The 56,998-nt window shown below is 65.7% G+C and carries 49 protein-coding genes (2 of these 49 cut by a window edge); 31 read left to right on the forward strand and 18 right to left on the reverse strand.

What is annotated here, in order from left to right; translation table 11 throughout:
- The 9 genes from ACPRTJ_RS12185 to ACPRTJ_RS12225 all read left to right on the forward strand — a co-directional run.
- A protein-coding gene (locus ACPRTJ_RS12185) for a sarcosine oxidase subunit alpha (protein WP_426428939.1) crosses the window boundary here: on the forward strand, window positions 1–79 show its end. Its footprint begins 2,939 nt before the window's first position; only the last 79 of its 3,018 coding nucleotides appear in the window; its start codon lies beyond the left edge, outside the window; it ends in the stop codon at window positions 77–79.
- Between the two features lie 130 nt (window positions 80–209).
- Window positions 210–842, forward strand: coding sequence for a sarcosine oxidase subunit gamma (locus ACPRTJ_RS12190; protein ID WP_043863638.1), 633 nt, complete (start codon window positions 210–212; stop codon window positions 840–842).
- A complete protein-coding gene (gene purU / locus ACPRTJ_RS12195; protein WP_043863639.1) occupies window positions 839–1,696 on the forward strand; it encodes a formyltetrahydrofolate deformylase in 858 nt (285 codons plus the stop codon). Before ACPRTJ_RS12190 ends, purU begins: the two co-directional genes overlap by 4 nt.
- A 90-nt stretch (window positions 1,697–1,786) precedes the next feature.
- Window positions 1,787–2,986, forward strand: coding sequence for a formaldehyde dehydrogenase, glutathione-independent (fdhA, locus tag ACPRTJ_RS12200; RefSeq protein WP_043863640.1), 1,200 nt, complete (start codon window positions 1,787–1,789; stop codon window positions 2,984–2,986).
- A gap of 195 nt (window positions 2,987–3,181) precedes the next feature.
- The gene (locus ACPRTJ_RS12205; protein WP_058541809.1) at window positions 3,182–5,536 is read left to right on the forward strand and encodes a glucose/quinate/shikimate family membrane-bound PQQ-dependent dehydrogenase; all 2,355 of its coding nucleotides are present in this window, start codon (window positions 3,182–3,184) and stop codon (window positions 5,534–5,536) included.
- 172 nt (window positions 5,537–5,708) lie between these two features.
- Entirely contained in the window at window positions 5,709–6,275 is a 567-nt protein-coding gene (locus tag ACPRTJ_RS12210) for a DUF2780 domain-containing protein (protein WP_043863642.1), read from the forward strand.
- A gap of 71 nt (window positions 6,276–6,346) precedes the next feature.
- Entirely contained in the window at window positions 6,347–6,775 is a 429-nt protein-coding gene (locus ACPRTJ_RS12215) for a DUF350 domain-containing protein (protein ID WP_043863643.1), read from the forward strand.
- A gap of 15 nt (window positions 6,776–6,790) precedes the next feature.
- Window positions 6,791–7,486 (forward strand): DUF1190 domain-containing protein, encoded by a 696-nt coding sequence (locus ACPRTJ_RS12220; RefSeq protein ID WP_426428943.1) that lies wholly within the window; start codon window positions 6,791–6,793, stop codon window positions 7,484–7,486.
- A gap of 9 nt (window positions 7,487–7,495) precedes the next feature.
- The gene (locus tag ACPRTJ_RS12225; RefSeq protein WP_043863645.1) at window positions 7,496–8,653 is read left to right on the forward strand and encodes a glutathionylspermidine synthase family protein; all 1,158 of its coding nucleotides are present in this window, start codon (window positions 7,496–7,498) and stop codon (window positions 8,651–8,653) included.
- Here ACPRTJ_RS12225 and ACPRTJ_RS12230 read toward each other — a convergent pair.
- Entirely contained in the window at window positions 8,650–9,540 is an 891-nt protein-coding gene (locus tag ACPRTJ_RS12230; RefSeq protein ID WP_043863646.1) for an acyltransferase, read from the reverse strand. The genes ACPRTJ_RS12225 and ACPRTJ_RS12230 overlap by 4 nt on opposite strands.
- Before the next feature lie 180 nt (window positions 9,541–9,720).
- Here ACPRTJ_RS12230 and ACPRTJ_RS12235 point away from each other — a divergent pair, with 180 nt between their 5' ends.
- From ACPRTJ_RS12235 to creD, 4 genes are all read left to right on the forward strand, one after another.
- Window positions 9,721–10,221 carry an ATP-dependent zinc protease family protein gene (locus ACPRTJ_RS12235; RefSeq protein WP_043863647.1) on the forward strand — a complete coding sequence of 167 codons (501 nt, stop codon included), beginning with the start codon at window positions 9,721–9,723 and terminating at the stop codon, window positions 10,219–10,221.
- Between the two features lie 141 nt (window positions 10,222–10,362).
- Complete coding sequence (creB, locus tag ACPRTJ_RS12240) at window positions 10,363–11,043, forward strand: two-component system response regulator CreB (RefSeq protein ID WP_123753443.1); 681 nt, start codon at window positions 10,363–10,365, stop codon at window positions 11,041–11,043.
- Window positions 11,043–12,476: a two-component system sensor histidine kinase CreC gene (creC, locus tag ACPRTJ_RS12245; protein WP_043863649.1), complete on the forward strand. Its 1,434-nt coding sequence runs from the start codon at window positions 11,043–11,045 to the stop codon at window positions 12,474–12,476. Before creB ends, creC begins: the two co-directional genes overlap by 1 nt.
- A gap of 94 nt (window positions 12,477–12,570) precedes the next feature.
- The gene (gene creD, locus ACPRTJ_RS12250; protein ID WP_043863650.1) at window positions 12,571–13,905 is read left to right on the forward strand and encodes a cell envelope integrity protein CreD; all 1,335 of its coding nucleotides are present in this window, start codon (window positions 12,571–12,573) and stop codon (window positions 13,903–13,905) included.
- A gap of 179 nt (window positions 13,906–14,084) precedes the next feature.
- Here creD and ACPRTJ_RS12255 read toward each other — a convergent pair whose 3' ends face one another.
- From ACPRTJ_RS12255 to aceE, 5 genes are all read right to left on the reverse strand, one after another.
- A complete protein-coding gene (locus ACPRTJ_RS12255; RefSeq protein WP_054915994.1) occupies window positions 14,085–14,717 on the reverse strand; it encodes a glutathione S-transferase in 633 nt (210 codons plus the stop codon).
- 9 nt (window positions 14,718–14,726) lie between these two features.
- Complete coding sequence (gene msrA, locus ACPRTJ_RS12260; protein ID WP_043863652.1) at window positions 14,727–15,392, reverse strand: peptide-methionine (S)-S-oxide reductase MsrA; 666 nt, start codon at window positions 15,390–15,392, stop codon at window positions 14,727–14,729.
- A gap of 69 nt (window positions 15,393–15,461) precedes the next feature.
- Window positions 15,462–18,155 carry a sensor domain-containing phosphodiesterase gene (locus ACPRTJ_RS12265; protein WP_043863653.1) on the reverse strand — a complete coding sequence of 898 codons (2,694 nt, stop codon included), beginning with the start codon at window positions 18,153–18,155 and terminating at the stop codon, window positions 15,462–15,464.
- Window positions 18,156–18,472: 317 nt separating this feature from the next.
- On the reverse strand, window positions 18,473–20,110 hold the full coding sequence (aceF, locus tag ACPRTJ_RS12270) for a dihydrolipoyllysine-residue acetyltransferase (RefSeq protein ID WP_058541811.1): 1,638 nt from the start codon (window positions 20,108–20,110) through the stop codon (window positions 18,473–18,475).
- A gap of 13 nt (window positions 20,111–20,123) precedes the next feature.
- Complete coding sequence (gene aceE, locus ACPRTJ_RS12275; RefSeq protein WP_043863655.1) at window positions 20,124–22,769, reverse strand: pyruvate dehydrogenase (acetyl-transferring), homodimeric type; 2,646 nt, start codon at window positions 22,767–22,769, stop codon at window positions 20,124–20,126.
- 383 nt (window positions 22,770–23,152) lie between these two features.
- Between aceE and glnE the strand changes: the two genes are divergently transcribed.
- The 8 genes from glnE (at window position 23,153) to ACPRTJ_RS12315 (ending at window position 33,214) form a co-directional block, all read left to right on the forward strand.
- Window positions 23,153–26,089 (forward strand): bifunctional [glutamate--ammonia ligase]-adenylyl-L-tyrosine phosphorylase/[glutamate--ammonia-ligase] adenylyltransferase, encoded by a 2,937-nt coding sequence (glnE, locus tag ACPRTJ_RS12280; RefSeq protein ID WP_078480845.1) that lies wholly within the window; start codon window positions 23,153–23,155, stop codon window positions 26,087–26,089.
- 163 nt (window positions 26,090–26,252) lie between these two features.
- Window positions 26,253–27,302 carry a lipopolysaccharide heptosyltransferase II gene (waaF, locus tag ACPRTJ_RS12285; protein ID WP_043863657.1) on the forward strand — a complete coding sequence of 350 codons (1,050 nt, stop codon included), beginning with the start codon at window positions 26,253–26,255 and terminating at the stop codon, window positions 27,300–27,302.
- 1 nt (window position 27,303) lies between these two features.
- Window positions 27,304–28,362 carry a lipopolysaccharide heptosyltransferase I gene (waaC, locus tag ACPRTJ_RS12290; RefSeq protein ID WP_054915991.1) on the forward strand — a complete coding sequence of 353 codons (1,059 nt, stop codon included), beginning with the start codon at window positions 27,304–27,306 and terminating at the stop codon, window positions 28,360–28,362.
- Window positions 28,362–29,486, forward strand: a complete 1,125-nt coding sequence (locus ACPRTJ_RS12295; RefSeq protein ID WP_088514278.1) for a glycosyltransferase family 4 protein — start codon at window positions 28,362–28,364, stop codon at window positions 29,484–29,486. The genes waaC and ACPRTJ_RS12295 overlap by 1 nt, the downstream gene beginning before the upstream one ends.
- Window positions 29,483–30,289, forward strand: a complete 807-nt coding sequence (gene rfaP, locus ACPRTJ_RS12300; protein ID WP_058541815.1) for a lipopolysaccharide core heptose(I) kinase RfaP — start codon at window positions 29,483–29,485, stop codon at window positions 30,287–30,289. The genes ACPRTJ_RS12295 and rfaP overlap by 4 nt, the downstream gene beginning before the upstream one ends.
- A complete protein-coding gene (locus ACPRTJ_RS12305; protein ID WP_043863661.1) occupies window positions 30,289–31,023 on the forward strand; it encodes a lipopolysaccharide kinase InaA family protein in 735 nt (244 codons plus the stop codon). The genes rfaP and ACPRTJ_RS12305 overlap by 1 nt, the downstream gene beginning before the upstream one ends.
- On the forward strand, window positions 31,020–31,772 hold the full coding sequence (locus ACPRTJ_RS12310) for a lipopolysaccharide kinase InaA family protein (RefSeq protein ID WP_054915989.1): 753 nt from the start codon (window positions 31,020–31,022) through the stop codon (window positions 31,770–31,772). Before ACPRTJ_RS12305 ends, ACPRTJ_RS12310 begins: the two co-directional genes overlap by 4 nt.
- Window positions 31,772–33,214 (forward strand): lipopolysaccharide kinase InaA family protein, encoded by a 1,443-nt coding sequence (locus ACPRTJ_RS12315; protein ID WP_043863663.1) that lies wholly within the window; start codon window positions 31,772–31,774, stop codon window positions 33,212–33,214. The genes ACPRTJ_RS12310 and ACPRTJ_RS12315 overlap by 1 nt, the downstream gene beginning before the upstream one ends.
- 75 nt (window positions 33,215–33,289) lie before the next feature.
- Here ACPRTJ_RS12315 and ACPRTJ_RS12320 read toward each other — a convergent pair whose 3' ends face one another.
- The 7 genes from ACPRTJ_RS12320 to ACPRTJ_RS12350 form a co-directional block, all read right to left on the reverse strand.
- A complete protein-coding gene (locus ACPRTJ_RS12320) occupies window positions 33,290–33,469 on the reverse strand; it encodes a hypothetical protein (protein WP_043863664.1) in 180 nt (59 codons plus the stop codon).
- Window positions 33,459–34,562 carry a PepSY-associated TM helix domain-containing protein gene (locus ACPRTJ_RS12325; RefSeq protein WP_054915987.1) on the reverse strand — a complete coding sequence of 368 codons (1,104 nt, stop codon included), beginning with the start codon at window positions 34,560–34,562 and terminating at the stop codon, window positions 33,459–33,461. Before ACPRTJ_RS12325 ends, ACPRTJ_RS12320 begins: the two co-directional genes overlap by 11 nt.
- An 8-nt stretch (window positions 34,563–34,570) precedes the next feature.
- Window positions 34,571–37,006 carry a TonB-dependent siderophore receptor gene (locus ACPRTJ_RS12330; protein ID WP_426428950.1) on the reverse strand — a complete coding sequence of 812 codons (2,436 nt, stop codon included), beginning with the start codon at window positions 37,004–37,006 and terminating at the stop codon, window positions 34,571–34,573.
- 144 nt (window positions 37,007–37,150) lie between these two features.
- Entirely contained in the window at window positions 37,151–38,119 is a 969-nt protein-coding gene (locus tag ACPRTJ_RS12335) for a FecR domain-containing protein (protein WP_100634792.1), read from the reverse strand.
- Complete coding sequence (locus ACPRTJ_RS12340; protein WP_043863668.1) at window positions 38,116–38,634, reverse strand: RNA polymerase sigma factor; 519 nt, start codon at window positions 38,632–38,634, stop codon at window positions 38,116–38,118. The genes ACPRTJ_RS12335 and ACPRTJ_RS12340 overlap by 4 nt, the downstream gene beginning before the upstream one ends.
- A gap of 107 nt (window positions 38,635–38,741) precedes the next feature.
- Complete coding sequence (locus ACPRTJ_RS12345; protein WP_043863669.1) at window positions 38,742–39,452, reverse strand: 3'-5' exonuclease; 711 nt, start codon at window positions 39,450–39,452, stop codon at window positions 38,742–38,744.
- Window positions 39,453–39,462: 10 nt separating this feature from the next.
- Window positions 39,463–41,397: a DUF294 nucleotidyltransferase-like domain-containing protein gene (locus ACPRTJ_RS12350; RefSeq protein WP_426428953.1), complete on the reverse strand. Its 1,935-nt coding sequence runs from the start codon at window positions 41,395–41,397 to the stop codon at window positions 39,463–39,465.
- Between the two features lie 202 nt (window positions 41,398–41,599).
- Between ACPRTJ_RS12350 and ACPRTJ_RS12355 the strand changes: the two genes are divergently transcribed.
- Window positions 41,600–42,052 carry a response regulator gene (locus tag ACPRTJ_RS12355; RefSeq protein ID WP_054915983.1) on the forward strand — a complete coding sequence of 151 codons (453 nt, stop codon included), beginning with the start codon at window positions 41,600–41,602 and terminating at the stop codon, window positions 42,050–42,052.
- A gap of 54 nt (window positions 42,053–42,106) precedes the next feature.
- Here the strand turns inward: ACPRTJ_RS12355 and ACPRTJ_RS12360 are convergent, their stop codons facing one another.
- Window positions 42,107–44,284, reverse strand: a complete 2,178-nt coding sequence (locus ACPRTJ_RS12360; RefSeq protein ID WP_258660268.1) for a malate synthase G — start codon at window positions 44,282–44,284, stop codon at window positions 42,107–42,109.
- A 302-nt stretch (window positions 44,285–44,586) separates the two neighbouring features.
- Between ACPRTJ_RS12360 and ACPRTJ_RS12365 the strand changes: the two genes are divergently transcribed.
- On the forward strand, window positions 44,587–45,111 hold the full coding sequence (locus ACPRTJ_RS12365; RefSeq protein WP_043863673.1) for a glycine cleavage system protein R: 525 nt from the start codon (window positions 44,587–44,589) through the stop codon (window positions 45,109–45,111).
- 15 nt (window positions 45,112–45,126) lie between these two features.
- Here the strand turns inward: ACPRTJ_RS12365 and rarD are convergent, their stop codons facing one another.
- The 4 genes from rarD to ACPRTJ_RS12385 all read right to left on the reverse strand — a co-directional run bounded on the left by rarD (window position 45,127) and on the right by ACPRTJ_RS12385 (window position 48,771).
- On the reverse strand, window positions 45,127–46,014 hold the full coding sequence (gene rarD, locus ACPRTJ_RS12370) for an EamA family transporter RarD (protein WP_054915981.1): 888 nt from the start codon (window positions 46,012–46,014) through the stop codon (window positions 45,127–45,129).
- 63 nt (window positions 46,015–46,077) lie between these two features.
- On the reverse strand, window positions 46,078–47,052 hold the full coding sequence (locus ACPRTJ_RS12375) for a serine/threonine protein kinase (RefSeq protein ID WP_088514285.1): 975 nt from the start codon (window positions 47,050–47,052) through the stop codon (window positions 46,078–46,080).
- Window positions 47,053–47,218: 166 nt separating this feature from the next.
- The gene (locus tag ACPRTJ_RS12380) at window positions 47,219–47,974 is read right to left on the reverse strand and encodes a TOBE domain-containing protein (RefSeq protein ID WP_043863676.1); all 756 of its coding nucleotides are present in this window, start codon (window positions 47,972–47,974) and stop codon (window positions 47,219–47,221) included.
- A gap of 59 nt (window positions 47,975–48,033) precedes the next feature.
- On the reverse strand, window positions 48,034–48,771 hold the full coding sequence (locus ACPRTJ_RS12385) for a ComF family protein (protein ID WP_258660264.1): 738 nt from the start codon (window positions 48,769–48,771) through the stop codon (window positions 48,034–48,036).
- 89 nt (window positions 48,772–48,860) lie between these two features.
- Between ACPRTJ_RS12385 and bioB the strand changes: the two genes are divergently transcribed.
- From bioB to ACPRTJ_RS12425, 8 genes are all read left to right on the forward strand, one after another.
- On the forward strand, window positions 48,861–49,919 hold the full coding sequence (gene bioB, locus ACPRTJ_RS12390) for a biotin synthase BioB (RefSeq protein WP_043863678.1): 1,059 nt from the start codon (window positions 48,861–48,863) through the stop codon (window positions 49,917–49,919).
- Between the two features lie 7 nt (window positions 49,920–49,926).
- Window positions 49,927–51,099, forward strand: coding sequence for an 8-amino-7-oxononanoate synthase (gene bioF / locus ACPRTJ_RS12395; protein ID WP_255001554.1), 1,173 nt, complete (start codon window positions 49,927–49,929; stop codon window positions 51,097–51,099).
- A complete protein-coding gene (locus tag ACPRTJ_RS12400) occupies window positions 51,092–51,823 on the forward strand; it encodes an alpha/beta fold hydrolase (RefSeq protein WP_058541820.1) in 732 nt (243 codons plus the stop codon). Before bioF ends, ACPRTJ_RS12400 begins: the two co-directional genes overlap by 8 nt.
- Complete coding sequence (gene bioC / locus ACPRTJ_RS12405; protein ID WP_078480862.1) at window positions 51,816–52,640, forward strand: malonyl-ACP O-methyltransferase BioC; 825 nt, start codon at window positions 51,816–51,818, stop codon at window positions 52,638–52,640. The genes ACPRTJ_RS12400 and bioC overlap by 8 nt, the downstream gene beginning before the upstream one ends.
- A 1-nt stretch (window position 52,641) precedes the next feature.
- Window positions 52,642–53,322, forward strand: coding sequence for a dethiobiotin synthase (gene bioD / locus ACPRTJ_RS12410; protein ID WP_043863682.1), 681 nt, complete (start codon window positions 52,642–52,644; stop codon window positions 53,320–53,322).
- 119 nt (window positions 53,323–53,441) lie between these two features.
- A complete protein-coding gene (locus ACPRTJ_RS12415; protein ID WP_258660262.1) occupies window positions 53,442–53,738 on the forward strand; it encodes a pyrroloquinoline quinone biosynthesis protein PqqE in 297 nt (98 codons plus the stop codon).
- Between the two features lie 268 nt (window positions 53,739–54,006).
- Complete coding sequence (locus tag ACPRTJ_RS12420) at window positions 54,007–55,812, forward strand: phenylacyl-CoA dehydrogenase (RefSeq protein ID WP_043863684.1); 1,806 nt, start codon at window positions 54,007–54,009, stop codon at window positions 55,810–55,812.
- 198 nt (window positions 55,813–56,010) lie between these two features.
- Window positions 56,011–56,998: the 5' portion of a GGDEF domain-containing protein gene (locus tag ACPRTJ_RS12425; RefSeq protein WP_043863685.1), read on the forward strand. The gene runs 296 nt beyond the window's last position; the window shows 988 of its 1,284 coding nt (coding positions 1–988); its start codon is at window positions 56,011–56,013; its stop codon lies off the right edge, out of view.

The raw sequence follows: 56,998 nt of genomic DNA on the forward strand, positions 1-56,998 counted from the left end.
GGCCGATGGCAGCGTGATCGAGGCCGAGATCTGCGCCTCGGTGTTCTTTGATCCGAAGGGTGAGCGGCAGAACATCTGATGGTTGCAGGAGCAGCCTTGCTGGCGAAGCGACCACCGCGCACCGGGTTGCAACCGCGTCGCGGGCTTCGCCGGCAAGGCCGGCTCCTACAAAGAGATCACAGCACTACTGAATTCAAGGCAGGTATGTAATGAGCGCAATCAACGTCTACCCGCAACGCCCCGAGACTGATGCCAGGGCCGAATCACCCCTGCATCACGCCGACCTGCCCAGCCTGGTCGGCAAGGGCCGCAAGAACCCCGGCGTGACCCTGCGCGAGAAGAAGTTCCTCGGCCACCTGACTCTGCGCGGCAACGCCCACGACCCGGCTTTCGTCAGCGGCGTGCAACAGGCGCTGGGCCTGGAACTGCCGGTCGCACTCACCGTGGTCGCCAGTGGCGAGACCTCGCTGCAGTGGATGGGCCCCGACGAGTGGCTGCTGATCGTGCCCGGTGGCGAGGAGCTGGCCGCCGAGCAGAAGCTGCGCGAAGCCCTCGACGGGCAACACATCCAGGTGGTCAACGTCAGCGGCGGACAGACCCTGCTCGAACTGAGCGGGCCCAGGGTGCGCGAGGTGCTGATGAAGTCCACCAGCTACGACGTGCACCCCAACAACTTCCCGGTGGGCAAGGCGGTGGGCACGGTGTTCGCCAAGTCCCAGCTGGTGATCCGGCGCACCGGCGAGGACACCTGGGAGCTGCTGATCCGGCGCAGCTTCAGCGACTACTGGTGGCTGTGGCTGCAGGATGCCTGCGCCGAACATGGCCTGAGCATCGCCTCATGAGCCGTGCGCCGGACACCTGGATCCTTACCGCCGACTGCCCCAGCCTGCTGGGTACGGTGGACGCGGTGACGCGCTACCTGTACGAGCAGCAGTGCTACGTCACCGAGCATCATTCGTTCGATGACCGGCTGTCGGCGCGGTTCTTCATACGGGTGGAGTTTCGCCAGCCCGAGGCATTCGACGAGCAGGCCTTTCGCGCAGGCCTGGCCGCCCGTGGCGAAGCGTTCGGCATGACCTTCGAGCTGACTGCGCCCAGGCACCGGCCCAAGGTGGTGATCATGGTGTCCAAGGCCGATCATTGCCTCAACGATCTGCTGTACCGCCAGCGCATCGGCCAGCTGGCGATGGACGTGGTGGCGGTGATTTCCAACCACCCGGACCTGGAGCCGCTGGCGCACTGGCACCGCATCCCCTATTACCACTTTGCCCTCGACCCGCAGGACAAGCCGGCGCAGGAGCGCAAGGTGCTGCAGGTGATCGAGGCGTCCGGCGCCGAGCTGGTGATCCTCGCGCGCTACATGCAGGTGCTGTCGCCGGAGCTGTGCCGACGCCTGGATGGCTGGGCGATCAACATCCATCACTCGCTGCTGCCGGGGTTCAAGGGCGCCAAGCCGTATCACCAGGCCTACAACAAGGGCGTGAAGCTGGTGGGGGCCACGGCGCATTACATCAACAACGACCTGGACGAGGGCCCGATCATTGCCCAGGGCGTGGAAGCCGTGGATCACAGCCACTACCCTGAAGACCTGATTGCCCGCGGGCGCGATATCGAATGCCTGACGTTGGCGCGGGCGGTGGGGTATCACATCGAGCGGCGGGTGTTTTTGAACGCCAATCGCACGGTGGTGCTGTAGCGGGCGCATCGCGGGCTTGACCCGCGATGAGGCCCGAAAGACGGACAGAACATTCAGCGCGACATAACAACAATCGAGCGAGGTGAAAGCATGTCTGGCAATCGTGGTGTGGTGTACCTGGGCGCAGGCAAGGTCGAGGTGCAAACAATCCCCTATCCCAAAATGCAGGACCCACGTGGGCGCAAGATCGAACACGGCGTGATCCTGCGGGTGGTCTCCACCAACATCTGCGGCTCCGACCAGCACATGGTGCGCGGTCGTACCACCGCCCAGACCGGCCTGGTGCTGGGGCACGAAATCACCGGCGAGGTCATCGAGAAAGGCCGTGACGTCGAGAACCTGCAACTGGGCGACCTGGTCTCGGTGCCGTTCAACGTGGCCTGCGGGCGCTGCCGCTCGTGCAAGGAACAACACACCGGCGTGTGCCTGAGCGTCAACCCGGCCCGCGCCGGCGGCGCCTACGGCTATGTCGACATGGGCGACTGGACCGGCGGGCAGGCCGAGTATGTGCTGGTGCCCTACGCCGACTTCAACCTGCTCAAGCTGCCCGACCGCGACAAGGCCATGGAGAAGATCCGCGACCTGACCTGCCTCTCCGACATCCTGCCCACCGGCTACCACGGTGCGGTCACCGCAGGTGTCGGCCCCGGCAGCACGGTGTACGTGGCCGGTGCCGGCCCGGTCGGCCTGGCCGCTGCCGCCTCGGCGCGGCTGCTGGGCGCGGCGGTGGTGATCATCGGTGATGTGAACCCGGTACGTCTGGCCCATGCCAAGGCCCAGGGCTTCGAGGTCGCCGACCTGTCCCAGGACACCCCGCTGCACGAACAGATCGCCAACCTGCTGGGAGAGCCGGAGGTGGACTGCGCGGTCGATGCGGTGGGCTTCGAAGCCCGTGGCCACGGGCATGCCGGGGCCCAGCACGAAGCGCCGGCCACGGTGCTCAACTCGCTGATGGGGGTGGTGCGGGTCGCCGGCAAGATCGGCATCCCCGGCCTGTACGTGACCGAAGACCCGGGCGCGGTGGATGCCGCAGCCAAGATGGGCAGCCTGAGCATCCGTTTCGGCCTGGGCTGGGCCAAGTCCCACAGCTTCCACACCGGGCAGACCCCGGTGATGAAGTACAACCGCGCCCTGATGCAGGCCATCATGTGGGACCGCATCAACATCGCCGAGGTGGTCGGCGTGCAGGTCATCAGCCTGGATCAGGCGCCCGAGGGCTACGGCGAGTTCGATGCCGGCGTGCCGAAGAAATTCGTGATCGACCCGCACACGCTGTTCAGCGCAGCGTAAGACCAATGTCTACCCGGTTTCAGGCCCCTGAAGCCGGGCTGACAGACAAATTGTCGCAGTAGCCCGCAATTTTTTGTTACCCTTAAACGTACTAACTGGTTAACAAGCAAGCTACCTAAATGCGCCGACTATGCTCGGGATTGGGTCGGCCAACTGTTGACGGTGGTTTTTCACTACGTTTAGGACGGTAATCACATGAACGAACAGGCAGGTGCTCCGGGCACCGCAAAGTGGCTGCTGGGAGGTCTGGGCATCCTGATCGCCCTGATCGGCCTGGTGCTGGCAGGGGGCGGTGCGTACCTGAGCAGCCTCGGTGGTAGCTGGTACTTCCTTCTGATGGGCCTGGCGATGCTGGTCAGCGGTGTGCTGATCGCGCGGCGCAAGCCGTCGGGCGCCTGGCTGTACGCGGTGGCCCTGGTACTCACCGCGATCTGGGCGGTGTGGGATGCCGGCCTGGACTTCTGGCCGCTGGTCTCGCGGGTACTGACCTTTGCCGTGATCGGCCTGGTCATCGCGCTGGTGTTCCCGAGCCTGCAACGCGCCGACGGTCGTGCGGCCGGGCGTGGCGCGTTCGCGGTGGCCGGTGTGCTGGCCGTTGGCGTGGTCGCCACCCTGGGCTACATGTTCGTGCCCACCCACGTGGTCACCGCCAGCAGCGAGCCTGCGGTGCAGCCGGTCAAGCCGGGCACCGAGCAGAAGGACTGGGCGCACTGGGGCAACACCACCGCCGGCAACCGCTTTGCCGCGCTGGACCAGATCAACAAGGGCAACGTCGACAAGCTGCAGGTGGCCTGGACCTTCCATACCGGTGACGTGCCGCAAAGCACCGGCGCCGGTGCCGAAGACCAGAACACGCCGCTGCAGATCGGCGACACCCTGTATTCCTGCACCGCCTACGGCAAGGTCTTCGCCCTGGACGTGGACACCGGCAAGCAGCGCTGGATGTTCGACCCCAAGGGCAGCGCGCCGAACTGGCAGCGTTGCCGTGGCCTGGGCTACTCCGAAACCCCGCTGGCCGCCGATGCCGGCCCGCAGGCCTGCGCCAAGCGCCTGTTCCTGCCCACCGGCGATGCCCGCCTGATCGCGATCAACGCCGAAAACGGCGAAGCATGTGCCGACTTTGGCGATAACGGCGTGGTCGACCTGAGCGTCGACATGGGCGAGATCAAGCCGGGCTACTACCAGCAGACCTCCACCCCGCTGGTGGCCGGCGATGTGGTGATCGTCGGTGGCCGCGTGGCCGACAACTTCTCCACCGGCGAACCGCCGGGCGTGGTGCGTGCCTATGACGTGCGTACCGGCGAGCTGGCCTGGGCCTGGGACCCGGGCAACCCGAACATCACCAAGCGTCCGCCCGAAGGCCAGACCTACACCCGTGGCACGCCCAACGTGTGGTCGGCGATGTCCTATGACGCCAAGCTGGGCCTGGTGTACCTGCCGACCGGCAACGCCACCCCGGACTTCTTCGCCGGCACCCGTACCGAACTGGACGACAAGTACAGCTCCTCGATCGTGGCGCTGGACGTGAAGAACGGCCAGGTGCGCTGGCACTTCCAGACCACCCACCACGACCTGTGGGACTTCGACCTGCCGGCCCAGCCGCTGCTGTACGACATCCCGGATGACAAGGGTGGCGTGCAACCGGCGCTGGCACAGGTGACCAAGCAGGGCGAGATCTTCGTGATCAACCGTGAAACCGGCGTGCCGATTGCCAAGGTCGAAGAGAAGCCGGTGCCCCAGGGCAACGTGCCGGGCGAGCGTTATTCGCCGACCCAGCCGTTCTCGGTAGAGATGCCGTCGATCGGCAACCAGACCCTGAAAGAGTCGGACATGTGGGGCGCGACCCCGTTCGACCAGTTGCTGTGCCGCATCTCGTTCAAGGGCATGCGCCACGAGGGTGTGTACACCCCGCCAGGGCTGGACCCGGCGTTGCAGTTCCCCGGCTCGCTGGGTGGCATGAACTGGGGTAGCGTGTCGGTCGACCCGACCAGCAACTACATGTTCGTCAACGACATGCGTCTGGGCCTGGCCAACTACATGATCCCGCGTGCAGACATTCCCAAAGGTGCCAGCGGCATCGAGATGGGTGTGGTGCCGCAGGACGGTACGCCGTATGGCGCGATGCGCCAGCGCTTCCTGTCCGCGGCCGGTATTCCGTGCCAGAAGCCGCCGTTCGGCACCATGTCGGCCATCGACCTGAAGACCAGGAAACTGATGTGGCAGGTGCCGGTCGGTACCGTGCAGGACACCGGGCCGCTGGGCATCCGCATGCACCTGCCGATCCCGATCGGCATGCCGACCCTGGGCGCTTCGCTGTCGACCCAGTCGGGCCTGCTGTTCTTTGCCGGCACCCAGGACTTCTACCTGCGTGCGTTCGACTCGGGCAACGGCAACGAGATCTGGAAGGCGCGTCTGCCGGTGGGCAGCCAGTCGGGGCCGATGACCTACGTGTCGCCCAAGACCGGCAAGCAATACATCCTGATCAGTGCTGGCGGTGCGCGTCAGTCGCCGGATCGGGGTGATTACGTGATTGCGTACGCCTTGCCGTAGGGCGGGTTGCCATCTGTTGCAGGAGCCAGCCTTGCTGGCGAAAGCGGCCACCGCGTACCTCTGGATATCGCGGTGCTGCTTTCGCCGGCAAGGCCGGCTCCTACAGGCGATGACGGCGGAACATTCGCCGCAGATACGGGTCGAAACCTCGCTTTCCTACGAGGTCCGCCCCATGAAACGTTTCGCACTGCTCTCCCTGCTGGCACTCGCCACCACCTCGGCCCTGGCCTTCAATCTCAACGATGCCGCCAACGCCGTGTCTGCCATGCAAGGCAACAAACAGCAGGACGCTGCCGTTCAAGCCCCGGCCCCCTCGGCCAACCTGCTCAATACCCTGGGCGACCAACTCGATATCACCCCCGAACAGGCCATTGGCGGCACCGGCGCGCTGCTGGGCTTGGCCAGGCATCAGCTCAGCAGCAGCGACTACTCCCAACTGAGCAAGGCCGTGCCCGGCCTTGACCTGCTGTCCGGCGACAATGCCCTGGGCGGCCTCAGCGGCCTGGGCGAGCTGCTCGGCAAGAGCGGCAATTCCTCGGCCCTGAGCAACGCACTGGGCAACGTCAAGGACACCGACGACCTGAACAACGCCTTCGGCGCCCTGGGCATGAACACCGGCATGATCGCCCAGTTCGCCCCGCTGATCCTGCAGTACCTGGGCCAGCAGGGCGTGGCCGGTTCGCTGCTGCAGAGCCTGGGCGGCATCTGGGGCACCCCGGCCGCCGTGCCTTCGGTGTAAGCCGGCGGTTTGCCGAGGCGGGGCGGTGTGGTATATGTCCCGCCCCGTTCAAGCAAGGAAGTGCGACCCCGATGTTCATGGATGCCCTGAAGATGTCCCTGCCGGCCGATGCCGTGCTGGGTTTTCTGTTCTACATGGCCGGCGCCGCCGTGCTGTTCGCACTCTATGCGTTCATCTATACCCGCCTGACCCCCTACAACGAATTTGCCCTGATCCGCGAAGGCAACAGCGCTGCCGCCATCGCCCTGGGCGGGGCGCTGCTGGGTTTCGCCATCCCCGTGTCCGGGGCCATCTCCCATTCGATCTCGCTGCTCGACTTCCTGCTGTGGTCGGTGATCGCCGGCGCCGTGCAGTTGCTCGCGTTCGTGGTGGTCAGCGTGGTGGTCAAGGGCATGGACGAGCGTATCCGCCGTCAGGAAAACGCGGCCGCCATCCTGCTGGCCGCCGTGGCCATCGGCATCGGCATGCTCAATGCCGCGTGCATGACCCCAGCGGCCTGACAGCGGAGCACAGCCATGAAACGCAGCACGAGCATTCGGCTGATTGCCCTGGGCAGCCTGCCGCTGGCGCTGGCCGCCTGTGACAGTGATCGCAGCGCCACCCGCGTGGTCAGCGAGGTCAAGCGTTACCAGGACGTCGACAGCTGCACCCTGGCCGGGGTAAGCCGTTCGGTGTGCGACAACGCCTGGAACGTCGCCCGCCAGCACCACGACGCCAACGCCCCACGCTTCACCCGCCTGGAAGACTGCCTGGCCAGCTTCGAGCAGTGCGAGCCAGGTCAGGGCGCGAGCTTTCACATGCCGCGCATGCAAGGCTTCGCCCTGACCACCGAGCGCCAGGTGTATGACGACGGGCTGAGCCAGACCTCCAGCACCACCTCGTCGGCCGTGTATGGCGGCGGCGGTGGCCGCTACGACTACGTCAATGTCGAGCCGCGCTACCTGTCGGAGGCGATCTACCACGAGCGTGAAGGGCGCGACGGGTTCAGGGCCAGCTCGCTGACCGACCAGGTCAACAGCGGCAACCAGTATGCCGGGCTGGTCGAGGACCACGCGCCGTCCAGCCGTTTCAACGGCGGGGCTGGTGCCGATGCCCATGCGTCGGTGCTGCCGGCGCGCTTCATGGCCTCGGCACGGCCCTGGACGGTGGGCAGCCACCCCGGCTTCGCGGCCCATGTACCAGGCCGTGGCGGCTTCGGTTTCGGTTCCTGAGGGCGGGCGATGAAACGTATTGCCTGCACCCCGCGCGCGGACTGGAAAGCCACCGCCGAACACTACGGCTTCAGGTTCCACACCTTCGGCGACGAGCCGTACTGGGACGAGTCGGCGTGCTACCAGTTCACCCTGCGCCAGATCGAGGACGACCTCGAAGAACCCACCCGCCAGTTGCACGAGCTGTGCATGGACCTGGTGGCGCGGGCGGTGGACAGCGAAGAACTGCTCGACCGCCTGGCCATCCCGCGTGACTACCGTGACCTGATCCGCCGCTCATGGCGCGACGGGCACCCGCATTTCTACGGGCGCATGGACCTGAGCTACGACGGCCATGGCCCGGCCAAGCTGCTGGAAGCCAACTACGACACACCCACCTCGCTGTACGAGGCCGGCTTCTTCCAGTACCTGTGGCTTGAGCAGCAGATGCAGCGCGGCGTACTGCCGGCCGATGCCGACCAGTTCAACAGCCTTGAAGAGAAACTCGGCCAGGTGTTCGGCGCCAACACCTTTGCCACGCCGTTCTACTTTGCCTCGGTCAGGGACTCGCTGGAGGATCGTGGCACGGTGCAGTACCTGTGCGACATTGCCACCGCTGCCGGGCTCGATACACGCCTGATCGATGTGGAAGACATCGGCCTGAACCCGGCCGGGCGTTTCATCGACCGCAGTGGGGCGCCGATCCCCAGCCTGTTCAAGCTCTACCCGTGGGAAGACATGTTCCACGACCGCTACGGCCCGGCGATTGCCGGCAGCGGCACGCTGTTCGTCGAGCCGCCCTGGAAGGCGCTGCTGTCGAACAAGGGCATGCTGGCGCTGCTGTGGGAGCAGCACGAAGGGCACCCGAACCTGCTGCCCGCATTCATCGACGCCACGCCCGAACGGCCGCTGGCGCCGGGGTGGGTGCGCAAGCCGTTCTTCTCGCGGGAGGGGGCGAATGTGGAGATTCATACCCCTGACGGGCAGCGGGTGAAGGAGGAGGGGCCGTATGGCAGTGGCCCCCACGTGATCCAGCAGTTTCATGCCTTGCCACGGTTTGCCGGCAGCCACACGGTGATCGGCAGCTGGGTGGTTGGCGATCAGCCGGCAGGCATCGGCATTCGCGAGGACAACTCGCTGATCACCAAGGACAGCAGCCGCTTCGTGCCCCACGCGATCATCGGCTAGCGGCGCAGCTCCTGGCGCAGTTGCTCGATGCGCGCGTCCTTGTCGTGCCACAGCTGGTTGACCCAGTCCTGTACGCTGCGCCGGAATTGCGGGTCGTTCTCGTAGTCGCCGCGCCACAGGGCCGGGTCCAGTGCGCGTACCTGGATGTCCACGATCACTCGCGGCACTGCACCGCTGACCAGGTCCCAGAACCCCGGCGCGGTGTCGCCGGGGTACACCAGGGTCACGTCGAGCAGGGCGTCGAGCTGTTCGCCCAGCGCGGCGAGCACGAACGCCACGCCGCCGGCCTTGGGCTTGAGCAGGTGACGGAACGGCGAGCCCTGGGCATCGCGCTTGGCCGGGGTGAAGCGGGTACCTTCGAGGTAGTTGACCACGGTCACCGGCTGGCGCTTGAACAGCTCGCAGGCGGCCTTGGTGATCTCCAGGTCCTGGCCCTTGAGGTGCGGGTGGCGTTCGAGGAAGGCCTTGCTGTAGCGCTTCATGAACGGGTAGTCCAGCGCCCACCAGGCCAGGCCCAGGAACGGCACCCAGATCAGTTCCTTTTTCAGGAAGAACTTGAAGAACGGAATGCGCCGGTTGAACACCTGGATCAGCGCGGGAATATCCACCCAGCTCTGGTGGTTGCTGACCATCAGGTAGGAGGTGTCCAGGCGCAGGTCGGCGGCGCCGCGCACGTCCCAGCGGGTGGGGATGCACAGGGCGAAGATCAGCTTGTCGATCTCGGCCCAGGTCTCGGCGATCCACATCACCGCCCACGAGGCGTAGTCGCGGTAGCGGCCGGGCAGTACCAGCTTGAGCAAGGCGAAGACCAGCAACGGGCCGATCAGCACCAGGGTGTTGAGCAAGAGCAGCAGGGTCACAAGACTGCCGGTAAGCAGGCGGCGCATAAGAAAACTCTGATTTTCGGTTAGGCGGTCGGCCATGATAAGCAGGGATTCGGTTCAGGCCAAACTCTGGGCAGCCCACGGCGCGGACAAATGTTTCACATTGTGTTGAATACCCTGTGGCGACGAACCTATGCTGCTGCGGCAGTCTAAACACAGACTTTTCTCAAGGAAGCTGACCCGGTGAAATCCGTACTTGCACTGCTTTCCCTGCTGGCCTTGCCGGTGATGGCCGCCGAGCCGACCCTGTATGGCCGTTATGAATACATTGGCGTGGCGGACCTCGACCAGACGTTCAAGGCCAAGATGGACACCGGCGCGCTGACCGCGTCGCTGTCGGCCAAGGACATCGAGCGCTTCAAGCGCGATGGTGAGGACTGGGTGCGGTTCCGCCTGGCGACCAAGGATGCCGACGGCAAGGTGTATGAACACAAGGTGGCGCGCATCAGCAAGATCAAGAGCCGCGCCGATGAAGACGAGGACGGCGAAGCACCCGACCCGGCCAAGCGTCCGGTGGTGGAGCTGGAGTTGTGCCTGGGCGACGTCAAGCGCACGGTGGAGGTCAACCTGACCGACCGCAGCAGCTTCAACTACCCGCTGCTGATCGGGGCCAAGGCGCTGCGCGAGTTCGGCGCGGCGGTGAACCCGGCGCGCCGGTTCACGGCGGGCAAGCCTGAATGCTGAGTTGAATCCATCGCGGCTCAAGCCCGCTCCCACAAGGGCCGTCGTTCTCCCGTGGGAGCGGGCTTGAGCGGCGACAGGGCCTTGTCAGTCGAGGGATAATCCCCTACAAGTGCACCCAAACCTGCCAGGCCTGCACCGCCCATGCCCCACATACTGATTGTCGAAGACGAAGCGGCCATCGCCGACACCCTGATCTTTGCCCTGCAAGGCGACGGTCACAGCACCGAATGGGTGACCCTGGGCAGCGCCGCGCTGGAGCAGCAGCGTCAGCGCCCGGCTGACCTGATCATCCTCGATATCGGCCTGCCGGATATCAACGGCTTCGAAACCTGCCGCCAGCTGCGCCGCTTCAGCGAGGTACCGGTGATGTTCCTCAGCGCCCGCGATGGGGAGATCGACCGCGTGGTGGGCCTGGAGATCGGTGCCGACGACTATGTGGTCAAACCCTTCAGCCCGCGTGAAGTGGCGGCGCGGGTACGCGCCATCCTCAAGCGCATGACCCCGCGCAGCGAACCCGAGGCCCCCGAAACGCCCTTCAGCATCGACTCCCAGCGCCTGCAGATCAGCTATCGCGGTCAATCGCTCAACCTCACCCGGCACGAATTTCGCCTGCTGCAATGCCTGCTCGAACAACCCGAACGGGTGTTCAGCCGCGAACAACTGCTGGATGCCACCGGCGTGCCGGCCGAGGCCGGCTACGAGCGCAACGTCGACAGCCACATCAAGAGCCTGCGCGCCAAGCTGCGCACCGTGCAGGCCGACGCCGAACCTATCCAGACCCACCGCGGCCTGGGCTACAGCTACAGCCCCGGGCACAGCTGATGCGCCTGGGCATCCGCATCTTCCTGGTGTACTTCCTGTTCGTCGGGCTGACCGGCTACTTCATCCTCAACACCGTGCGCGAACAGGTGCGCCCGGGTGTGCGCCAGTCCACCGAGGAAACCCTGGTGGACACCGCCAACCTGCTGGCCGAGATTCTGCGCGACGAGGTCAAGGCCGGCACCCTCGGCCAGGGCCGGCTGCCCGAGCTGCTCAAGGCTTACGGCAAGCGCCAGCCCAGGGCCGATATCTGGGGCCTGGCCAAGAACGAGGTCAACCACCGCATCTACGTCACCGACGCCAACGGCAAGGTGTTGCTCGACTCCAGCGGCGAAGCCCTGGGCCAGGACTATTCGCGCTGGAACGACGTGTACCTGACCCTGCGCGGCGAGTATGGCGCCCGCTCCACCCGCAGCGATCCGGACGACCCGGAGTCGTCGGTGATGCACGTGGCGGCGCCGATCATCGATGCCGGCAAGATCATCGGCGTGGTCACCGTGGCCAAGCCGAACAAGTCGTTGCAGCCGTACATCGATCGCTCCGAGCGGCGCCTGTTCAACCTGGGCCTTGGCCTGATCGTGCTGGGCCTGCTGGTGGGCGCCGGGCTGTCGTGGTGGCTGGCGCGCTCGCTGCGTCGGCTGACGCGCTATGCGCAGGCGGTCAGCGAGGGTGAACGCGTGGCCTTGCCGCATTACCGCGGCGGCGAGCTGGCGCAACTGGCCGGTGCGGTGGAGCGCATGCGCACGCAGTTGGAGGGCAGGGCGTATGTGGAGCGCTACGTGCACACCCTGACCCACGAGCTGAAAAGCCCGCTGGCGGCGATTCGCGGGGCCAGCGAGCTGCTGCAGGGGCCGATGAGCGACGAGCAGCGCCAACGCTTTGCCAGCAATATCGAAAGCGAGAGCGCGCGCATGCAGCAGTTGATCGAGCGGCTGCTGGACCTGGCCCAGGTCGAGCAGCGCCAGGGCCTGGAAGACCAGCAGCAGGTGCCACTGGCGGCGCTGGTGGACGAGGTGCTGCTGGCCCAGAGCGCGCGCATCGAAAGCGCCGGCCTGCAGGTGCGCCAGCGGGTACCGGCCAGCGTACGGCTGCTGTGCGAGCCGTTTCTGCTGCGCCAGGCCATCGGCAACCTGCTGGAGAACGCCCTGGACTTCACCCCGCCGGGCGGCCTGCTGGTGGTCGACCTGGAGACACGGGGCCCACGGCTGGCGCTGAGCCTGTACAACCAGGGGGCGGCGATCCCGGACTATGCCCTGGGCCGGCTCAGCGAGCGCTTCTACTCGCTGCCGCGCCCGGGCACGGGGCGCAAGAGCACAGGCCTTGGGCTGAACTTCGTCGAGGAAGTGATGCAGCTGCATGGCGGCTCGCTGGAGGTGGCCAACGTCGAGGACGGCGTGCGGGTGCGCCTGTGGCTGCCCAACGAGCGGCTGGGCTGAGCTCCACGCACTCTCCACATAACTCCACACAAGCGCCCAACCCGCTCCATGCACGGCGGGCAGACTGGCTCCATCGAAACCGGAGCCATTGCCCATGAACCGAACCCTGAGCATCAAACTGGGCGCCATCGCCTTTCTGATCGTGTTGCTGCTGATACCCCTGCTGATGATCGGCGGCCTGATCCAGGACCGCCAGCAGCAGCGCGACAGTGTGGTCGAGGACATCGCCCAGAGCTCCAGCTACAGCCAGCAGATCAGCGGGCCGTTGCTGGTGGTGCCGTACCGCAAGATCCAGCGCACCTGGAAAACCGTGGATGGCAGCACCCAGCAGCAGACCAGCACGGTGGCCGGGCATCTGTACTTTCTGCCCGAGACCCTGGAGGTCGACGCCAAGGTCGACACCGAGCTGCGTTCGCGGGGCATCTACCAGGCGCGCCTGTTCCACGCCGACAACCGCATCAGCGGGCAATTCAAGGTGCCGGCGCAGTGGGGCATCACCGAAGACTTCGACGATTACCGCTTCGACCCGGCGTTTCTGGCCGTGGGCATCAGCGATATCCGCGGTATCGAGAAGAGCCTGGAACTGAACGTGAATGGCCAGTCGCTGGCCTTCGCCGCGGGCACGGGGCTGGGCTGGCTGGGCGGCGGTGTGCACGTGACGCTGCCCGACCTCGACGGCCGCGCCGAGACCCGCCTGGACTACGCCTTCGACCTGAGCCTGCAGGGCACCGGGCGCCTGCATGTGCTGCCGGTAGGGCGCAGCACCACGGTGAACATGGCGGCGAACTGGCCGCATCCAAGCTTCATCGGCAACTACCTGCCCATCAGCCGCGAGATCGACGCCCACGGCTTCAGCGCGCGCTGGCAGACCTCGTTCTTCTCCACCAACCTGGAGGATGCGCTGACCCAGTGCGTGGTCAACAACGCCTGCGACGACTTTCACGGGCGCAGTTTCGGCGTGAGCTTCGTCGACCCGGTGGACCAGTACCTCAAGAGCGAGCGGGCGATCAAGTATGCGCTGTTGTTCATTGCGCTGACCTTTGCCGGGTTCTTCCTGTTCGAGATTCTCAAGAACCTCAGCGTGCACCCGATCCAGTATGCGCTGGTGGGTGTGGCCCTGGCGTTCTTCTACCTGCTGTTGCTGTCGTTGTCGGAGCACCTGGGGTTCGGGTTGGCGTATGCGCTGTCGGCGGGCGGCTGCGTGCTGCTGATCGGCTTCTACCTGTGCCACGTGCTGCGCAGCCTGGCGCGCGGGCTGGGGTTTGCGGCGGGCTTGCTGGTGCTGTACGCGATGCTCTACGGGCTGCTGGGCGCCGAGGACTACGCGCTGCTGATGGGCTCGTTGCTGCTGTTCGGCCTGCTTGGGGTGTTCATGGTGCTGACACGCCGCCTGGACTGGTATCAGGTTGGGCAGGGGATCTTGAAATGAGCGGATTGAGAGAGGAACGCACGCTGGGGGCTGTGATGGTGGGGGAAATCAGGTTGATCTGGGCTGCCGAGATCAGCGTCGACTTCATCGCGGGTCAAGCCCGCTCCCACAGGTCCGGTACAAGCCTCAACGGCAGCAGCAGATCTGTGGGGGTGAGCTTGACCCGTGATGAGGCCCGATCAGGCCACAGAAGGGGCGGTCTTTAGCATCGATTCGCGCTGACTCACCTCGGCATACCAGGCTGCCAGGTTCGGCTGGCGCTCGCGCCAGCCAAGGTCCGGCAGGCGCAGGTCGATGTAGCCCAGCGCGCAGGCCACCCCGATTGCCGCTACGTCGAACACCGAGGCCAGTTCGGCCAGGTGCTCGTCTTCCAGGTGCGCCAGCGCGCGCCGGATCTTGTCCTGCTGGGCGTCGACCCACGGCGTCCAGCGCTTGTCCTCAGGGCGCAGGAAGGTCTCGTAGCGCGCCACCACCGCCGCGTCCATGATCGCATCGGCCAGCGACGCCAGGGTCAGGCGCCGCCAGCGCGCCGGGCCCTCGCGCGGGATCAGCGGGTTGCCCACATGCTGATGGTCGAGAAACTCGACGATCACGCGGCTGTCATGCAGCACCGTGCCGTCCTCCAGGCGCAACGCCGGGATCTTGCCCGCCGGGTTGCCCAGGTTCAGCTCGGCATCGGTCTTGATCGGGCTCAGGTCGACGGGATGCAGGGCTACCCGCTCGGCCTGCCCGGTTTCGTGCAGCAGCACGCGAACCTTGCGCACGAACGGCGAGGCGGCGGCATGGAACAGGGTCATGCTCGGTGTGCTCATGGCGTGGCCTCAGTTGCCTTGCAGGCTGGGTGGCAGGCACACGCCAGTGCCGCCGATGCCGCAGTAGCCATTCGGGTTCTTGGCCAGGTACTGCTGGTGATAGGCCTCGGCGAAGTACACGGTCGGTGCCTGGGCGATCTCGGTGGTGATCTGGCCGAAACCGGCCTTGTTCAGCTCGGCCTGGTAGGCCTGCCTGCTGGCCTCGGCCAGTTCCAGCTGTTCGGGGCTGGTGCAGTAGATGGCCGAACGGTACTGGGTGCCGACGTCGTTGCCCTGGCGCATGCCCTGGGTGGGGTTGTGCAGCTCCCAGAACATGGTCAGCAGGTCCTGGTAGCTGACCTTGGCCTTGTCGAACACCACCAGCACCACTTCGGTGTGGCCGGTCAGGCCCGAGCAGACTTCTTCGTAGGTGGGGTTGGGGGTGAAACCGCCGGCGTAGCCGACCACGGTGCTGACCACACCTTCACGCTGCCAGAAGCGCCGCTCGGCACCCCAGAAGCAGCCCAGGCCGAAGATCGCGAAATCGACGTCTTCGAAGAACGGGCCCAGCAGCGGGGTGTCTTCGAACACGAAATGCTTCTCGGGCAGCGTCATCGGGGTCTCGCGACCCGGCAGCGCCTGTTCGGCGGCAGGCAGTACGTTTTTGTTCACCAGAATCTCCGAGCGCAGGACCATGGGCGGTTCCTCTTCAAGGCAGGATGTGTAGGGGGTAGACCCGTAGTGTGCCCGAGTGTTTCGCCGCTGTCAGGCGATTGGGCCACGCGGATAGCGCTTGAGTTTTTCGATCAGCTCGCTGCCGGGGATCGGCCGGTCGAACAGGTAGCCCTGGCCGACGTCGCAGCGGTGGCGGCGCAGGAACGCCAGCTGTTCGGCGGTCTCGATGCCTTCGGCCACCACTTTGAGCTTGAGGTTGTGAGCCATGGCCACCACTGCCGAGGTGATTTCCATATCGTCCTGGTTGTCCGGGATCTCGTGGATGAAGCTGCGGTCGATCTTGATGATGTCGATCGGGAATTTCTTCAGGTAGCTGAGCGAGGAGTAGCCGGTGCCGAAGTCGTCCATGGCCAGGGTCAGGCCCAGTTGCTTGAGCTCGTCGAGCTGGCGGTGGGTATCCTCGGTGGCTTCGAGCAGCAGGCCCTCGGTCAGTTCCAGTTCCAGCAGGTGTGGCGGCAGGGCTTCTTCCTTGAGGATGTTGGCGATCGAGCTGACCAGCTCCGGGTCGGAGAACTGCTTGGGCGACAGGTTGATCGCCACCTGCAGGTTGCCCATGCCCTCGGTGCTCAGCAGCTGGCTCATGCGGCAGGCCTGGCGCGCGATCCACTTGCCGATGGGGATGATCAGCCCGGTTTCCTCGGCCACGCTGATGAACTGGTCGGGGCGGATCATGCCCCGCTCCGGGTGGTTCCAGCGTAGCAAGGCCTCCAGGCCGAGCAGGCGGCCGCTGCGCAGGCACAGCTTGGGCTGGTAGAACACGTCCAGTTCGTTCTGGGTCAGGGCGCGGCGCAGGTTGTTTTCCACGAACAGCTTGTAGCTGGCCTCGGCGTTGAGCGCCTCGGTGAACACCTGCACCTGGTGCTTGCCGTTGGCCTTGGCCTTGTGCAGGGCCAGGCCGGCGTTCTTCATCAGGGTCTGCGGGTCGCGCCCGTGCAGCGGCGCACACGCCAGGCCCACCGAGCCGGTCACGCTGATCAGCTGGTTGTCGACGAACATCGGCTTGTCGAGGGTGTTGAGCAACTGCTGGGCCACCTGCTGGCCGGCATCCAGGCTGCTGTCCTCCAGCAGCACGGCGAACTCGTTGCTGGCAAAACGCGCCAGGCTGCCACCGGGGCTCAGGCTGTTGCGCAGGCGCCGGGCCAGGCTGATCAGCAGCTTGTCGCCGGTCTGGTGCCCGAGGCTGTCGTTGATGCGCTTGAAGTTGTCGATGTCCACCAGCAGCAGGCAGATGGGGCTGTCGCTGTCGCGCTCGAAGCGCTCGTCGAGGCTGCGGATGAACGCCGGGCGGTTGCCCAGGCTGGTGAGGTTGTCGGTGTAGGCCAGGCGTTCGATGCGCTGCTGGGCCAGCTTGCTCTGGGTGATGTCTTCGTAGATGCCGATGTAGTGGGTCAACTCGCGGTTGTCGCCATACACCTTGGAGATCGACAGTTGGCCCCAGTAGGGCTCGAGGTTCTTGCGCCGGCTCTTGAATTCGCCCTGCCAACTGTTGCCCATGGCCAGGCTCGACGGCGAGTCGAACAGCAGCTCGCTGAGGTTCTCCAGTGCGGTGAGCTCGGACAGGCGGTGGCCATGCACCTCTTCGGGTGTGTACTGGGTGATCTCGGTGAAGCTGGGGTTGACGTATTCCACCACGCCATCGCGGTTGACCAGCAGAAAGGCGTTGGCGCTTTGTTCCACCGCGCGCTGGAACAGGTGCAGGGCGCTGGTGGCGGTGCGCCGGTTGTGGTTGTTGATGACCTGGGCGAACTGGTCGGCCAGCTCGCCGGCAAAGGCGATTTCATCCGATTGCCAGGCCCGGGTCGAGCCGCTGTGTTCCAGGCAGAGCACGCCGACCACCTGGCCGTCGATGCGGATGCTGGCATCGAGCATGGCGTGGATACCGCGCTGGCGCAGGCTCTCGGAGATTTCGCGGGTGCGTGGGTCGCGCGCCGCATTGTGCGCATCGATGGCGCGGCTGGTGTGCAGCGCCTCGAGGTAGTCGGGAAATCGCCCGGCATCGATCGCCTCGGGCAGGCGGTACTCCTGGGTGGCGCGGTAGAACGCCGAGATCGGTTCCAGTTGCTGGCCTTCCAGGTACCAGATGCTGGCGCAGTCGATGCTGTAGATTTCGCAGGCACTGCGGGTGATCAGCTCGGCGGCTTCCTGCAGCGAGTTGTCGGCGCTGTAGCGCTGGCGCGCCAGGCGCAGGATCAGGTCTTGCTGGGCGCGTACACGCTCCAGGTGCTCGAGCTGTTCCTGCTGCGCCTGCTGGTTGAGCTGCAGGGCGATCTGCAGGCGGTTGTTGCGGGTTTCGAGTTCTGCCGCCGAAAGGTCGGGTGTGTCGTTGGGCTGGGCATCGAGCACCAGCAGATAGCCGCGCAGCAACTGGCGGTTGTGCTGCCGGTAGGCTTCGCCCAGCTCCAGCATATTGAGCGGGCCCAGGCTGGTGTGCAGGGTATAACGCACCAGGTAGTACGGACGCTGCGCCAGTTGCAGCTCGATGGTGTCGTGCAGCTTGTAGCGTGCCTCGGGCTCCATCAGGCTGGCATAGGGCGAGCCGATCAGCGCACACAGGTCGACGGCCGCCTGGCCGAACTGACGCTCGCAGCCCGGGTCGAGGAACAGCATGGCCCAGCTGGCCTCATTCAGCCGCTCGAAACGCAGCATGCCGAGCCGCGAAGGCACCGGCAACTGCGTCACTACCTCGGCCACCGTACGGCTGGCGGCATCAGGTTGGCTTTTCATGGGAAGCTCGCTTCAAGAAGGCTGTTGGCGCGGGCTGGGCGAAGTGCTGCTACGCGTTTGAGCAAGGTTGCATCATGTGCTTGAGGCTGACAAGCAATAGAGTGGCCTGGCTTGATCTGTATCGGCTGACAGGTACAAATTCTTCAGTAATGCCGAGACGGATTGCGTCTGGCGGTGCCGCTCAAGGTGGGACGTTGAGCGGCACGGCATGAATCGCAGGCAAAAAAAGCCCCGCCAGATGGCGGGGTTGAGGTACGAGCGTGGCAGCTCGAAAACAGTGTCCGTGCTCCCCGGCAGGGGAGCACGGCGTGCAGCAGTTACAGCAGCATGGTGCGGATGTCGGTCAGCAGCTCGCCCAGGCGCTTGGTGAAGCGCGCGGCAGCGGCACCGTTGATCACGCGGTGATCGTACGACAGCGACAGCGGCAGCATCAGCTTGGGCTGGAACGCCTTGCCATCCCACACCGGCTGGATGGTGGCCTTGGACACACCCAGGATCGCCACTTCCGGCGCGTTGACGATCGGCGTGAAGCCGGTGCCGCCAATGTGACCGAGGCTGGAGATGGTGAAGCAGGCGCCCTGCATGTCGTCGGCAGAAAGCTTCTTGGTGCGGGCCTTTTCAGCCAGGGCCGCCGCTTCTGCAGCCAGCTGCAGCAGGCTCTTCTGGTCGACGTTCTTGATCACGGGGACCAGCAGGCCGTCTGGCGTATCCACGGCGAAACCGACGTTGACGTACTTCTTGCGAATGATCGCCTTGCCGCTAGGGGCCAGCGACGCGTTGAAGTCCGGCAGTTCCTTGAGCAGGTGCGCACAGGCCTTGAGCAGCAAGGGCAGCACGGTCAGCTTGACGCCGGCTTTCTCGGCCACGGCCTTCTGCGCAACGCGGAAGGCTTCCAGCTCGGTGATGTCGGCGCTGTCGAACTGGGTCACGTGCGGCACGTTCAGCCAGCTGCGGTGCAGGTTGGTGGCGCCAGCCTGCATCAGGCGGGTCATCGGCACTTCTTCGGTTTCACCGAAGCGGCTGAAGTCGACTGCCGGGATCGGCGGGATGCCCGCACCACCGGTCGCGCCGGCAGCCGGTGCTTCCTTGGCCTTCTGCATCATGGCCTTGACGTACACCTGCACGTCTTCCTTGAGCACGCGGCCGTGCGGGCCGCTGGCAGCCACGGCGCTCAGCTCGACGCCGAACTCGCGGGCCAGCTGACGCACGGCAGGGCCGGCGTGAACCTTGGCACCGCTTGGCGCTGGCGCAGCGGCCGGGGCCGGTGCGGCTTCGGCCTTGGCAGCCGGTGCGGCGGCAGGCGCAGCAGCCGGGGCCGCTTCAGCCTTGGCAGCCGGTGCAGCAGCGGCAGGCGCTGCTGGCGCGGCGGCGCCCTGGACCTTGAGCTTGAGGATGAAGTCGCCAGTGCCGACTTCGTCTTCGAGCTTGACGCCGATGCTTTCCACCACGCCGGCAGCCGGCGACGGGATTTCCATCGAGGCCTTGTCGGACTCCAGGGTAATCAGCGACTGGTCGGCTTCGACGCTGTCGCCGACCTTGACCAGCAGCTCGATGATCTTGGCCTTGCCCGACGAGCCGATGTCCGGCACGTGGATGTCCTGCACAGTGGCAGCCGCAGGAGCAGCGGCCGGTGCCGGGGCAGCCTCTGCAGCCGGGGCGGCAGCAGGCTTTTGTTCGGCGGCAGGCGCAGCGTCAGCCGGTGCCTCGGGCGCCGCAGCGGCGCCCTCGACTTCCAGTTCCAGCAGTTCGTCGCCTTCTTTCAGGCGGTCGCCCAGCTTGACCTTCAGGGCCTTGATCACACCGGCCTTGGGGGCCGGGATCTCCATGGAGGCCTTGTCCGACTCCAGGGTCAGCAGGCTCTGGTCGGCTTCGATACGGTCGCCGACTTTGACGAACAGCTCGATGATTTCACCTTCACCGCTGCCGATGTCAGGTACGCGAATGAGTTCGCTCACTTAAAAATACTCCTCAGCAGTCCAGTGGGTTGCGCTTGTCCGGGTCGATGCCGAACTTGGTGATGGCATCGGCCACGACCTTCGGTTCGATCTCGCCACGGTCAGCCAGGGCTTCCAGGGCAGCCAGCACCACGAAGTGACGGTCGACTTCGAAGAAGTGACGCAGCTTCTTGCGGCTGTCGCTGCGACCGAAGCCATCGGTACCCAGGACCTTGAATTCCTTGCTCGGTACCCACTGACGAATCTGCTCGGCGAACAGCTTCATGTAGTCGGTAGAGGCGATGACCGGGCCCTTGCGGCCGCCCAGGCACTCCTCGATGTAGGTCTGCTTGGGCTTCTGGCCAGGGTGCAGGCGGTTGCTGCGCTCCACGGCCAGGCCGTCGCGACGCAGTTCGTTGAAGCTGGTGACGCTCCACACGTCGGCACCGACGTTGAACTCTTCACGCAGGATCTTCGCCGCTTCACGCACTTCGCGCAGGATGGTGCCGGAGCCCATCAGCTGGACGTGGTGCGCTGCGTCCTTGGTATCTTCCTCGAGCAGGTACATGCCCTTGATGATGCCTTCCTCGACACCGGCCGGAATGGCAGGCTGCTGGTAGGACTCGTTCATCACGGTGATGTAGTAGAAGACGTCCTGTTGCTCTTCGGTCATCTTCTTCATGCCGTCCTGGATGATCACCGCCAGCTCGTAGCCGTAGGTCGGATCATAGGTGCGGCAGTTCGGGATGGTCGCGGCCAGCATGTGGCTGTGACCGTCTTCGTGCTGCAGGCCTTCACCGTTGAGGGTGGTACGCCCGGCAGTACCGCCGATCAGGAAGCCACGGGTGCGGCTGTCGCCAGCGGCCCAGGCCAGGTCGCCGATACGCTGGAAGCCGAACATCGAGTAGAAGATGTAGAACGGCAGCATCGGCTGGTTGTGGTTCGAGTACGAGGTACCGGCGGCGATGAACGACGACATGGCGCCGGCTTCGTTGATGCCTTCCTCGAGGATCTGGCCCTTCTTGTCCTCGCGGTAGAACATCACCTGGTCCTTGTCGACGGGCTCGTAGAGCTGACCGACGGACGAGTAGATGCCCAGCTGGCGGAACATGCCTTCCATACCGAAGGTACGCGCTTCGTCCGGGATGATCGGGACGATGCGCTGGCCGATTTCCTTGTCCTTGACCAGCTGCGCGAGGATGCGCACGAAGGCCATGGTGGTGGAGATTTCACGGTCGCCCGAGCCGTCCAGGATCGCCTTGAGGGTTTCCAGTGGCGGGGTCGGGATGCTGAAGCTCTTGGCCCGGCGCTGTGGCACGAAACCGCCCAGGGCAGAACGGCGCTCGCTCAGGTAACGGGCTTCGGCGCTGCCTTCTTCAGGCTTGAAGAACGGCAGGTTCTCCAGGTCTTCGTCCTTGACCGGGATGTCGAAACGATCGCGGAAGTGACGCAGGCTGTCGACGTCGACCTTCTTGGTGTTGTGCGCGGTGTTCTTGGCTTCGCCAGCACCGGTGCCGTAACCCTTGATGGTCTTGGCCAGGATGACCGTAGGCTGGTCCTTGTGGTTGACCGCCTGGTGGTAGGCTGCATAGACCTTGTACGGGTCGTGGCCACCACGGTTGAGCTTCCAGATCTCGTCGTCGGACAGGTCGGCGACCATGGCCTTGAGTTCCGGGGTGTTGAAGAAGTGCTCACGGACGAACGCGCCGTCCTTGGCCTTGTAGTTCTGGTACTCGCCGTCGATGACTTCGTCCATGCGGCGCTGCAGGATGCCGTCGACGTCCTTGGCCAGCAGTGGGTCCCAGAAACGGCCCCAGACCACCTTGTTGACGTTCCAGCCACCACCACGGAACACGCCTTCGAGTTCCTGGATGATCTTGCCGTTGCCGCGAACCGGGCCGTCGAGGCGCTGCAGGTTGCAGTTGATGACGAAGATCAGGTTGTCCAGCTTCTCGCGGCCTGCCAGGGAGATCGCACCCAGGGATTCCGGCTCGTCGCACTCGCCGTCGCCCATGAAGCACCAGATCTTCTGCTTGCCGGCAGGGATGTAGCCGCGGCTTTCCATGTACTTCATGAAACGTGCCTGGTAGATCGCCTGGATCGGGCCCAGACCCATCGACACGGTCGGGAACTGCCAGAAGTCAGGCATCAGCCACGGGTGCGGGTAGGACGACAGGCCTTGACCATCGACTTCCTGACGGAAGTTGTTCATCTGGTCTTCGCTGATGCGGCCTTCCATGAAGGCACGGGCGTAGACGCCCGGCGAGGCATGGCCCTGGAAGTAGATCAGGTCGCCGCCGTGCTCGTCGGTCGGGGCCTGGAAGAAGTAGTTGAAGCCGATGTCGTACAGCGTGGCGCTGGAGGCGAAGCTGGAGATGTGGCCGCCCAGGTCCGAGTCTTTCAGGTTGGTGCGCATTACCATGGCCAGCGCGTTCCAGCGGACCAACGAGCGAATGCGGCGTTCCATGAACAGGTCGCCAGGCATGCGTGCTTCGTGGGTGACGGGAATCGTGTTGCGGTATGGCGTGGTGATGGCATACGGCAGCTGGGAGCCACTACGGGTGGCCAGCTCGCCCATACGGGTCATCAGATAGTGAGCGCGGTCTTCGCCTTCTTTGTCGAGAACCGACTCCAGGGCGTCCAGCCATTCCTGGGTTTCGACGGGATCGAGGTCTTGCATGGCTTGCTCCAGGGCGGAAAGGCTTCCAGAATCGGTTGCCTGAGTTTGCGACTGGCCTTTTGGGCAGACGACATGAAATTCTTGGATTACCGGGCGTTGTACCGGCGGCGTGTAGTTTTACTACAAATCGATCCTCATTACATGCGTTGACAGTAAAAAAGCAGTAGTAAAACTACACGGATAAGGCTCGTGGCCCCTGTTCGGGTTGTGGGATAAAACGATACCGGTGGTTAAAAACTGGTCGGCATGCGGTTGTTTGCGATGATTTCTATCAAAGAATTACGTTTTTCAGCTATTTATGACCTTTGTACGACAGTCGAACCGTACGCCGAGTTCCCTTGCCCAAGTGCCACCAACCCTTTCACGCCGATCAAGGATAGACCATGAGCCTGCCCCTGCTGGCCGAACTGCCCGCTGCCCTGCAACCGCTGGTCAGCCGTAATGCCACCTCTTTGCGCAACGCCGTCGCGGCCGTCGACGGGCTGAGCCTGGACGACTGGAACGAGCAGCGCTGGGCCGAGTTCGCCCGCGTGGCGGCAGCCAGCGATTTCGTGCTTGAACAGAGCGTGCGCGACCCGGCGATGCTGCTGGCCCTGGCCGCCAGCGGCGAGCTCGACCGCGCCTTCGCCGCCGGCGAGTTGTGTGCCCAGGTGGCCGGTGCGGCGCAGGCCGCCGGCAGCGAAGACGAACTGGCGCGCAACCTGCGCCGCCAGCGCACCCGCCAGCAGGTGCGCATCATCTGGCGCGACCTGACCCGCCAGGCCGACCTGGTGCAGACCTGCCGCGACCTGTCCGACCTGGCCGATGCCGCCATCGACCAGGCGTATCAATGGCTGTACCCGCGCCTGTGCGCGCAGTTCGGGACCCCCACCGGCAATCGCAGCGGCCTGCCCCAGCAGATGGTGGTGCTGGGCATGGGCAAGCTGGGGGCGGTGGAACTGAACCTGTCGTCGGACATCGACCTGATCTTCGCCTACCCCGAGGGCGGCGAAACCGTGGGCGTGAAGCGCCCGCTGGACAACCAGGAGTTCTTCACCCGGCTGGGCCAGCGCCTGATCAAGGCGCTGGACCCGATCACCGTCGACGGCTTCGTGTTCCGCGTCGACATGCGCCTGCGCCCCTACGGCTCGTCCGGCGCGCTGGTGCTCAGCTTCAATGCACTGGAGCAGTACTACCAGGACCAGGGCCGCGACTGGGAACGCTACGCCATGATCAAGGCCCGCGTAGTGGCCGGCGACCAGCAGGCCGGCGCGCAGCTGCAGGACCTGCTGCGCCCGTTCGTGTACCGGCGCTACCTGGACTTCTCGGCGATCGAGGCGCTGCGCACCATGAAGCAGCTGATCCAGCAGGAGGTGCGGCGCAAGGGCATGGCCGAGAACATCAAGCTGGGCGCCGGTGGCATCCGCGAGGTGGAGTTCATCGCCCAGGCGTTCCAGCTGATCCACGGCGGGCGCGACCTGAGCCTGCAGCAGCGACCGCTGCTCAAGGTGCTGGCGACACTCGAAGGCCAGGGCTACCTGCCGCCGGCGGTGGTGAGCGAGCTGCGCGAGGGCTATGAGTTCCTGCGTTATACCGAACACGCCATCCAGGCCATCGCCGACCGCCAGACCCAGATGCTGCCCGACGACGAACTGGACCGCGCACGTATCGCCTTCATGCTCGGTTTTGCCGACTGGGCGAGCTTCCACGCGCAACTGATGCACTGGCGCGGGCGCATCGACTGGCACTTCCGCCAGGTGATCGCCGACCCCGATGAAGAGGAAGGCGAAGAGGGCGAAGTGGTGGTCGGTGGCGAGTGGCTGCCGCTGTGGGAAGAAGCCCAGGACGAAGAGGCCGCCTGCCGCCAGTTGACCGACGCCGGCTTCGCCGATGCGGCCAGGGCGCTCAAGCAGCTGGCCAGCCTGCGCGCCAGCCCGCAGTTGCGTGCCATGCAGCGCCTGGGCCGCGAACGCCTCGATGCCTTTATACCGCGCCTGCTGGCGCAGGCGGTGGAGCACGCCGACCCGGACCTGGTGCTCGAACGCGTGCTGCCGCTGGTGGAGGCCGTGGCGCGGCGCTCGGCCTACCTGGTGCTGCTGACCGAAAACCCCGGTGCGTTGCGCCGCCTGCTGACCCTGTGCGCCGCCAGCCCGTGGATCGCCGAGCAGATCACGCGCTTCCCGCTGCTGCTCGATGAACTGCTCAACGAAGGCCGCCTGTTCAGCCCGCCCCAAGCACCGGAGCTGGCCGCCGAGCTGCGCGAGCGTCTCACGCGCATCCCCGAGGATGACCTTGAACAGCAGATGGAAGCGCTGCGTCACTTCAAGCTGGCCCACAGCCTGCGCGTGGCCGCCTCGGAAATCGCCGGCAACCTGCCGCTGATGAAGGTCAGCGACTACCTGACCTGGCTGGCCGAAGCCATTCTCAACCAGGTGCTGGCCCTGGCCTGGCGCCAGACCGTGGCGCGTCATGGCCAGCCAAAGCGCAGCGATGGCAGCCTGTGCGACCCCGGCTTCATCATCGTCGGCTATGGCAAGGTCGGCGGCATCGAGCTGGGCCACGGCTCGGACCTGGACCTGGTGTTCATCCACGACGGTGACCCCCAGGCCGAGACCGATGGCGCCAAGCCCATCGACAGTGCGCAGTTCTTCACCCGCCTGGGTCAGCGCATCATTCACCTGCTGACCACCCAGACCAACTCCGGCCAGCTGTATGACGTGGACATGCGCCTGCGCCCGTCCGGCGCTTCGGGTTTGCTGGTGAGTTCGCTGGGCGCCTTCGAGCGCTACCAGCGCAACGAGGCCTGGACCTGGGAACACCAGGCACTGGTGCGTGCGCGGGTGCTGGTGGGCTGCCCGCAGGTGGGGGCGGCCTTCGAGGGGGTGCGGGCGCAGGTGCTGGGACAGGCCCGCGACCTGGACAAGCTGCGGGCCGAAGTCAGCGACATGCGCGCCAAGATGCGCGACAACCTCGGCACCCGGGCGACCCAGGCCGGGCTTGGGCCCAACGCCTTCGACAGCGGGGTTGCCTTCGATATCAAGCAGGATGCCGGTGGTATCGTCGATATTGAATTTATGGTGCAATACGCGGCCCTGGCCTGGTCCCACACGCACCCGGCACTGCTGCGCTACACCGACAACATCCGCATTCTCGAAGGGCTGGAGGAGGTCGGGCTGATGCCGGCCAGCGATGCAATTTTGTTGCGTGAAGTGTACAAGGCCTTCCGCTCCGCCGCGCACCGCCAGGCCTTGCAGAAGCAGGCCGGGGTGATCGACGCCGGGCAGTTCGTCGACGAGCGCCGGCAGGTACGGCGCATCTGGGGCGAGCTGGGGTTGACCTGAACGCGGGCTGAACAGCCACCAGGCGATACGGCGCAATGAAGCGGCGGCGACCACGTCCTACACTGAGTGGCGTACACTGGTCGCACCACGCCTGATTATAAAGAGGGGAGGCCAGGCTGTTGGAAAACAGGCTGTAGCCTCCCTGATCGTTTCTGGATAAAGCATGAGAATTTTGATCATTGGGCCCAGTTGGGTGGGCGACATGGTAATGGCGCAGACGCTGTTCCATGTGCTGAAGCAGCGTCACCCCGCGTGCGTGATCGATGTGCTGGCACCCGAATGGAGCCGCCCGATCCTCGAGCGCATGCCCGAAGTGCGCCAGGCCTTGAGCTTCCCGCTCGGCCACGGCGCGCTGGAACTGGCCACGCGCCGGCGCATCGGCAAGTCGCTGGCCGGTCAGTACGACCAGGCGATCCTGCTGCCCAATTCGCTCAAGTCCGCGCTGGTGCCGTTCTTTGCCGGTATCGCGCAGCGCACCGGCTGGCGTGGCGAGCTGCGCTACGGCCTGCTCAACGATGTGCGCACCCTCGACAAGGCGCGCTACCCGCTGATGATCGAGCGCTTCATGGCCCTGGGCTACCCCGCCGGTGCCGAGCTGCCCAAACCCTACCCGCGCCCCAGCCTGCAGATCGAGACCGCCAGCCGCGATGCGGCGCTGGCCAAGTTCGGCCTGAGCCTGGACCGCCCGGTGCTGGCGCTGTGCCCCGGCGCCGAGTTCGGCGAGGCCAAGCGCTGGCCCTCGGAGCATTACGCCAAGGTCGCGGAAATCAAGATTCGCGAAGGCTGGCAGGTGTGGCTGTTCGGCTCCAAAAACGACCATGCGGTGGGTGAATCGATCCGCGAGTGGCTGATCCCGGGCCTGCGTGAAGAGTCGGTGAACCTCAGCGGCGAGACCTCGCTCGCCGAGGCGATCGACCTGCTGTCGTGCAGCGATGCGGTGGTGTCCAACGATTCGGGGCTGATGCACGTGGCTGCAGCGCTCAATCGCCCGCTGGTGGCGGTGTACGGGTCGACCTCGCCGGGCTTCACCCCACCGTTGGCCGACCAGGTCGAGGTGGTGCGCCTGGGGCTGGAATGCAGCCCGTGCTTCGACCGCACCTGCCGCTTCGGCCACTACAATTGCCTGCGTCTGCTGGAACCGGAGGCGGTGGCCTCGGCGTTGCAGCGGCTCAACGGTCCGTCGCTGGTCGACGTCACGGTCGAGGTCGATTAAGTTGCGGGTACTGCTGATCAAGACCTCCTCGCTGGGGGATGTCATCCACGCGCTGCCGGCACTGACCGACGCGGCGCACGCCATTCCCGGCATCCGCTTCGACTGGGTGGTCGAGGAAGGCTTCGCCGAAATCCCCACCTGGCACCCTGCGGTCGATCACGTGATCCCGGTGGCCATCCGTCGCTGGCGCAAGAACCTCTGGCAAACCTTGAAGAACGGCGAATGGCGCCAGTTCAAGAAGCGCCTGCGCGAGCGCAAGTACGACCTGGTGATCGACGCCCAGGGCCTGGTGAAAAGCGCCTGGCTGACCCGCTACGTCAAGGCGCCGGTGGCCGGGCTGGACCGCTACTCGGCACGCGAGGGGCTGGCCAGCCGCTTCTACGACCGGCGCCTGTCGGTGGCCCGCGGGCAGCATGCGGTGGAGCGGGTGCGCCAGCTGTTCGCCCTGGCGCTGGGCTACGACCTGCCCTCGGGGCTGGGTGACTACGGCCTGGATCGCTCGCGCCTGGAAGAGATACCCACCAAGCCCTACGTGGTGTTCCTGCATGGCACCACCTGGGACACCAAGCACTGGCCCGAACTGTACTGGCGCCAGTTGGCCGAACGCCTGGGGCGTGCCGGCCTGCATATCTGCCTGCCATGGGGCAACCCGGCCGAAAAGGCCCGCGCCGAGCGCATCGCCCAGGGCCTGAAGAACGCCCAGGTGCTGCCCAGGCTGAACCTGGCCGGGGTCGCCCGGGTGCTGGCTGCCGCCAAGGCCTGCGTGGCCGTCGACACCGGCCTTGGGCACCTGGCGGCGGCACTCGATGTGCCTACCCTGTCGCTGTTCGGCCCTACCAACCCGGGCCTGACCGGGGCCTACGGCAAGGCCCAGGTGCACCTGGGCAGTGACTTCCCCTGCGCCCCGTGCCTGCAGAAGAAGTGCACCTACAAGCCGAGCGCCGACGACCGGCGCCGGTTCGATCTCAAACGCGAGTGGCCGCTGTGCTTCACTCGCCTGAACCCCGAGCGTGTGGCGAGCCAGTTGAGCGCGTTGCTGCGGGCAGAGGATGTGCGTTGATGCAACTGGCCTTTGTGCTCTACAAGTATTTCCCCTTCGGCGGCCTGCAGCGTGACTTCATGCGCATCGCCCTGGAGTGCCAGCGCCGTGGCCACCAGATCCGGGTGTATACCCTGATCTGGGAGGGCGACGTGCCCGAGGGCTTCGAAGTGCTGGTGGCGCCGGTCAAGGCGCTGTTCAACCATCGGCGCAACGAGAAGCTCACCGACTGGATGCAGGCCGACCTGGCCAGGCGCCCGGTCGACCGCCTGATCGGCTTCAACAAGATGCCGGGGCTGGACGTGTACTACGCCGCCGACGGCTGCTTCGAGGACAAGGCGCAGAACCTGCGCCATTCGCTGTACCGCCGCTGGGGCCGCTACCGCCACTTTGCCGAGTACGAGCGTGCGGTGTTCGGCAAGGACGCCAAGACCCAGATCCTGATGATCTCCGAGGTCCAGCAGCCGCTGTTCGTCAAGCACTACGACACCCCCGCCGAGCGCTTCCACCTGCTGCCTCCGGGCATCAGCCAGGACCGCCGGGCGCCGGCCAATGCCGCCGAGATCCGCGCCGAGTTTCGCCGCGAGTTCAACCTGGCGGACGACGAGCGCCTGCTGGTGCAGATCGGCTCGGGCTTCAAGACCAAGGGCGTGGACCGCAGCCTCAAGGCGCTGGCCGCCTTGCCCAACAGCCTGCGCAAGCGCACCCGGCTGATGGTCATCGGCCAGGACGACCCCAAGGTGTTCCAGCTGCAGAGTGCGACCCTGGGGCTGACCGAGCAGGTGCAGTTCCTCAAGGGCCGCAGCGATATCCCGCGCTTTCTGCTCGGGGCCGACGCACTGATCCACCCGGCCTACAACGAGAACACCGGCACCGTGCTGCTCGAAGCCGTGGTGGCTGGGTTGCCGGTACTGGTTTCGGCAGTGTGCGGCTATGCCCACTACATCGCTGAGGCCGATGCCGGCCTGGTGCTCGACGAGCCGTTCGAGCAGGAGCAACTCAACCGCTACCTGCAACGTATGCTCGAAGACGATGCGGCGCGTGCCGACTGGGGCCGCAACGGCCTGGCATTCGCCGACACCGCCGACCTGTACAGCATGCCGCAGCATGCGGCCGACGTGATCCTGGCGCAGGAGCGCGCATGAAACTGATACTGGCTGAACCCTTCAAGCGCCTGTGGGCCGGGCGCGATGCCTTCGACGCCGTCGAGGCCCTGCAAGGCGAGGTGTACCGCGAGCTGGAAGGCCGGCGCACGCTGCGCACCGAGGTCGAGGGCAACGGTTATTTCGTCAAGATCCACCGCGGCATCGGCTGGGGCGAGATCTTCAAGAACCTGTTCACCGCCAAGCTGCCGGTGCTCGGTGCCGGCCAGGAATGGCAGGCCATCCAGCGCCTGCACGAAGTCGGCGTGCCGACCATGACCGCGGTGGCCTACGGCGAACGCGGCAGCAACCCGGCGACCCAGCATTCGTTCATCGTCACCGAAGAGCTGGCGCCCACCGTCAGCCTCGAGGACTTCAGCCTCGACTGGGTCAGGACGCCGCCGGCGCCGCGTCTCAAGCGCGCGCTGATCGCCGAGGTGGCGCGCATGACCGGCATGATGCACCGCGCCGGGGTCAACCACCGCGACTGCTACATCTGCCACTTTCTGCTGCACACCGACCGCCCGGTAACCCCGGACGACTTCAGGCTGTCGGTGATCGACCTGCACCGGGCCCAGACCCGCGCCAGCATTTCCCGACGCTGGCGCGACAAGGACCTGGCCGCGCTGTACTTCTCGGCGCTGGACATCGGCCTGACCCGACGCGACAAGCTGCGCTTTCTGCGCGGCTACTTCCAGCAGCCGCTGCGCCAGATTCTGGCCGAGCACGCCACCTTGCTGCGCTGGCTGGAGGGCAAGGCAAACAAGCTCTACGAGCGTAAACAACGGTATGGGGACGCGCTCTGATGGCGGGTTGGACACTGGAGCCGGCCTACGCGGCCCTGGCACAGGATTTCGGCAGCATCGACGCGGTGTTCGCGCTCAAGGGCGAACGCCTCACCCACGACCCGCTCAGCGAAGTGATTCGCGTGGAGCGCGGCGGGGTGAACTACTACGTCAAGCGTTACACCGGCGCCGGCAAGGGCCTGCGCCGCTACCTGGGGCGCCCGCGGATCAAGGCCGAGTGGCAGAACCTCAAGCAGTTCGCCAAGTGGGACATCCCCACCGCCGAGGTGGTGGCCTGCGGCCTGGAACGGCGAGGCTTCGCCTTCCACCGGGGCGCCATGATCACCCGCGAGCTGCCGCGCACCGAGGACCTCTCGGCGCTGGCCAAGCGCAACGACCCGCGCCTGGCAGATGCCGGCTGGGTCGACCATGTCAGCCGACAGCTGGCCCGCCATACGCGGGTGATGCACGACCATCACTTCACCCACAACGACCTCAAGTGGCGCAACCTGCTGGTCGATGACAAGGGCATGCTGTTCTTCATCGACTGCCCGACCGGTGCGTTCTGGGTCGGCTTCATGCTGCGCTATCGCATCACCAAGGACCTGGCCTGCCTGGACAAGGTGGCCAAGTATCACCTGTCGGCCACCCAGCGCCTGCGGTTCTACCTGCAATATCGCCGTCGCGATCGCCTGAACGCGTCGGACAAGCGCCGCGTGCGGCACGTCGTGACGTTTTTCGAGGGGCGCGAATGAGTGATTTCCTGGCCAGTGCCGAAGCTGCACTGCTTGAACGCCACGGCCTGAACAGCTTCGAGGCGCTGTGGGCGCTGCAACTGGACGCCGTGGACGAGCCCAACACCGGGCGCGGCGGCTGGAGCCGCGTGTACCGCCTGGAGCTGGAGGGCAAGGGGTTCTACCTCAAGCGCCAGAGCGACTACCTCACGCGCACCCTCCACAGCCCCTTCGGCGAGCCGACCTTCGCCCGCGAGTTTCGCAACATCAAGCGCTACCAGAAGCTGCAGATCCCGGCCTTGCAGGCGGTGTTCTACGCCGAGCGCCGGGTCGACGGCGAGCGCCGCGCGATCCTGATGACCCGTGCGCTGGATGACTGGAGCGATCTTGACCACCTGCTCGGGCAGTGGCCGCAACTGGCCCTGGAGCAACGCCAGGGCATCCTGCGCGCCTGTGGCGAACTGGCCCGCACGGTGCACGCGGCGGGGCAGGTGCATGGTTGCTTCTACCCCAAGCACATCTTTTTGCGCGAGCGCAGCGAAGGCTGGCAGGCGCAGTTGATCGATCTGGAGAAAACCCGGCCGCTGCTGCTGGGCCAGCGTGATCGCCTCAAGGACCTGGAGCCGCTGCTGCGTCGTGCCGGCGCATGGAGCGAGAGCGATGTACGGCTGATGCTGGCCGCCTACCTGGAGCAACCGGCCGACAGTACGCTGGTGGATACCTGGCTGCAGCGCCTGCTGCATCGCCGTCGTGAAAAAGAGGCCCGCTGATGCGTTTGTCTGAACTCAAGGACGCCGGGCGCAGCCCGCAACTGCCATTGAGCATTGCCCTGGCCGACGCCGCCGGGCCGGCCGAGCTGCAACTGCTCAGCCTGCTGCGGGTGCTGCCGGGGCAGCGGTATGTCGGTGCCGGGATCTGGCGTGGCAAGCCGGTGCTGGCCAAGCTGCTGGTGGGCAGCAGCGCCGCCCGCCACTTCCAGCGCGAACTGGACGGTGCGCGCCTGCTGGCCAGCCAGGGGCTGACCACGCCGTTGCTGCTGGCCGACGGCCTGCGTGAAGGCGAGGGCGGCTGGCTGCTGTTCGAATTTCTTGAGCACGCCCACAGCCTGGCGGATGCCTGGGCGGCGGTCGAGGGCCTGCCGGTGCTTGCCGATGCCCAGCAGGAAGTGCTGGGCGAAGCCCTGCGCGCCGTGGCGCAGATGCATGCCAAGGGCCTGTGGCAGGCCGACCTGCACCTGGACAACCTGCTGCGCCATGGCGGGGAGCTGTACCTGATCGATGGCGCGGGGGTGAAGGCCGAAACCCCGGGCCAGCCGCTGTCGCGTCAGCAGGTGCTGCAGAACCTGGGGGTATTCTTTGCGCAGTTGCCCAAGCGCCTGGAGCCCTTCGTCGAGGAACTGCTGGTGCACTACGTGCTGGTCAACGGCGAGCATGCGCTGCCGCTGGAAGCCTTGCAGAAGCAGATCGACAAGGTGCGCAGCTGGCGTCTGAAGGACTACCTGGACAAGGCCGGTCGCGAGTGCACGCTGTTCAGCGTGCAGCGCGGGGCCTCGGGCCTGCGCGCGATCCGTCGATCGGAGGTGGCGGCCATGCTGCCGGTGCTGGAGCAGGCCGACGCGCTAATCGACCAGGGCCACCTGTACAAGACTGGCGGCGCGGCGAGCGTGGCACGGGTCGAGGCGGGCGGTCGCAGCCTGGTGCTCAAGCGCTACAACATCAAGAACACCGCCCACTGGTTCAAGCGCTTCTGGCGCCCCAGCCGGGCCTGGCATTCGTGGATCGAAGGGCATCGCCTGGAGTTCCTCGGCATCGCCACGCCCAGGCCGCTGGCGGTGCTGGAGCAGCGCGTGCTGGGGCTGCGCAGCCGTGCGTACCTGGTGACCGAGTATGCCGACGGGCCGGACCTGATCGAGAGCTTTGCGCCCTACGTCGACAGCGCCGAGGTGCCAGAGGAGCAGCTGCAAGCGCTGCAGACCCTGTTGCAGCAGCTGATGGGCGAACGCATCAGCCACGGCGACCTGAAGGGTCACAACCTGTTCTGGCAGGACGGTCAATGGTCGCTGATCGACCTTGATGCGATGTGCCAGCACGCCACCCAACTCAGTTTCGCCAAGGCCTTCGCCCGTGACCGGGCGCGGTTGTTGCGCAACTGGCCGGCGGACAGTGCGTTGCACCAGCGGCTGGATGAGTGCCTGCCGAAACTGGCTGACTGACCTGCGCCTTTGCCGACAAGGCCGGCTCCTGCAGACGACGTGAAACCTTGCAGGCGCCGGCCTTGCCGACCAAGACTATCGCGCGGCCGGCCAAAAACCTCGCAGGCTGTATCCCACCGGCAGGGCCAGCCCCACCCACGCCAGCACATCCCACGGGCCATCCCCCAGCAGCGCCGCGAACAGCCCCACTGCGCCCAGCAGGGCAATCAGGCCCGGCATGCCGAACACCTTCCAGAACCTCGATTCACGCTTCATCACGTCGCCTGCGCACCCACCACAAATACACGCCGCTGCCGAGCACGATGATCGTCAGCACATCCAGCAGCGCCCATAGAATCTGCATCGGCCGGCCGCCGTAGTCGCCAAAGTGCAGCGGCTGCGACAGGCCCATCGCGTCCATGTACCACGGCCGCTCGCCAATCGCCGTCACCTGCAGGGTGCTGGCATCGATCAGTACCGGGGTCAGCAGGTGAGCGGTCAGGTGGGTGCTGCCCTTCATGAACACCGCATAGTGGTGCTCGCTGGAAAAGCGCGTGCCGGGGAAGGCGATGAAGTCCGGCTGCATGCCCGGCGCCGCCTCGGCGGCAATGTCCAGCAGACGGCTGGCCGGGGCCAGTGCGGTCAGCGGCGGTGCATCGCGGTACGGTGCGATCATCGCGCTGAGGCTGTCGTTGCGCCAGGCGGCGATGACCAGGTCGGACAGCGCGCTGATCACCCCGGTCACGCCCACCACCAGCGCCCAGGTCAGGGTCACGATGCCGATCAGGTTGTGCAGGTCGAGCCAGCGCAGGCGCCGCGATTTGTCGTGGCGTACCGTGGCGAACTTCAGCCTGCGCATGAATGGCGCGTACAGCACCACCCCGGAGATGATCGCCACCACGAACAGCAGGCCCATGAAGGCCAGCAGCAGCTTGCCCGGCAAGCCGGCGAACATGTCCACATGCAGGCGCAGCATGGTCAGCATGAAGCCGCCGTTGGCCGAGGGCATCTCCACCACCTCGCCAGTACGCCCGTCGAGCATGAAGGTGTGCGACGAGTTGGGCTCGGTACCGGCGGTGGCGGCCATGATCGCGATCACGCCGTTGCTGTCGTCCTCGTCCCAGCCGAAGTACTGCATCACCTCGCCCGGGCGATGGGCCTGGGCCTTGAGCACCAGGGCCTGCAGGTCGAGTCTGGGTGTGTCGGCCGGCATTACCTTGAGCTCGGGCGCATCGCCCAGCAGGTGGTCGATCTCGTGGTGGAAGATCAGCGGCAGCCCGGTCAGCGCCAGCAACAGCAGAAACAGCGTGCACACCAGGCTGCTCCAGGTATGCACCCACGACCAGCGACGTATGGTTTGGCTCTTCATCGTTGGCCCTAGAACGTGTAGTTCACGCTGGCGACCACGTTGCGCTGGTCGCCGTAGTAGCACCAGAACCCGTCGCAGTTGGCCAGGTAGTCCTTGTTGAACAGGTTCTTGGCTTCCACCGCCACGCTCAGCCCCTTCATGCTGCTGTCCAGGCGACCCAGGTCGTAGTGCACGGCAGCGTCGTACACGGTGTAGGAGCCTACATGCGCCACCTCGGTGTTGGCGGTGTTGCCGTAGGTATCGCCGACATAGCGAACCCCGGCGCCCATGCCGAAGCCGTCCAGCGGGCCGGCGTGCCAGGTGTAGTCGGCCCACAGGGTGGCCTGGTTGCGCGGGATCAGCGCCATGCGGTTGCCGACTTCGCCAGGCACGCCCTTGCGGATCTCGGTATCGGTGTAGGTGTAGGAGCCGACCAGTTTGAGGTTGTCGGTGACGGCGCTGGTGGCTTCCAGCTCGATGCCGCGCACCTGCAATTCACCGACACTGCGAGAGATGCTGCCTTCGGTGACCTTCACGTTGCTCTGGCGCAGGTCGTAGGCGGCTGCGGTCAGCAGGGTGTTGCTGCCCACCGGCTGGAACTTGACGCCCATTTCGTACTGGCGGCCTTCGGTGGGCTTGAACGACTGCGCCGCATCCACGTTGGCGCCGGTGGTCGGCTGGAACGACTCGGTGTAGGACAGGTACGGGGTGAGGCCGTTGTCGAACACGTAGCTCAGGCCCACGTTGCCGGTGAAGGCCTTGTCGCGCTGGGTGCTGGTGGCGTCGCCCTTGTTGTGGAAGGTGGTGCCGGTGTGAATCCAGTCCTCACGCCCGCCCAGGGTCAGGCGCCAGTTGTCCAGGACGATCTGGTCCTGCACGTAGACGCCGGTCTGGCGGGTTTTCTGGCCGTAGTCCTGCAGCGCGAAATAGTTCACGTTGGACATGTCTGCGCCATACACCGGCCGGATCACGCTGATCGGCGGCACGTTGATGCCGCTGATGTTGCCGTTGGCGTCGTAGTTGTACGAGCCGCCATACAGCCACTGGTAGTTGGTGTTGGAGCGCTGGTGGTCCAGGCCCAGCAGCAGGGTGTGCTCCAGCGCGCCGGTGCTGAAGTTGGCCTGCAGGTTGTTGTCGACAGCGAACTGGCTGATGTCTTCGTTGACGATGCCGGCCTCGCGGTTGACCGTGCCGTCGGGTTCGACGGTATTGAAGGTGGCCACGTTGACCGCGCGAAACGACAGGTCGCTCTTGGTGTAGCGCAGGTTCTGGCGCAGCTGCCATACGTCGTCGAGGCGGTGCTCGAAGGCGTAGCCCAGGGCGTAGTAGGTGCGGTCGTAGAAGTCCCAGCCCGGCTCACCGAGGTTCTTGTGGTGGGAAATCTTTGCCCCGGCAGGTGAAGCCAGCCGGGTGCCCTGCAAGGGCAGGAACTGCCCGGTGATGCCGGTATCGTCGCGGGTGAACTGCGAGATGAAGGTCAGGCTGGTGTCGTCGTCGACGTTCCAGGTCAGGCTGGGGGCGAGGTTGTAGCGCTTGTCGGGAATATGGTCGACCGGTGCGTTGCTGTCGCGTACCACGCCGCTGACGCGGTACAGAAACTGGCCGGCGTCGTCGATCTTGCCGGTGCTGTCGAAGTTGATCTGCCGGTGTTCGTTGCTGCCGACCTGGGCTTCGATCTGGTGCGCGCTTTCGGCCTGCGGGCGTCGGCTGAGCATGTCGAGCATGCCGCCGGGCGGGGTCTGGCCATACACCGAAGAGGCCGGGCCGCGCAGTACGGTGATGCGTTCCAGGTTCCAGGGTTCGACCTTGGGGTTGGCGAACGAACCCTTGGGCAGCGGCAGGCCGTCGAGAAACTGGGTGGGGTCGAAGCCGCGCACGCGCAGCCAGTCGGCGCGCGAGTCCGAGCCATAGCCGCTGCTTTGCACGCCCGCGGTGTAACGCAGCGCGTCGTTGAGGTTGAGCACCTGGCGCTGGTCGAGCTGTTCGCGGGTGATCACCGACATCGAGCGTGGCGCCTCGACGATCGGAGTGTCGGTCTTGGTGCCGGCGGCGGTGCGGGTGGCGACGTAGCCGGTGGCCGGGCCCCAGGCGCTCTCGTAGTCGCCGGCGGCGTTGATGCTGGTTTCCGGCAGGGCCAGGCTGCCTTCGGGGGCGGCGATCAGGCTGTAGGTGCCGGCGCTGCTCTGCTGCAGTTGCAGGCCGGTGCCGCGCAGGGCGGCCTGCAGGGCGCCGAGGCCGTCGTACTGGCCGCTGACCGGCGCCGAGGTGCGTCCGCTGGCCAGGCTCGGGTCCAGGGTCAGGGCAATGCCGGCCTGGCTGGCGATCAGGTTGAGGGTGGTCGACAACGGCCCGGCGGGCAGGCTGTAGCTGCGCGCGGCGCTCGATTCGGCGGCGATGGCGGCGGTGCTGGTCAGGGCCAGGGTCAGCAGGCAATGACGCAACAGCTTTTCAAGGGGACGGGACATGCAGCGGTTCCTCGGCGCAATAGTGCTAACTAGCTTCCATGCCGAGTGAAAAGGGAAAAGTGTCAGGGGGTGGGTAAAAAATAATGTTGAGGCCTTCGCCGGCAACGCCCGCTCCTGCAGGAGGGCGTTGCAGGCGAAGGCGTTTTACGGGGTCTCGCCCTTGGCCACGATCGTCACCCACCATGGCGTGCGCTTTTGCACCTGCACCGGCAAGGTCGGCAGCAGCGACTGCAGCGCAAGGTCGGTGTCGTGCAGCGGGAAGCTGCCGGTAATGCGCAACCCGGCCACCTCCGGCGACACCCCCAGGTAGCCGCTGCGGTAACGCCCCAGCTCCTGCACCAGCGCATCCAGGCGCACGTTGTCGACCACCAGCATGCCGTGGGTCCAGGCGTCGGCGCCCATGGCCAGCGGATCGATGCTGCCCAACTGGTCGTGGCTCATCATCACCTGCTGGCCTTCGCGCACGATCTGCTCGTCGCCGCTGTCCTGCGGCTTGGCCGCCACCGCCGACTGCAACACGCTCAGGCGCGTGCCCTGGTCTTCCAGGCGCACCAGGAAGCGTGTGCCCAGTGCACGCAGGCGCCCGTCGGCCGTGGCGACGATGAACGGACGGTCATCCTTGTGCCCGGTCTCGATGGAAATCTCGCCCTCGCGCAGCACGATCAGGCGCTGCTGGCCATCGAAGCGAACATCCACCGCCGAATGGGTGTTGAGGCTGAGCAGGGTGCCGTCCTCCAGGCGCAGGCTGCGCTGCTCGCCGGTGGCCGTGCGCTGGTCGGCCAGCCAGTAGTCCAGGCTCTGGTGGGTACTCAGCCAGCCGAGCAGGCCGCCCACCAGCACGATGCTGGCCAGCCCGCTGCCCAGCTTGCGCACGCGCTGGCGCAGGCCGGCCCGGGTTTCGCCCAGGGCCTTGCGCGCCGGGCCGGCCGCCGCGGCGAAGCGCTGGTTGAGCATGCCCAGCTGCATCCAGGCCCGCGCATGTTCTTCGTCTGCCGCGTGCCAGCGCTCGAAATCGGCACGTTCCTCGGCGCTGCCCGCATCCAGGCACAGCTGCCAGGCGATGGCGGCATCGAGCACCTTGGCCGATACCGGCCTGCTACTGAAGCCGTTCATGTCGGCTCGCCGTACAGCGCCACATAGCACTGGCGCATGCCCTGGGCCAGGTACTGGCGCACCCGCGACACCGACACGCCCAGGCGCTCGGCGATCTCGGCATGGCCCATGCCGTCGAGGCGGTTGTACAGGAACGCGGCGCGCGCCTTGCTCGACAGCTTGCCCAGCAGGCGGTCGATGGCCTTGAGGTCTTCGAGGATCAGGTGCTGTTCTTCCGGTGACGGCTGCTCGGCTTCGGGGATCAGCATCAGTTCGGCGAGGTACGCCTGCTCCAGTGCCGCCCGGCGAAAGTGGTCGAACAGCAGGCCGCGCGCCACCGCGGCCAGGAACGCCCGCGGCTCGCGTGGTGCGGGCAGCTGCTCGCGCCCGAGCAGGCGCACGAAGGTGTCCTGGCTCAGGTCTTCGGCGCGCTCGGCACAGGCGACGTTGCGCCGCAGCCAGCCCAGCAGCCAGCCGCGATGGTCACGGTACAGCGCACCAACCAGCTCACCGTGTGGGCTTTGCACTGACGACAAGGTGTTCCCCGGAATAGATGCGTTAACTAACGAGAATTATTCGCGATTGTGTCAGAGCCGCTGGCACTGTGCAATTAACGCTCATCGGATGACGTATCCGGGGCTGGTCAGAAGCCGTGGCTGTGTTGCCGTCGCCGGCGCCAGCCTTGCAGGCGATGCTCCAGCAGCAGCGGGCTGTCGATGTGCTGGCGTCGCGCCTGGCTGAACAGGATCAGTGCCAGTTCGGCAGTGACCTGTGCATCGGCGCTGGCGTGGTGGCGTTCACCGGCCTGCAGGCCGAAGTGCGCGGTCCAGTCGTCGAGCCCGGCGTCGCGCAACACCACGTCGGGGTTGAGCAGCGGGGCCAGCTCGGCCACGTCGATGAACGGGTGCTGCAGGCGGTAGCCCAGGCTGTCCTTCAGGGCTCGGCTGAGCATGCGCTGGTCGAAGCCGGCGTGGAACGCCAGCAGCGGGCTGTCGCCGATGAACGCCATGAGGTCGAGCAGTGCATCGGCCGGCACGCAGCCGGCGGCAATCGCACTGGGCCCCAGGCCATGGATCAGCACGCTGGGGCCCGGCTTGTGGTCATGCCGGTGCAGGGTGCGCTCGAACTGCTGGCTGAAGTCGATGGCGCCGTCCTCGATCACCACCGCGCCAATCGACAGCACCTGGTCGCGGTTCAGGTTCAGGCCGGTGGTTTCCAGGTCCAGCACCACCCAGCGCTGGGCGCGCAGGGTGTGGTCCTGCAGCGGGGCTGGGCCGGGCAGTTGGGCCAGACGCTGCTGCTGGGCGGCGTCCAGTGCGGGTTGGCTGGGGCGCAGCCAGGCGAACAGGCTCATGACAGGTCGCTCATAGTTGGTAGCGCAGGGCCAGGCTGCTTTGCAGACGCTGGGCCTGGCGCAGCGATTCGCGCAGGATGCGCCGGTCCAGGTCGTTGAGGCTGTCGGGGTCGACGCGGTTGGAGTAGGGCAGGTTCTGGCGGGTCTGCAACTGGTGCTGCTGCATGCGGGTCTGCTGGATGAAGTGGTAGGCCTCTTCATAGGCGCCGCCATCGAGCGGGTCGATCACTTCCTTGCCTACCAGCTGGCGCAGGCGCTCCAGGGTGTTGTTGGCGTGCACGCCATTGGCCAGCGCCAGCAGGCGCGCGCCGTCGACGAAGGGCGTGAGGCCCTGCACCTTGAGGTCGAGGGTGGCGGCCTTGTCGTTGCCGCTGCGGGTCAGCACGAACTCGCGAAAGCGCCCCACGGGCGGGCGCTGACGCAGGGCGTTGGCGGCCATCATGCGCTGGAACAGGCGGTTGTCGGCGACCTGGTCGAGGATGCCCTGGCGCAGTTGTTCGCACGCCTGTTCGTCGCCCCACACCACGCGCAGGTCGAAATAGATGCTCGAGGCCAGCAGGTTCTCGGGGGTGGCTTCGCGGATGAACGCGGCAAAGCGCCGTGCCCACTCGGCCCTCGACAGACACAGCTCGGGGTTGCCGGCCATGATGTTGCCCTTGCACAGGGTGAAGCCGCACTGCGCCAGGCCCTGGTTGATGTGCTGCGCCAGCGGCAGCAGGCGGGCGCGAATTTCGGCAGCCTGGGCCGCGTCGCGTGCCTCGAACAGGATGCCGTTGTCCTGGTCGGTGTGCAGGGTCTGTTCGCGGCGGCCTTCGCTGCCGAAGCACAGCCAGCTGAACGGCACGCCGGGGTCGTCCTTGTCCTGGATCGCCAGTTCGATCACCCGGCACACGGTGTGGTCGTTGAGCAGGGTGATGATGTGGGTGATCTGGGTGGACGAGGCGCCATGGGCGAGCATGCGCTCGACCAGCTGGCCGATCTCGCCGCGCAGCGACACCAGGTTCTCGACCCGCGCGGCGTGACGGATGGTGCGCGCCAGGTGTACCAGGTCGACCCGCTGCAGCGAGAACAGGTCGCGCTCGGAGACCACCCCGCACAGACGCTGGTCCTGTACCAGGCACACATGGGCGATATGGCGCTCGGTCATCGCGATGGCGGCGTCGAAGGCGCTGGCCTGGGGGCTGAGGTAGAAAGGCGCGGCGGTCATGTGCGCGGCGATCGGCGCGGCGAAGTCGGCACTGGCATCGGCCACCACCTGGCGCAGGTCGCGCAGGGTGAAGATGCCGACCGGTGCGCGCTGCTCGTCGACGATCACGATGCTGCCCACCTGCTGCTCGTGCATCAGGCGTACGGCCTCGCGTACGGGCGTATCCGGCGCGCAGGTAACCGGATGACGCATGGCCAGCTCGCCCAGGCGGGTGTTGAGCGAATACTGGTTGCCGAGGGTTTCAACCGCGCGGCGCTGGACCTGCTGGTTGACCTGGTCGAGCAGGCTGCTGACACCCCGCAGGGCAAAATCCCGAAACACTTCTGAGAGTGCGAACAGACGGATGAACGCCGCCTTGTTCAGTTGCAGGCAGAAGGTGTCTTCGGCGGCCAGGTGTTCGGTACGGGTGGCACGCTCGCCCAGCAGGGCGGCCAGCGGGAAGCACTCGCCTCCGGTGATCTCGAAGGTGGTCTCGGTGCCGGTGGCGGCATGGTTGCGCTCGCCCACCACGCGTCCCTGCTTGACGATGTAGAAGTGCTCGACGGGTCCGTCGGCAGGCTTGATGATGCTCTCACCGCTGGCGTAGAAGCGCAGCTGGCATTGTTCCACCAGGTACGCCAGGTGGGCGTTTTCCATCTGGTTGAAGGGAGGAAAGCGTTGCAGGAACTGCATGGTGCCGTGAATATTCTGCAGTACTGCGGTTTTGCCGGCCTGGTCGAAGGCGTCCATCTTGCTCATGAGCTTTACCGCATCTGTGCGTCGGCGCCGAGGGCCGAGCATTTGTTTTTATCGTGCTGCATGGTCGGCCGCGGGGTGCGCAGTGCCCATTGGACGTTTGTCTAAAGCGGGTGAGCGTCAATTATCCGACGAAAGGCGGGTTGCGGCACATGCGTTTGCGGTCTGAACTTGATTCAACGGATATTTTTACGATGGAACAGCCATGCCCGAAGCCGACGACATACTGAGCGAAGCCGAGCGCAAGGCGCTGGCGAGCGTGACTGCGCGCGGGACCGCGCTGCCCAAGGTGCTGATCGTCGAAGACGACAAAGGGTCGCGCGAAGCGCTGGCGAGTTACTTGAAGGCCCACGGCATTCGTTGCCTTGCCGCAGAAAACACCACGGTGGCGTTCGACTACCTCAAGCGCGAACCCAGGATCGGGCTGCTGATTACCGACCTGCGCATGCAGCCGGTGGGGGGCATCGAGTTCATCGAGCAGATTCGTGAGTCGGACCAGGCCGCGTTGCCGATCATCATCGTGTCGGGCGATGCCAAGGTGCAGGACGCGATTGCGGCAATGCACCTGAGCGTGGTCGACTTTCTGCTCAAGCCGCTCGACCAGGAGAAGCTGGAAAAGCTGGTGAAGCTGGTGAGGCATGAGCTGGGCATCGGCTGAACCCCTTCGCTGGCTTGCCAGCGAAGGGGTGCGTCAGGCAGCGCTGTAACCAGCTTACAGCCCGTTGCGCGCCTTGAACTCGCGACGACGGCGATGCAGTACCGGCTCGGTATAACCGTTCGGCTGCTTCGCACCCTCGATCACCAACTCGACCGCCGCCTGGAAGGCGATGTTGCTGTCGAAGTCCGGTGCCATCGGGCGGTACAGCGGGTCGTTGGCGTTCTGCTTGTCGACCACCGGCGCCATGCGCTTGAGGCCTTCGATCACCTGAGCCTCGCTGATGATGCCGTGACGCAGCCAGTTGGCCAGCAACTGCGCGGAAATCCGCAGGGTGGCGCGGTCTTCCATCAGGCCCACATCGTTGATGTCCGGCACTTTCGAGCAACCCACGCCCTGGTCGATCCAGCGCACTACATAGCCAAGAATGCCCTGGGCATTGTTGTCCAGTTCGTTGCGGATCTCTTCGTCCGACCAGTTGGTGTCGGTGGCCAGCGGAATGGTCAGGATATCGTCGACCGAGGCCGGCGCACGCTTGGCAAGCTCCGCCTGGCGGGCGAAAACGTCGACCTTGTGATAGTGCAGCGCGTGCAGCGCGGCGGCGGTCGGCGACGGCACCCAGGCGGTGTTGGCACCGGCCAGTGGGTGGGCGATCTTCTGCTCGAGCATGTCGGCCATCAGATCAGGCATGGCCCACATGCCCTTGCCGATCTGCGCGCGGCCCTGCAGGCCGGTGGCAAGGCCCACGTCGACGTTGTTGTTCTCGTAGGCACCGATCCACTTCTGGGTTTTCATGGCGCCCTTGCGCACCACGGCGCCCGCTTCCATGGAGGTGTGGATCTCGTCGCCGGTACGGTCGAGGAAGCCGGTGTTGATGAACACCACGCGCTCGCTGGCGGCCTGGATGCAAGCCTTGAGGTTGACCGTGGTACGGCGCTCCTCGTCCATGATGCCGACCTTCAGGGTGTTGCGCTTGAGGCCCAGCACGTCTTCGACGCGGCCGAACAGCTCGTTGGTGAAGGCGGCTTCTTCAGGGCCGTGCATCTTCGGCTTGACGATGTACACCGAGCCGGTACGGCTGTTCTTGCGGGTGGTGTTGCCGTTGAGGTTGTGCACCGCAGCCAGGTTGGTGACCAGCGCATCGAGGATGCCTTCGGGCACTTCGTTGCCATCCTTGTCGAGGATCGCGTCGATGGTCATCAGGTGACCGACGTTGCGCACGAACAGCAACGAACGGCCATGCAGGCTCAGCGAGCCGCCATTGGGCGCGGTGTACTCGCGGTCCGGGTTCATGGTGCGGGTGAAGGTCTGGCCGGCCTTGCTCACGCTTTCGGCCAGGTCGCCCTTCATCAGGCCCAGCCAGTTGCGGTAGATCACCACCTTGTCGTCGGCATCCACCGCGGCCACGGAGTCTTCGCAGTCCATGATGGTAGTCAGGGCGGCTTCCATCAGCACGTCCTTGACCCCGGCGGCGTCGGTCTGGCCGACCGGGGTGCTGGCATCGATCTGGATCTCGAAGTGCAGGCCGTTGTTTTTCAGCAGCACGGCGACAGGGGCCGTGGCATCGCCCTGGTAGCCGACCAGTTGCGCGTCGTCGCGCAGGCCGCTGTTGCTGCCACCCTTGAGGATGACCACCAGCTTGCCATCGGCAATGCTGTAGCGGGTGGCATCGACGTGGGAGCCGGCCGCCAGTGGCGCAGACTCGTCGAGGAAGGCGCGGGCGAAGGCGATGACCTTGTCGCCGCGTACCTTGTTGTAGCCCTTGCCCTTCTCGGCGCCACCGGCTTCGCTGATGGCGTCGGTGCCGTACAGCGCGTCGTACAGCGAGCCCCAGCGGGCGTTGGAGGCGTTGAGGGCGAAGCGTGCGTTCATCACCGGCACTACCAGCTGCGGGCCGGCCATGCGAGCGATCTCGTCATCGACATTCTGGGTGGAGGCCTGGAAGTCCGCCGCTTCTGGCAGCAGGTAGCCGATCTCCTGAAGGAAGGCCTTGTAAGCCGGAGCATCGTGGGCCTGGCCCTTGCGCGCCTGGTGCCAGGCGTCGATCTGCGCCTGCAGGGTGTCACGCTTGGCCAGCAGGGCTTTGTTCTTTGGAGCGAGGTCGTTGATGATCTTCTCTGCCCCGATCCAGAACTGCTCGGCGTTGACGCCGGTTCCGGGAATGGCTTCGTTGTTCACGAAGTCGAACAGGACTTTGGCGACCTGAAGGCCACCGACTTGAACGTGTTCAGTCATTGCTTGCCTCACTCTGCTCAGCTATTCAGCTCTTGTTTCAACATTTTTGTAGTGCGCGTCGCGGCATACTACATGAAGCGCTGCGCTTGGGAAAATCAGACTAAATACGCCGTTTTGCGACCATTTGGTCGCAAAACGTCGTTCTGGGAGCGGGCATGTTCTCAAAAATCGAGTGAATTGTTCCAGATAAATCTAAAAACAGTACACGATTTGTTGTTCGAGCCCGCTGCGGCAGGTTGCCGCGCCTTGCCTATACTTGATCGGCGCCCCCGGTATTCGGGGGCTGGAGAGAGGACTGGCGCGTGGATCATCTTGTCTTGACCGTGATTGCCCCTGACCGCGCCGGCCAGGTGGAGCGGGTGGCCGAATGCATCGCCGAGCATAACGGCAACTGGCTGGAGAGTCGCATGTCGCGCATGGCAGGGCAATTCGCCGGCATCCTGCGCGTCGCGGTACCGGCCGAATCCTATGACGAACTGGTGGAGGCGTTGCAGGCGCTGGGCAAGCACGGGATTCGCGTGCTGATCGCCGAAAGCGGCATCGAGCCGTCGTGCACCTGGAAGCCGATCGCGATGGAGCTGGTGGGCAACGATCGCCCCGGCATCGTGCGCGACATCACCCGGCTGCTGGCCGAACAGGGGGTGAACCTGGAGCGCTTCAGTACCGACGTGCGGCCCGCGCCGATGAGCAGCGAGCCGCTATTTCACGCCGATGCGCTGCTGGCCCTGCCGCTGACGCTGTCGCTGGATGACCTGCAACAGCGCCTGGAGGCCCTGGCCGACGACCTGATGGTGGAGCTCAAGCTGCGCCCCGAAGAGTCGGCGTAGGGGGTGGCGTAGCGCTCAGGTGCGCCGGCGAATGCTCAGCCAGGCATCCACGCTGTACAGTGCCAGGCCGGCCCAGATGAACATGAACGCCACCAGTGTGCTGCTCGACAGATGTTCGTCGAACAGCAGCACCGCCTGCAGCAGCACCAGGGTCGGCGCCAGGTACTGCAGAAAGCCCAGAGTGGTGTAAGGCAGGTGCCGCGCGGCGGCGTTGAAGCACACCAGCGGTATCAGCGTGACGGGCCCGGCGGCGGCCAGCCACAGCGCGTCGCTGGTGCTGTAGAAGCTGGCCTGGGCGCTGTGGGCCATGGGGTTGAGCAGCAGCCAGCCGATGGCCAGCGGTACCAGCATCCAGGTTTCCACCACCAGTCCCGGCAACGCCGCCACTGGCGCCTGCTTGCGGATCAGCCCGTAGAAGCCGAAGCTCAGCGCCAGTACCAGCGACACCCATGGCAGGCTGCCCACCTGCCACACCTGCTGCGCCACCCCCACTGCCGCCAGGCCTACCGCCACCCACTGCAGGCGGCGCAGACGCTCGCCCAGCAGCAACATGCCCAGCAGCACGTTGACCAGCGGGTTGATGTAGTAACCCAGGCTCGCCTCGAGCATGCGCCCGTTGTTCACCGACCACACATAGGTCAGCCAGTTGCCCGCGATCAGCGATCCGCTCAGGGCCAGGATTGCCAGGCGCCGCGGGTTGTCGCGCAGTTCGCGCCACCAGCCCGGGTGCTTCCAGAACAGCAGCAGGATCGAGCCGAACAGGGCCGACCACAGCACCCGATGCACGATGATTTCCACGGCGGGCACGTTCTGCAGGGCTTTGAAATAGATGGGGAACAAGCCCCAGATGATGTAGGCGGTCAGGCCCAGTATGTACCCGCGGCGCGGGTTGGCGGCTTGCATGCTGATTCCTTGCTTAGGCAGCTATCTAAAACCCGGCTATTGTAGACAGACTGGCAGCAGGTTCTAGAACAATTTCAGCGGCTCTTCGGCCAGTGCGGCGGTCTGCTCACGCAGGGCCAGGACCTGGTCGCCCCAGTAGCGTTCGCTGCCAAACCACGGGAAGCTGCGCGGGAACGCCGGGTCGTCCCAGCGGCGCGCCAGCCAGGCGCTGTAGTGCAGCTGGCGCAGGGCGCGCAGCGGTTCGATCAGGGCCAGTTCGCGGGGGTCGAAATCATGGAACTCGTTGTAGCCATCCATCAGTTCGGCCAGCTGGCCCAGGCGCTCGTGACGATCGCCGGCGAGCATCATCCACAGGTCCTGCACGGCGGGGCCCATGCGGCAGTCGTCCAGGTCGACGATGTGGAACACCTCATCGCGGCACATCATGTTGCCCGGGTGGCAGTCGCCGTGCAGGCGGATGCTCTTGTACGGGGTGCGGGCGTAGGCGTCCTCCACGCGCTTGAGCAGGTCGCGGGCCACCGACTCGTAGGCCGGCAGCAGGCTGCGCGGCACGAAGTTGCCTTCGAGCAGGGTGGCGAGGGAGGCGTGACCGAAGTTGGCCACGCCCAGCGCTTCACGGTGTTCGAACGGGCGCGTGGCGCCGACCGCGTGCAGGCGACCGAGCAACTGGCCGAGGCGGTACAGCTGGTCGAGGTTGCCCGGCTCCGGCGCGCGGCCGCCACGGCGCGGGAACAGTGTGAAGCGAAAGCCTGCATGCTCGAACAGGCTCTGGCCGTTGTGCACCAGCGGGGCGACCACGGGGACTTCGCAGTCGGCCAGTTCGGCGGTGAAGGCGTGCTCCTCGAGAATCGCCGCGTTGCTCCAGCGGCCGGGGCGATAGAATTTGGCGATCAGCGGTTCGGCGTCTTCGATGCCCACCTGGTAGACACGGTTCTCGTAGCTGTTGAGTGCCAGAACACGAGCGTCGCTGAGAAAGCCGATGCTTTCGACAGCGTCCAGGACCAGGTCGGGGGTAAGGGTATCGAAGGGGTGTGACATGGGAACTCCTGCAGCGCGACGGGTGGCCGGGCGTATGAGAGCCATGGTACAGCACCCCGGGGACGCTGCATGCCCCATCGCGGGTCAAGCCCGCTCCCACAAGGAAATCGCTGAACCTGTGGGAGCGGGCTTGACCCGCGATGGGCTGTGCTGCAGCCCCAATAATCTAGAGCGGCGTACCCAGCAGCACATACGCCGGCGAGAACCGCACTGCCACTTCACTGCCTACCGCCACCCGGTTGTCCAGCAGCCACTGCGGCTCGGCAAATGCGCACAGCGTCTGGCCGTTGCTCAGGCTCAGGCGCACCTCGGTAGTCCCTTGCGGGTCATCGATCAGTTCCTGTACCACGGCGCTCAACTGGTTGACCTGCGCCGGCCCGGGCATCGCCACCTCCAGCCAGCCTGCCTTGATCAGCGCCACCACCGGCGTGCCCGGTTCCAGCTCCAGGCGCAAGGTGCTGTCATGGGTGATCTGCGCCTCGATGCGCAGCCCCCCGGCCAGGGTCAGCTCCACGGTGTCGATGCGGCCCTGCGCGCGAATGGCGCTGACCCGCCCATGCAACTGATTGCGCGCACTGGTGCGCAGCATCAGGCGCCCGAGCAGGTCGAGATCGTCGGAGTCTTCGGCCGCTTCCAGCACCTGCGCCTGCAACAGTTGCAGCTTCTGGTACAGGCGCAACACCCGCTGCCCCTCCAGCGACAGTTTCGCCCCACCGCCCCCGCGCCCGCCCACGCTGCGTTCCACCAGCGGGCTGGCGGCCAGGTTGTTGAGCTCGTCGATGGCATCCCACGCGGCCTTGTAGCTGATGCCGGCGCTCTTGGCCGCCCGGGTGATCGACCCCTGCTCGGCGATGTGGGCAAGCAGGGCGATGCGTTGCGGGCGACGGACGATATGTTGGGTCAACAGGGCAGGCAGGGACATGGGCGGGCACGCAGTCGGGGCAGGGATGGCCCAGAAAGTGCCCGCCGCCCCGGCGCAAGTCAAGCGCCGCCGGGCTTGGGCGTGCGTGCCAGGCAGTATACGTCCACCCGCGTGGCACCCGCCGCCCGCAACAGGCTGGCCAATGCCTGCGCAGTGGCGCCGGTGGTGAGCACATCGTCGACGATCGCCACATGCTGCCCCCTGATCGCCGCCGAATCGGCCAGGGCAAAGGCGTGGCGCAGGTTGCGCTTGCGCGCCTTGGCCGTCAGCCCCTGCTGGGCCGCCGTTTCTTGCGGGCGTTGGAGCAGACGTGGCTCGCAGGCGATCTCCAACTGCCCGGCCAACCACTGGGCAAGCATCGCAGCCTGGTTGAAGCCGCGTTCGCGCAGGCGCCGGCGCGCCAGCGGTACCGGCAACAGCAGGCCGGGCCGCGGCAGGTCTTCGGCAAAGCGGTAGGCAAGCCAGTTGCCCAGCAGTTGCGCCAGCAATCGGCCCAGCGGCCACTGGCGCTGGTGCTTGAAGCGGGTGATCAGTGCATCCACGGGGAAGCCGTAGTGCCAGGGCGCCTCGACCCGGGTGAAGGCGGGTGGGCGGCGGCTGCACTGGCCGCAGGTCAGGCCCCGCATCGGCAAGGGCAGCGCGCAGGTTCGACAGCATTCTTCCAGCCAGGGCAGTTCGGCCTCGCAGGCCACGCAAATGGGGTGTGACTGCTGGGCAGGTTCATCGCACAGCAAACACGCTTGGTTGATATTTAGCCAGTTGTAAACCAGTTGTTTAAGGTGTGGTTGACAGTGCATGGCGCTTCCTTAACTATGCGAGCTATCCGTGATGCGCTGGCGGGCTTTCCTGTCCCGGCGCCAGTACAAGCCTAAACAAGGAAACACCCATGAGCGCCAGCACAACTGCAACGCTTCGTCACGACTGGTCCCTGGCCGAAGTCAAAGCACTGTTCCAGCTACCGTTCAACGACCTGCTGTTTCAGGCGCAGACCGTTCACCGCGCGCATTTCGACGCCAACCGCGTTCAGGTCTCGACCCTGCTGTCGATCAAGACCGGCGCCTGCCCGGAAGATTGCAAATATTGTCCGCAGTCCGGCCACTACAACACCGGCCTGGAAAAACAGAAGCTGATGGAGGTGCAGAAGGTGCTGGAGGAGGCCGCCCGGGCCAAGGCCATCGGCTCCACGCGATTCTGCATGGGCGCGGCGTGGAAGCACCCGTCGGCCAAGGACATGCCCTACGTGCTGCAGATGGTCAAAGGGGTCAAGGCGCTGGGCCTGGAAACCTGCATGACCCTGGGCAAGCTCGACCAGGAGCAGACCGTGGCCCTGGCCCAGGCCGGCCTGGACTACTACAACCACAACCTGGACACCTCGCCTGAGTTCTACGGCAGCATCATCACCACCCGCACCTACGGCGAGCGCCTGCAGACCCTGGCTTATGTGCGCGATGCCGGGATGAAGATCTGTTCGGGCGGGATCCTGGGCATGGGCGAATCGCTGGACGACCGCGCCGGGCTGCTGATCCAGCTGGCCAACCTCCCGGAGCACCCCGAATCGGTGCCGATCAACATGCTGGTGAAGGTGGCGGGCACGCCGCTCGAGAATGCCGAAGACGTCGACCCGTTCGACTTCATCCGCATGCTGGCAGTGGCGCGCATCCTCATGCCGCAGTCCCATGTGCGCCTGTCGGCCGGGCGCGAGGCGATGAACGAACAGATGCAGGCACTGGCCTTCTTCGCCGGGGCCAACTCGATCTTCTACGGCGAGAAGCTGCTGACCACCGCCAACCCGCAGGCCGACAAGGACATGCAACTGTTCGCGCGCCTGGGCATCCAGCCTGAAGCGCGCGAAGAGCACGCCGACGAGGTGCACCAGGCGGCCATCGAGCAGGCGCTGATCGAGCAGAAGAGCAGCGAGCTGTTCTACGACGCCGCCTCCGCCTGAGGTCGCCATGAGCTTTGATCTGAGTGCGCGCCTGGAACAACGGCGCGCTGCGGCGCTGTATCGCCAGCGCCCCCTGCTGCAGAGCCCGCAGGGGCCGCAGGTGATGGTGGACGGCACGCCGTTGCTGGCGTTTTGCAGCAACGACTACCTGGGCCTGGCCAACCACCCCGAGGTGATCGACGCCTGGCGTGCCGGCGCTGAGCGTTGGGGCGTGGGCGGCGGGGCGTCGCACCTGGTGATCGGCCACAGCTCGCCGCACCATGAACTGGAACTGGCCCTGGCCGAGTTTACCGGTCGCCCGCGCGCTCTCCTGTTCACCACCGGCTACCTGGCCAACCTGGGTGCGTTGACCGCGCTGGTGGGGCAGGGCGACAGCGTGCTGCAGGATCGCCTCAACCATGCTTCGCTGCTGGATGGCGGGTTGCTCAGTGGCGCGCGCTTCAGCCGCTACCTGCACAACGATGCCGACAGCCTCGGCAAGCGCCTGGACAAGGCCACCGGCAATGCGCTGGTGGTCACCGATGGCGTGTTCAGCATGGACGGCGACATCGCCGACCTGCCAGCACTGGCTGCCCAGACGCAGGCCAGGGGCGCCTGGCTGATGGTCGACGATGCCCATGGCTTCGGCACCCTGGGCCGCCACGGCGGTGGCGTGGTGGAGCATTTCGGCCTGGACATGGGGCAGGTACCGGTGCTGGTCGGCACCCTGGGCAAGGCCTTCGGTACCGCCGGTGCGTTCGTCGCCGGCAGTGAGGAACTGATCGAGTGCCTGATCCAGTTCGCCCGCCCGTACATCTATACCACCAGCCAGCCACCGGCCCTGGCCTGCGCCACGCTCAGGAGCCTGCAACTGCTGCGTGACGAGCACTGGCGCCGCGAGCACCTGGCGGCGCTGATCCGCCAGTTCCGTCAGGGCGCCGAGCAGATCGGCCTGCACCTGATGGACAGTTTCACGCCGATCCAGCCGATTCTGATCGGCGATGCCGCAAGGGCCATGCGGCTGTCGGCGATGTTGCGCGAGCGCGGGCTGATGGTCACGGCGATCCGTCCACCGACGGTGCCGGCCGGCAGTGCCCGGCTGCGCGTGACCCTGACCGCCGCCCACAGCGCCGCGCAGGTACAGCTATTGTTGAATGCATTGGCCGAGTGTCATTCGCTGCTGGAGCCTGCTGATGCGTGATCGACTGATTCTGTTGCCGGGCTGGGGCCTGGGTACCGCTGCACTGGAGCCGCTGGCCGCGAGCTTGCGCGCCCTGGATGCCAAGCTGCACGTGGAGCTGGTGCCTCTGCCGGAGCTGGATGGCAGTGACGTGCCTGTATGGCTGGATCACCTGGACCGCACGTTGCCTACCGACACCTGGCTGGGAGGCTGGTCGCTGGGCGGCATGCTCGCCGCCGAGCTGGCGGCGCGACGCGGCGATCACTGCTGCGGGCTGGTGACGCTGGGCAGCAACGCCAGCTTCGTGGCCCGTGCGGACTGGCCCCATGGCATGCCGACCGACACCTTCAATACCTTTCTCGACGGTTGCCGTAGCCATACGCAAGTGACGCTCAAGCGCTTCAAGTCGCTGTGCAGTCAGGGCGCCCAGGCGCCGCGCAGCCTGGCGAGGTTGCTGGAGGTGGGGGTGCCGGCAACCGACCCGCTGTACCTGGCCACGGGCCTGGAGGTATTGCGGAAACTCGATACCCGGGCTGCGCTGAGCAACTTCGGCGGCCCGCAGTTGCACCTGTTCGCAGGCAGCGACGCGCTGGTGCCGGTCGAGGCGGCCAAGGCGCTGTTCGAACTGCTGCAGGACGTCGAGGTGGGCATTGTCGAGGACAGCGCCCACGCCTTCCTGCTGGAGCACGCCCAGGCGTTGGCGACCTTTATCAAGACCTTCCTGCACGAGAGTGGCGATGACTGATCTTTCCCTGCCCAGGCTGCCCGGCGCCTTGCCCGACAAGCGCCAGGTGGCGGCCTCGTTTTCCCGTGCTGCGGCCAGCTACGACAGTGTCGCCGCGTTGCAGCGGGCGGTGGGCGCTCATCTGCTGGCGCAGCTGCCCGCCGATTTGCAACCGCGTTGCTGGATCGATCTGGGCAGTGGCACCGGGCATTTCAGCCGGCACTTGCAGCAACGTTATCCACAAGGGCTGGGTGTGGCGGTGGATATCGCCGAAGGCATGCTGCTGCATGCCCGTGAGCTGGGGGGCGCGCATTACCATGTGGCGGGCGATGCCGAGCGTCTGCCGCTGCGTGATGGCAGCGCCGGGCTGATCTTCTCCAGCCTGGCGGTGCAGTGGTGCGCCGACCTGGCTGCGGTGCTGCGTGAAGCGCAGCGGGTTCTGCAGCCTGGGGGCGTGCTGGCGTTCGCCAGCCTGTGCGTGGGCACGCTGTTCGAGCTGCGTGAAAGCTGGCAGGCGGTGGACGGGCTGGTGCACGTCAATCGCTTCCGCCCTCTGGCGGACTACCAGCGTCTGTGTGCCGACAGCGGGCTGCAGGTGCTCGGGCTGGAGGCCCGGCCCCATGTACTGCATTACCCCGATGTGCGCAGCCTGACCCATGAGCTCAAGGCGCTGGGCGCACACAACCTCAACCCCGGTCGCCCCGCCGGCCTGACCGGCAGGGCACGCATGCAGGGCCTGCTGCAGGCCTACGAGCGCTTTCGCCAGCCGCAGGGACTGCCCGCCACCTATCAGGTAGTCTATGCGGTACTGCACAAGCCGCAGCACCAGGGGGATTGAGATGCATGCTGCCTATTTCATCGCCGGCACCGATACCGATGTGGGCAAGACCACCATTGCCGCCGGCCTGCTGCATGCGGCACGTCTGGCCGGCCTGAGTACCCTCGGGGCCAAGCCGGTAGCGTCGGGCTGCGAGGTGACCCCCAAGGGCCTGCGCAACGCCGATGCACTGGCCCTGATCGCGCAAAGCAGCCTCACGCTGCCCTATGCGCAGCTCAACCCGTTTGCCTTCGAGCCCGCCATCGCCCCGCACCTGGCGGCCCGCGAAGCGGGTGTTGCGCTGAGCGTGCAGGCGTTGCTTGCGCCGATGCGCACGGTGCTGGCGCACAACGCCGATTTCACCCTGATCGAAGGCGCGGGTGGCTGGCGGGTGCCGTTGTCCGATCAGGCCAATCTGTCGGACCTGGCGATTGCGCTCAAGCTGCCGGTGATCCTGGTGGTAGGCGTGCGCCTGGGTTGCATCAACCATGCGCTGCTCAGTGCCGAGGCGATTGCCCGCGATGGCCTGCAACTGGCCGGCTGGGTGGCGAACATCATCGAGCCGCGCACCTCGCGCCTGGAGGAGAACCTGGCTTCGCTTGCCGAACGCCTGCCGGCCCCCTGCCTGGGCCGGGTGCCAAAACTCAAGGTGGCCAGCGCCGAGGCGGTGGCCGCATACCTGCAGCTGGATTTGCTCGACTAGGCTGAGTCTATTGAAGGGCACTGTGCCATTAGTGTTTTTGACGGGCCTTTTGCCGGGTTGTCTGCTTCAATAGGGGCCGTTGATATCATCTGTGCCTTCCGTCACCTGGAGAGTTTGAAATGGAAATCTCGGGCAGTTCCGCATTCTATGCCGGCCTGGGCGCCATTCAGAGCGGCCAGAACCGCATCGATCAGGCCGCCAGCCAGATCGCCAACACCACTGTCGAACGTGCTGCCACCAGCCAGTCCAGCGACTACCAGGCCGAACGCCTGCGCTCGGTCGACCGCAGCCAGCAGATGGACCTGGCCACCAGCACCGTCGAACTTGCCCTGGGCAAGCATCAGGTCGAGCTGGGTGTCAAAGTGGCCAAGGCCTCCGACGAAATGCTCGGCACGCTGATCGATACCTACGCCTGAGCCAGCCGGCCCTCGCATCTTCCCGGTTTTACCCCTCCATCCTGACTCGACGCCCTGGCCCAAGGCCGGGTGCCTTGCCGTGCCTGCGTTCTGGCGAGCGGGGCCGGAGCGTAGCCTGCCATGGCAGAAATGCCCTCATGGGGGTGCTTGACAAGGTTTCGGCGTAAACGTATGTTTCAAACAACTGTTTGACCGAAAGCCGCCTAGAGCTGGTCGGTGTATGTCGCGGTCTCCCTATTCAAGGATCCATCAGCAGAGGTTCATCGCTATGCCTGATTACAAAGCCCCCTTGCGTGATATTCGTTTCGTTCGCGATGAACTGCTGGGCTACGAAGCGCACTATCAGAGCCTGCCGGCTTGCCAGGACGCCACCCCCGACATGGTCGATGCGATCCTCGAGGAAGGCGCCAAGTTTTGTGAACAGGTACTGGCCCCGCTGAACCGTGTGGGCGACCTGGAAGGCTGCACCTGGAGCGAGTCGGGCGTTAAGACCCCCACCGGCTTCAAGGAAGCCTACAAGCAGTTCGTCGAAGGCGGCTGGCCGAGCCTGGCCCATGACGTCGATCACGGCGGCCAGGGTCTGCCCGAGTCGCTGGGCCTGGCGGTCAGCGAAATGGTCGGCGAGTCGAACTGGTCGTGGGGCATGTACCCAGGCCTGTCGCACGGCGCGATGAACACCATCTCCGAGCACGGCACCGCCGAGCAGCAGAACACCTACCTGACCAAGCTGGTATCCGGCGAATGGACCGGCACCATGTGCCTGACCGAACCGCACTGCGGTACCGACCTGGGCATGCTGCGCACCAAGGCCGAACCTCAGGCCGACGGTTCCTACAAGGTCACCGGCACCAAGATCTTCATCTCGGCCGGTGAACACGACATGGCCGACAACATCGTGCACATCGTGCTGGCGCGCCTGCCCGATGCACCGGCCGGCACCAAAGGCATCTCGCTGTTCATCGTGCCCAAGTTCCTGCCGACCGCCGAAGGCGGTGTGGGCGAGCGCAACGCCGTTTCCTGTGGCTCCATCGAACACAAGATGGGCATCCACGGCAACGCCACCTGCGTGATGAACTTCGACGCCGCCACCGGCTACCTGATCGGCCCGGCCAACAAGGGCCTGAACTGCATGTTCACCTTCATGAACACCGCTCGCCTGGGTACCGCGCTGCAAGGCCTGGCCCACGCCGAAGTGGCGTTCCAGGGTGGCCTGAAGTATGCCCGCGACCGCCTGCAGATGCGTTCGCTGACCGGCCCCAAGGCGCCGGACAAGGCGGCTGACCCGATCATCGTCCACCCGGACGTGCGTCGCATGCTGCTGACCATGAAAGCCTTCGCCGAAGGCAACCGCGCGATGGTGTACTTCACCGCCAAGCAGGTCGACATCGTCAAGTACAGCCAGGACGAAGAAGAGAAGAAGAAGGCCGACGCACTGCTGGCCTTCATGACCCCGATCGCCAAGGCGTTCATGACCGAAGTCGGCTTCGAGTCGGCCAACCACGGCGTGCAGATCTACGGCGGCCACGGCTTCATCGCCGAGTGGGGCATGGAGCAGAACGTTCGCGACAGCCGCATCTCGATGCTGTACGAAGGCACCACCGGCATCCAGGCGCTGGACCTGCTGGGCCGTAAGGTGCTGATGACCCAGGGCGAGGCGCTCAAGGGCTTCACCAAGATCGTGCACAAGTTCGTCCAGAACAACGAAGGCAACGAGGCCATCAGCGAGTTTGTCGCGCCATTGGCCAAGTTGAACAAGGAGTGGGGCGAACTGACCATGAAGGTCGGCATGGCCGCGATGAAGGACCGCGAAGAAGTCGGTGCCGCCTCGGTTGACTACCTGATGTACTCCGGTTACGCCTGCCTGGCCTACTTCTGGGCCGACATGGCGCGCCTGGCCGCCGAGAAACTGGCTGCCGGCACCAGCGAAGAGGCGTTCTACACCGCCAAGCTGCAGACCGCGCGCTTCTACTTCCAGCGCATCCTGCCGCGGACCCGCACGCATGTGGAAACCATGCTGTCGGGCGCGAGCAACCTGATGGACATGAACGAAGAGCACTTCGGCCTCTCGTACTGAGTCATCGCCTGAAGCAAGAAAGCCCGCCCTTACCGGCGGGTTTTTTTATGCGCTAGTCAGAACCTGATACGAATACGTGCTAAGCCCTGCTCCCACCCTGCCGTTACAAGTGCTGCCGGCATATTCATCTATTCATGTGCGCTGCCGACACATTAAAGGCACAATGCCATTACTTGATCTGCCGGGTCGGAGATTCCCTTGTTTCGTTTATCCGCTGTACGACTGAGCCATTTTCTGCCGTCACTGTTCCTGCTGGTGTCGGGGCTCGCCGCTGCTTATGTCAGAGACCTCAACGTCTTCTTCACCTCGCTGTTCAACGTGCTGCCAACCCTGGTGTTGCTGCTGGGCGGGGCCTACTGCACGGTCTACCGCCGTCAGCGTGAACTGTTCCTGATGGTCACGGTGTATATCGCCTACTTCCTGCTCGACACCCAGACCGACTACTACCGCGACAATGGCGTGGTACGCCAGGACGCCGCCGTGGTGTTCCACCTGGTGTGCCTGTTGCTGCCCATCCTGTTTGCGCTGTACGGCGCCTGGCAGGAGCGCACGCACCTGTTCCAGGACATGGTGGCGCGCTTTGCCGTGCTGCTGGCGGTCGGCAGCACGGCGCTGGGGCTGGAGCAGAGCTACCCGCAGGCGCTGCTCAACTGGCTCGCGGAAATCCGCTGGCCGGCGCTGCACGGTCAGTGGATGAGCCTGATCCAGCTGGCCTACCCGGTGTTTCTGCTCGCCTTCATCCTGCTGGTGGTGCAGTACCTGCGCGAACCGCGCCCGCTGCATGCGGCGCAGGTGATCGGTCTGATGGGGATCTTCTGGATGCTGCCGCAGACCTTCATCCTGCCCTTCACCCTGAACATCATGTGCAGCCAGGTGATGCTGATGATCGCCGCCGCGGTCTCCCACGAGGCCTACCAGATGGCATTTCGCGACGAGCTCACCGGCCTGCCGGGGCGCCGCGCGCTCAACGAGCGCATGCAGCGTCTGGGGCGCAACTATGTGCTGGCGATGACCGACGTCGACCACTTCAAGAAATTCAACGATACCCACGGGCACGACGTCGGCGACCAGGTGCTGCGCCTGGTGGCCAGCAAACTGTCCAAGGTCACCGGCGGGGGCCGCGCCTACCGCTATGGCGGCGAGGAGTTCGCCCTGGTGTTCGCGGCCAAGACCATCGAGGAATGCC

It is taken from the genome of Pseudomonas palmensis (genome assembly GCF_049942755.1).
GTDB classification, from domain to species: domain Bacteria; phylum Pseudomonadota; class Gammaproteobacteria; order Pseudomonadales; family Pseudomonadaceae; genus Aquipseudomonas; species Aquipseudomonas palmensis.

Excerpts from the sequence above, each read along its gene's own strand:
- ACPRTJ_RS12190 (WP_043863638.1), top strand. The coding sequence starts at position 210 with ATGAGCGCAATCAACGTCTACCCGCAACGCCCCGAGACTGATGCCAGG.
- purU (WP_043863639.1), top strand. The coding sequence starts at position 839 with ATGAGCCGTGCGCCGGACACCTGGATCCTTACCGCCGACTGCCCCAGC.
- fdhA (WP_043863640.1), top strand. The coding sequence starts at position 1,787 with ATGTCTGGCAATCGTGGTGTGGTGTACCTGGGCGCAGGCAAGGTCGAG.
- ACPRTJ_RS12205 (WP_058541809.1), top strand. The coding sequence starts at position 3,182 with ATGAACGAACAGGCAGGTGCTCCGGGCACCGCAAAGTGGCTGCTGGGA.
- ACPRTJ_RS12210 (WP_043863642.1), top strand. The coding sequence starts at position 5,709 with ATGAAACGTTTCGCACTGCTCTCCCTGCTGGCACTCGCCACCACCTCG.
- ACPRTJ_RS12215 (WP_043863643.1), top strand. The coding sequence starts at position 6,347 with ATGTTCATGGATGCCCTGAAGATGTCCCTGCCGGCCGATGCCGTGCTG.
- ACPRTJ_RS12220 (WP_426428943.1), top strand. The coding sequence starts at position 6,791 with ATGAAACGCAGCACGAGCATTCGGCTGATTGCCCTGGGCAGCCTGCCG.
- ACPRTJ_RS12225 (WP_043863645.1), top strand. The coding sequence starts at position 7,496 with ATGAAACGTATTGCCTGCACCCCGCGCGCGGACTGGAAAGCCACCGCC.
- ACPRTJ_RS12230 (WP_043863646.1), bottom strand. The coding sequence starts at position 9,540 with ATGCGCCGCCTGCTTACCGGCAGTCTTGTGACCCTGCTGCTCTTGCTC.
- creB (WP_123753443.1), top strand. The coding sequence starts at position 10,363 with ATGCCCCACATACTGATTGTCGAAGACGAAGCGGCCATCGCCGACACC.
- creC (WP_043863649.1), top strand. The coding sequence starts at position 11,043 with ATGCGCCTGGGCATCCGCATCTTCCTGGTGTACTTCCTGTTCGTCGGG.
- creD (WP_043863650.1), top strand. The coding sequence starts at position 12,571 with ATGAACCGAACCCTGAGCATCAAACTGGGCGCCATCGCCTTTCTGATC.
- ACPRTJ_RS12255 (WP_054915994.1), bottom strand. The coding sequence starts at position 14,717 with ATGAGCACACCGAGCATGACCCTGTTCCATGCCGCCGCCTCGCCGTTC.
- msrA (WP_043863652.1), bottom strand. The coding sequence starts at position 15,392 with ATGGTCCTGCGCTCGGAGATTCTGGTGAACAAAAACGTACTGCCTGCC.
- ACPRTJ_RS12265 (WP_043863653.1), bottom strand. The coding sequence starts at position 18,155 with ATGAAAAGCCAACCTGATGCCGCCAGCCGTACGGTGGCCGAGGTAGTG.
- aceE (WP_043863655.1), bottom strand. The coding sequence starts at position 22,769 with ATGCAAGACCTCGATCCCGTCGAAACCCAGGAATGGCTGGACGCCCTG.
- glnE (WP_078480845.1), top strand. The coding sequence starts at position 23,153 with ATGAGCCTGCCCCTGCTGGCCGAACTGCCCGCTGCCCTGCAACCGCTG.
- waaF (WP_043863657.1), top strand. The coding sequence starts at position 26,253 with ATGAGAATTTTGATCATTGGGCCCAGTTGGGTGGGCGACATGGTAATG.
- ACPRTJ_RS12295 (WP_088514278.1), top strand. The coding sequence starts at position 28,362 with ATGCAACTGGCCTTTGTGCTCTACAAGTATTTCCCCTTCGGCGGCCTG.
- rfaP (WP_058541815.1), top strand. The coding sequence starts at position 29,483 with ATGAAACTGATACTGGCTGAACCCTTCAAGCGCCTGTGGGCCGGGCGC.
- ACPRTJ_RS12305 (WP_043863661.1), top strand. The coding sequence starts at position 30,289 with ATGGCGGGTTGGACACTGGAGCCGGCCTACGCGGCCCTGGCACAGGAT.
- ACPRTJ_RS12310 (WP_054915989.1), top strand. The coding sequence starts at position 31,020 with ATGAGTGATTTCCTGGCCAGTGCCGAAGCTGCACTGCTTGAACGCCAC.
- ACPRTJ_RS12315 (WP_043863663.1), top strand. The coding sequence starts at position 31,772 with ATGCGTTTGTCTGAACTCAAGGACGCCGGGCGCAGCCCGCAACTGCCA.
- ACPRTJ_RS12320 (WP_043863664.1), bottom strand. The coding sequence starts at position 33,469 with ATGAAGCGTGAATCGAGGTTCTGGAAGGTGTTCGGCATGCCGGGCCTG.
- ACPRTJ_RS12325 (WP_054915987.1), bottom strand. The coding sequence starts at position 34,562 with ATGAAGAGCCAAACCATACGTCGCTGGTCGTGGGTGCATACCTGGAGC.
- ACPRTJ_RS12330 (WP_426428950.1), bottom strand. The coding sequence starts at position 37,006 with ATGTCCCGTCCCCTTGAAAAGCTGTTGCGTCATTGCCTGCTGACCCTG.
- ACPRTJ_RS12335 (WP_100634792.1), bottom strand. The coding sequence starts at position 38,119 with ATGAACGGCTTCAGTAGCAGGCCGGTATCGGCCAAGGTGCTCGATGCC.
- ACPRTJ_RS12345 (WP_043863669.1), bottom strand. The coding sequence starts at position 39,452 with ATGAGCCTGTTCGCCTGGCTGCGCCCCAGCCAACCCGCACTGGACGCC.
- ACPRTJ_RS12350 (WP_426428953.1), bottom strand. The coding sequence starts at position 41,397 with ATGAGCAAGATGGACGCCTTCGACCAGGCCGGCAAAACCGCAGTACTG.
- ACPRTJ_RS12355 (WP_054915983.1), top strand. The coding sequence starts at position 41,600 with ATGCCCGAAGCCGACGACATACTGAGCGAAGCCGAGCGCAAGGCGCTG.
- ACPRTJ_RS12360 (WP_258660268.1), bottom strand. The coding sequence starts at position 44,284 with ATGACTGAACACGTTCAAGTCGGTGGCCTTCAGGTCGCCAAAGTCCTG.
- rarD (WP_054915981.1), bottom strand. The coding sequence starts at position 46,014 with ATGCAAGCCGCCAACCCGCGCCGCGGGTACATACTGGGCCTGACCGCC.
- ACPRTJ_RS12375 (WP_088514285.1), bottom strand. The coding sequence starts at position 47,052 with ATGTCACACCCCTTCGATACCCTTACCCCCGACCTGGTCCTGGACGCT.
- ACPRTJ_RS12380 (WP_043863676.1), bottom strand. The coding sequence starts at position 47,974 with ATGTCCCTGCCTGCCCTGTTGACCCAACATATCGTCCGTCGCCCGCAA.
- ACPRTJ_RS12385 (WP_258660264.1), bottom strand. The coding sequence starts at position 48,771 with ATGCACTGTCAACCACACCTTAAACAACTGGTTTACAACTGGCTAAAT.
- bioB (WP_043863678.1), top strand. The coding sequence starts at position 48,861 with ATGAGCGCCAGCACAACTGCAACGCTTCGTCACGACTGGTCCCTGGCC.
- bioF (WP_255001554.1), top strand. The coding sequence starts at position 49,927 with ATGAGCTTTGATCTGAGTGCGCGCCTGGAACAACGGCGCGCTGCGGCG.
- ACPRTJ_RS12400 (WP_058541820.1), top strand. The coding sequence starts at position 51,092 with ATGCGTGATCGACTGATTCTGTTGCCGGGCTGGGGCCTGGGTACCGCT.
- bioC (WP_078480862.1), top strand. The coding sequence starts at position 51,816 with ATGACTGATCTTTCCCTGCCCAGGCTGCCCGGCGCCTTGCCCGACAAG.
- bioD (WP_043863682.1), top strand. The coding sequence starts at position 52,642 with ATGCATGCTGCCTATTTCATCGCCGGCACCGATACCGATGTGGGCAAG.
- ACPRTJ_RS12415 (WP_258660262.1), top strand. The coding sequence starts at position 53,442 with ATGGAAATCTCGGGCAGTTCCGCATTCTATGCCGGCCTGGGCGCCATT.
- ACPRTJ_RS12420 (WP_043863684.1), top strand. The coding sequence starts at position 54,007 with ATGCCTGATTACAAAGCCCCCTTGCGTGATATTCGTTTCGTTCGCGAT.